A 46055-nucleotide genomic window follows, 5' to 3' on the forward strand; every position below is an offset into this window, starting at 1 on the left:
AGAGAGTATCGACCTCTCAAGCAAATCATTGAACGACTAAATCGCACGTTTAAAGGGAATTATCGTTCGACGCACGGCTTTGGTTCTGAACAGGGATCTGTTTCTTTTGTGACATTGTTTGTGGCTTACTTTAACTTCTTGCGCCCACATTCTTCACTTGAAGGTAAAGTGCCAGTCACAATTCCAGAATTAGAAAAGCTACCAACCATGCCAGCGAGATGGACAGCCCTTATTGGATTAGCTCAAGACTGGATTCAACAACAACAGTCAGCCTAACTTTTGTTTAGCTGAGCCCTATTCAGCTATCGGCGAAGCGAACTCTTGACAAACCGAACTTGCCAATGGTTTAAAATGGAAAAAGTCAAGGGTTATTTGGCATGCCTACTTTTGTTCCCTTCGCCCTTGATTGACCTCTGAATAAACCATTGGCGTGTTTGTCAAGAGCGATAGCGCGGCCTTTCCACCTAATAAATGGTAGTAGTGTTAGAACCAAATAAGGTTTTCATAGAAGTTTTGACACTACCTCTACTAAAACTCTGCTAATTCACGGATTGCCTTCTCTACTTTATCTGGATTGATCATAAAATGTTTTTCCATCGTCGGTGCATATGGCATCGCTGGTACATCTGGACCTGCTAACCGTTGAATCGGGGCATCTAGATCGAATAAACAATGTTCGGCAATGATCGCTGCTACCTCACTCATGATGCTGCCTTCTTTATTATCCTCTGTCACTAAAAGGATTTTTCCTGTTTTTGAAGCGGCTTCGATAATCGCATCTTTGTCTAACGGATAGACTGTGCGTAAATCTAAAATATGGGTCGAGATCCCATCTTTTTCAAGACGCTCAGCTGCTTGCAACGCGAAGTGGACCGCCAGACCATATGTAATGACAGTAACGTCGTCCCCTTCCCGTTTGACATCTGCCTTGCCGATTGGTAGGGTATAATCGTTTTCAGGTACTTCACCCTTAATGAGCCGATAAGCCCGTTTATGTTCGAAAAAGAGAACTGGGTCATCAGAACGAATGGCCGCCTTTAACAGCCCTTTTACATCGTATGGTGTAGAAGGCATGACTATTTTCAATCCTGGAGTATTTGCAAACATTGCTTCCACCGATTGAGAGTGGTATAACGCCCCGTGAATCCCTCCGCCGTAAGGTGCGCGAATCGTAATTGGGCATTGCCAATCATTGTTGGAACGGTATCGGATTTTAGCAGCCTCAGACACAATTTGATTCACAGCTGGCATAATAAAATCAGCAAACTGAATTTCCGCCACTGGGCGCATCCCATACATTGCCGCGCCAATCCCAACACCTGCAATTGCTGATTCAGCAAGCGGGGTGTCTAATACGCGCGCTTCGCCAAATTGTTCATAGAGTCCGTTCGTTGCCCGGAATACACCACCGCGTGCCCCTACATCTTCCCCGAGAACAAATACATTTTCATCCCGCTCCATCTCTTCTTTTAATGCGAGCGTCACTGCTTCTATATAAGACATTACAGCCATTGTTCGCCCCCCTTTTCTATTCCGCGTATACGTGGCCCAACGCTTGCTCTGGATCAGCGTACGGTGCACGTTCTGCATACTCTGTTGCTTCGTTCACCATGTCACTAACTCTCTTATCCATCGCTTCTTTTCCTTCTTCCGTAAGCGCTCCCGTTTCGAGTAAGTATTCAGCAAACGTAATCAGGGCATCGTATTTTTTCGCTTCCTCCACTTCCTCACGAGAGCGGTAGGCGCGATCATCGTCATCGCTAGAATGCGGAGTTAATCTGTACGAAACCGTCTCGATCAACGACGGGCCTTCGCCACGACGTGCACGATCTGCAGCCTGCTTCACCGCTTCATATACAGCAAGAGGATCGTTTCCATCAACCGTTACCCCTGGCATTCCATAGCCGATAGCCCGATCTGATACTTTTTCGCATGCAAGCTGTTTTTCAATCGGAACTGAGATCGCATATTTATTGTTTTCACACATAAAAATAACCGGAAGCTTATGAACGCCAGCAAAGTTGGCACCTTCATGAAAGTCTCCTTGGTTGGAGGAACCTTCCCCAAACGTCGTAAAGGTAATAAAGTCTTCCCCTTTCATTTTTCCCGCTAGGGCGATCCCTACAGCGTGAGGAACTTGCGTGGTGACAGGAGATGATCCGGTTACAATGCGAAGTTTTTTCGATCCGAAATGTCCTGGCATTTGCCGGCCTCCTGAGTTCGGATCTTCCGCTTTTGCAAAACCGGAGAGCATTAAATCCTTTGCTGTCATCCCAAACGTTAAGACGACACCCATGTCACGATAGTATGGAAGAATGTAATCTTTCGTCCGATCAAGGGCAAAAGCTGCACCTACTTGGGCTGCTTCTTGTCCTTGACACGAAATCACAAATGGAATTTTCCCAGCTCGATTTAAAAGCCACATCCGCTCATCGATTTTTCGTGCGAGGAGCATCGTCTCATACATATGTACGACTGTTTCATCAGACAACCCTAGCTGCTTATGGCGTGGTTCTGTCATAGAACTACCTCCTTCAGTCTTTAAAAATGAATCGCCTTTCCGTCAACGGCTAATGCCGCTTCACCAACAACCTCGGATAACGTTGGGTGGGGATGAATCGTTTGGGCCACTTCCCAATGGGCTGCATCGAGAACCTTTGCTAGTGCAGCTTCAGAAATCATATCGGTCACATGGGGCCCAATCATATGAACACCGAGTAGATCATCTGTTTTCTTATCAGATAGGATCTTTACAAATCCATCAGATTCGCCATAGACAAGTGCTTTGCCGATCGCTTGAAACGGAAACGTTCCGACTTTTACTTCGTAGCCTTTCTCTTTTGCCTCCGCTTCTGATAGTCCGATGCTTGCCATTTCTGGATGGCTATATACACACCGGGCAACCGTTAAGTAATTAAGTGGTTCAGGCTTGTGATCCGTCATATGCTCAACTGCAAGGATTCCTTCGTGAGACGCCACATGGGCAAGCTGCATCCCGCCGATCACATCACCGATCGCATAAATATGCGATTCTTTCGTTTGATACCACTCGTTTACTGCAATGGCGCCATCAATGACTTCAATATCTGCATTTTCAAGTCCGATGTCATTCACGTTCGGTGTTCGTCCAACGGAAACGAGCATTTTTTCAGCGGTGAAACGCTCGCTCACACCGACAACCTCCGCCTCAATTGCGACCGAGTTATCTCCTTTTTCCAACGTTTCCGCTAACACTTTTGCGTTTGTTTTGAATGTAACGCCTCTCTTTTTTAAAAGACGCTCAGCTTCCTTTGCAATATCCGCATCTTCGGTCGGTAAAATTCGTGGACCGTATTCAATGACTGTCACGTCAACGCCAAAGTCATTGAGCATCGAAGCCCACTCGATTCCGATCACGCCGCCACCAACAATGAGCATCGACTTCGGCAACTGCTCCATTTTCAGCGCCTCGTCAGACGTTAAGACAGCCTCACCGTCAATTTCCATCCCTGGTAAGACGCGAGGTGAGGAACCTGTTGCAATAATGACGTTTCGCGGAATGAGCATCATATTGTCTTCTCCGTTGTTCATTTCAACCGAGATCGTACCAGGCGTAGGGGAGAAAATCGATGGACCTAAAATGCGTCCATGGCCTTCATAGACATCGATTTTTCCTTTTTTCATCAGCATTTCGATCCCGCGATGGAGCTGCGTGACAATTTGTTCTTTTCGATTTTGTACACTCGTAAAGTCTAACGTGGCTCCGTCAATCTTCACGCCAAACTGATCGGCTTTCTGAACCGTCGAAAATACTTCTGCCGACCGAAGCAACGCTTTACTCGGTATGCATCCCTTATGTAAGCACGTGCCACCTAATTTTCCTTTTTCGACTAATGCCACTTTTAGACCGAGTTGTGTGGCGCGGATGGCGGCTACGTAGCCACCAGTCCCTCCACCTAAAATGACGAGATCGTACTCTTCCGCCATGTAAAATCCTCTCCTTTTAAATACGTGCTAGTCTAACTGCCAGAAGAAGTTAGCGACGAGACAAAATATGTTGACCGTTTTGCAAGAATTGTCGACGGGAACGTCTCATCCGTTCAATTCGCTCTTCTGCCATTCGATCTGCTGCTTTGTATGTCGGAATACCATCGCGTTTCGCAATCTCAAATACTTTCGCCAAATTATCATAAATGCCTTCTACTTTTTTCAACGCACGCTCACGGTTATAGCCGCTTAATTCGTCCGCTACATTAATAACGCCACCCGCATTAATAACATAGTCTGGTGCATAGACGATCCCCATTTCGTGGATCATATCACCGTGGGCTTGTTCTTTCAACTGATTATTCGCCGCACCTGCAATCACCTTTGCTTTTAATTGCGGGATCGTATCGTCATTAATAATCGCTCCGAGGGCACACGGGGCAAAAATGTCGCAATCAACACCATAAATGTCGCCAACGTCGACAGCTTTTGCGCCAAAATCGCGAATCGCCCGTTCAACCGATTCTTTATGAATATCGGTCACTATCAAGTCTGCCCCAGCTTCATGCAGATGTTTACATAAATTGTACGAAACATTTCCTACTCCTTGAACAGCAACTGTCTTTCCTGCCAAATCATCTGTTCCGAACGCCTCTCTCGCTGCTGCTTTCATACCGACGAACACGCCGAATGCCGTAACAGGCGAAGGGTTTCCAGAAGAGCCGAAAGCCGGAGAGATTCCCGTCACATAGTCCGTTTCTTGATGAATGATGTCCATATCATCCACCGTAGTCCCTACATCTTCTGCTGTAATGTAGCGCCCATTTAACCCTTGAATGTAACGGCCGAACGCGCGAAACATTTCTTCGTTTTTGTCTTTACGAGGGTCGCCAATGATAACCGTTTTACCACCACCGAGATTAAGACCTGCTGCGGCATTTTTGTAGGTCATCCCTTTGGCTAAACGCAGGGCATCTTCAAACGCCGCATTTTCATTTTCATACATCCACATTCTCGTCCCACCGAGGGCAGGTCCAAGGGTCGTATCATGTATCGCAATAATCGCCTTTAAGCCTGATGTTTTATCTTGACAAACGACCACTTGTTCATAGTCATACGTTTCCATATAAGAAAATAGTTCCATTAATAGATCCTCCTTAGAAGTCGCACTTCATCCTAGTCACACATCTTAAGTTGCAAGTTTTATGCCAACTTCAATCGGTAGCTATTCGGCTTTCTGTCTAGAAAACCATAATCTGTCGTCAAATCTATAAGCGTGCGTCTTCGTTTTTCCTTAATCACTGTCAAAACTGTGCAAACAATCCGTCGCTCGAGTCTGCAAAATTCATCATACCATGCAAATTATTGCATGTCATTTTTTTCAGTCGATCCCATGTTTCTCAAGTTTGTAGTACAAATTACGAACGGAAATGTCTAGTTGCTTGGCAGCCAGCGTTTTGTTCCCACCAGTCTTCGCGAGCGTTTCGAGAATCACTTGCTTTTCATACTCGTTGACACGCTCCTGTAAAGACCCTTCGCTTTCCTTCGTTTCGGGCGTTTTAAGCATCGATTTTTCTCGCACGCCAAGGCTCGGTAGATGTTCTGCTGTTATGTAAAGAGAATGGTACGGCATGTAGATCATCGCTCGAGCCAATATGTTTTCTAGCTCGCGCACATTTCCAGGCCAATGGTAAGACATGAGCAAGTTCAATGCTTCCACAGTGACCCCTTCCACATTTCGACCATAATCAGCATTTAGTTTAGACAAAAGATAATCAACTAAATCAGGAATGTCATCAAGTCGTTCTTTTAATGCTGGTATGTAAATCGGCATTTTATTTAATCGGTAAAACAAGTCTTCTCTAAACGTTTTATCCTGGATGCTTTTTTCAAGATTTACATTGGTTGCTGCAATCACACGGACATCAATGGGGATCGCTTTCGTTCCCCCGACACGGACGATTTCCTTTTCCTGCAACACCCGAAGAAGTTTCGCCTGCGTGCTGCTCGATAGCTCCCCAATCTCATCTAAAAAGATACTACCGTGGTTCGCTTCTTCAAAAAGACCACGTTTTCCGCCCCGCTTAGCTCCTGAAAACGCTCCTTCCTCATAGCCGAACAGTTCACTCTCTAACAAGGTTTCTGACAGTGCAGCACAATTCACACGAATAAATTTGTTATATTTTCGACTGCTTGCATTATGTATCGCATGGGCGAAGAGCTCTTTTCCTGTCCCAGATTCCCCTCGCAACAAGATCGTCGCAGGAGTGGAGGCGGCCAACTTTGCCTGCTTGACGGCTACTTGAAATTCGGCGGATGAACCGATAATGTCTTCAAATGTATATTTTGCTTCAAGGTTTCGAATCAGCTGTTTTGCTTTTTCTAACTCATCTGTTAGCTTCTTAATTTCCGACATGTCATGAATGACGGCGACGCTTCCTTTTAATGCTCCATCTACAATCACTGGTGCCACATTCACAACAACTTCCCGCTTTTTCGGTCCTACTTTCATTCTCGCTCCTCGTACAGGTCTTCTCGTACGAAGAACTTGCATATGCATGCTTTCCCCTTCCGAAATATCAGTAGTGGCTGGTTGTCCAATGATTTGTTCTGGAGTTAACCCTGTGAGCCTCGTATAAGCTGGATTGATCATAATACCCTTTCCGAGTTCGTCAACGACTGATATGGCATCCTCACTTGACTTAATGATCGCTTCCAACATCGTTTGCACACTTTTTAAATTCGTCACGTACTCTGCTAGTTCGACGACTTCCGTGATGTCTTTGAATACCGCGAGCGCTCCGATGCAGCGATCTTGATCCATGAGCGGTACGCGAGTCGTGACGATTTTCACACCATTATCGAGCACAAGGCGGTGGTTGATTTCTTTCTTCTTCGTTCGAACGACCCGTTCTAGCTGACTCGAAGGCAAAATTTCTCGAATCGGACGACCAATGGCAGCCTCTGCCTTCACCTCGGACATTCGTTCTGCTGCATGGTTAAACAGAAGAATGCTTCCATGCTCATCGATGGCAATCATCCCATCATGGGTGGACTGCAAAATCGTCTCTTGGAGAGAGGCATGCTTCCTCGTTTGTTCAACAAGCAGTTGCTTTTCCTCCATCAAGGAGAACATAAAATAAGCGATATGACTTGGGATGACTGCGATCCGTGGGCCAGCTTTCGTTCGGACCGTTTCTGCCATTTGCGGCAAACCGGTCGCCTCAATAATGACATCAATTTGTTCGAACGGAAGCTTTGTCCAATCGTCATACGTTCTTATACCAAGCATTAGAGCTTTATTTATGCCTGGTGCTTTTTGATTTACGTCAACGATCCCTTGCACCTGAAATCGCTTCGCTGCTACAAGCATCTCAAGTAAAGCCGATCCTCCCTTTCCTGCTCCAAGAATGGCTACACGCTTCACGTTCTAACCTCCCCTTGATCAAAAAGTCCCCAAGATAACTATTACGTAAATGTCACAAAGTTGCAACTGAGAACTTCGACAAGCCCGACTTTTTTCGTTAAAATAAGGATCGTAAGGGCTCCAATGGGCGCCCGGAATATCTAAATTATTTAACCTACTAAAGGAGTCATTATGTTACGTTTTATTGCTTTAATGTTACTCGTCCTTCCTTGTGTCATCGCCGGTTACGGCATTAAACTAATGAGAGATACGATCATGCAAGAGCTGCTATTTCCTTGGCCATCGTTAGCGATCCAGTTTTTGGCAGGATTCATTTTATTCGTAGCTGGCTTTAGTTTCATTGGTGGCTTTATTTTTCACCGCGACCGAAAAAATGGAAAAGTAGCTCCCCGCTTCCAAAAACGACCAAAACAGGACAATCCTCACTAATCGTCCGGTTTCGGTCGTTTATTCTTGTGTGGATACTCCAATTTGATCGAGCAAACGGAGCAAAGAATGCCTTTCAATAATCGAAGTAAAGGAGGTTCGCTCAGCGAGAAATGTTACCGCCGTAAACAATAGCGCAATGATCCATTGCTGAGTGACACCTGTATGGAATATTACGACTAACGCGATGATGGCTCCTACAGTTGTTGCTCCATTGTCCCCTAACATCGCTTTTTTATGCCCTTCCATCACAAAAACAATGTAAAAAACCGTCACAAAATACAACAACACGTCAAACGGTAAATAAAACAGCACCGGTAAAAAGGCTACAATAAAAAGAAAGGCAAGCTTCCAAACCCGCAAAGGCCGAGTATCAAATAAATTCATCCCATGAGGAATGAGTAGTAGTAACAAAATATAGCGTACAAACTCTTGAAGCGAGGTGGGCTGAAAGGCGAAGACGACAGCCAATGTAATGATAAAAGTTCCTCCGGCTTTTAAAACACCTGTCGTCGGTTTTTTCGTGACAAACGCTTGTTTAAAATGACCTTTCAACCCTTTAGGATAGGTGGTTCCGAAAATATCGTCTAGGATGCCTAACACCCAAATGGTCGTGACATAAAGGAGTGGCATAAAGGAAAGCAAAGGAGTTTGAACAGGAGAGAAAAATACATAAGCGATAAAAGCAAAAAAGATAAATGCACCTAGACTATAAGGGATCGGATCTCCTTTAAAATTCGTCACCGTCCATTGAAGCTTTTCAAACAGGGTATAGCTCCCGTACGCAACAAAGCCTAAGGTAAAAAGAACAATGATCACGTGTTACTCCCCCTTAACGCCCGTTCGATATCAATCCATTGCTGAAAACGATGAATAAACCCAGAGATCGTTTTTCCTGTGTATCGATGAGCCATCAATGTTGGTATTTCTTTTACGACCGCTCCTCGCAGCAAGAAGTGAAGCAACATCTGCGTTTCAACACCAAAGCCTTGAACGTTTTCTTCAAGTAATGAGGGAAGCCAGCGGCGGTGAAATGCTCGCTGTCCAGAAAGAGGCGCGGTGAGAAAAGCACCAGTTCGCTTGGCAATATATTGTTGTGCCCGTTTTTTCACGAGCCCGAACCCTTTCTTCGATGAATGGGTCGGAAGCATGCCAATGACGAGATCAGCCTCATTCGTTAGGAGAGGTGGAAGGAGGTGAGCCATTTCTGAAGAAGTGCTCCCAAGGTCCGCATCGAGCATCACAATGTGCGTGCCCTCTGCTCGTTTCCAGCCTTCCATGAGAGCTTGACCTTTTCCTTGATTAACAGGAAGTGCTACCGTGATATCTGCCAAACGTTCTGCAATTTTTTTCGTGTCATCTGCGCTCCCATCATCAACGACGATCACTTCACAATCAAGGGACAAATCACGAATCCCTTGTATCGTTTGCGGAAGATCGCTTGCTTCGTTGTAAGCTGGGATCACCACAGAAATCCTACTCACTCTCCACCACCTCCTTCATGCGAAGCAACGAAATATAAAACTTAAAATAATCCTCCCGCGTCGTTGGAACTTCCTCAAGGGCAAGAAGGGGTACATCTTCCTCAAGCTCATACTCTCCTAGGGCGATGAGAATGCCTTTCCGCTCTAACAGCTGCTGCTCTGACAAGAGAGGCTTCGCTTCAACACCCATCTGGCTCAGCATTTCACCTACCGATTGGAGCTCGTGTGATTCTTCACTCATAAATACGGCAAGTGATGACAACTCCTGGCGCAAAAAATCTTCCCATACTCTCTTTTCAGCCACGAGTGTACCGTTCTCTTGTCTCAAAGCTTGAACGTGTTGATACATATCGTCTGCCAGCCATGACTTATCCATGCTGATGCCAAGAATCATTCCAATCATAATGGATAAAAGGGTTGTGACGATTCCTTTAAGTCGCTCTTTTCTCATAAAAAGCCTCCCATTACCCAACTCCATAACAAACTGATGACGAAGGCCACGCGTGGGTGTAATAACAATACACTGCAGGCGCCAACAGGAGCTAACCGCCACATCCATTCACTTCCCATTTCCTGCTGGTGGTGCCGATATAATCGATGAATCCCTTTTAAATCTGTAATCCGCTCACCGGCCTGCATGCGGCAGAGCAAGCTCCCCGCCATTCCACTCCTGCCTTTTTCCAGAAACTCTTTATAGCCGAAACGGCACCCAACTAGATAAAGGTGTTCCGCACCGCTCCAGTACGCCAAATAAACCGCCACATCCTCACTCGTTCCGATGAACGGAAATGTTTCGGCTGTGAGACCTAACGCTTGTAAACGTTTAAGTCCGGGAGCTCCACCATTAATATATTGATGAACTAATCGCTTTGGAATCGCTCGCAGTGTTTGCTCTGTCACTGAATCCATATCACCGATGATCATGTTCGGCTTCAAGCCTTGTCTGATCATGCCATCGGCAGCACCGTCGACTGCAATTTTTATTATATTTCTTTTCGATAATTCCTTTTTAAAAACAGCTAAATCTTGTTCAAAACCGGCATACCTAGCAACAATTAATACTTGCCTGCCTTTGCAAACGTTAAACAGGTCCGGGATCATTGGCTTTTCTGTGAAATAAGCGACCTCGTTTTTTGCATAGTCCCATGTATTTTCAAAAAAAGAGGTAAAACGCTCAGCAAAGTCGGCATCTGCTTTCTGATTAATCTGGGCAATGGTTGCAGCATCGTATTTTTGCAGACGGGCTACTTTTCTATATCCTTTCTCAGAAGCGACAAATAATGAACGTTCCCGCAGCAACACTTTTTTCCCGTTTAATTCGAGCTCATTATTTGGAGTAAGGACTTCCGCCACATCATAAACCGCAATGCCCTCCTGCAAGAGTTGATAAATAAAATCATGCCGGAACGCCCCATTCATCGTGGAGCACAAATTGACGATGGCTTTCACTTGTCTCGCCAATAATCCTTCCACCGCAAGGGAATCGAGATTTTCGTGTGAAATCACAGCAATCGATCGTTCAGGAAGCGTTTCCAATAGCTTTTTTGTCTTTCGATGCTGATAAGCTGTCCCTTCAATTCGCCCCATGTCTTTCCCTACTTTCTTCTGTATGCACCAGTCATAGTATGATTCGAAACGAATCGTTTTAGCAGCTTCACTTTTAGGAAAACATATCCATCACTTTCTTAAGTTATCATGACGAATGCAATCAAATAGGCCAAGAGCTTAAAAAGACTCTTGGCCGGATAATGGGCACGGTTAGACAGGAAAAAATTTTTTTCGATGGAACCGGGTCGGTTAATAGCCGACAAAACCAACAGAGTCAGCTTCCTCTTCTGTGTCCCACGCCTGGTTTTTCTTTTTCTTATTGTCTGCCTGAAGATTGAGATAGATGGACTCTAAATCTACATGTTTTTCATAGTGCCACTGCAAAGCAACTGAAGTGTAGAGTTCATTAAGCTGAGCATATGAAAACCCTTTTGTCCACTCAACCAATGTTTTTACTTCGTCTTCTTTTTCAAATCTATATTTCAGAACGAAACAAACCCAACAAATCTAAAGATAAGATTTATTGGGTTCGTTATGCTGATTTGAAAGCAGGTTTTTTTCTAACATGAAAAAACCTACCTCTTTCCCTTTCAGCTTACTTTGTGCTCAATTCGCAGCTTATCGGCTACCATGGCGATAAACTCTGAGTTTGTTGGCTTGGCTTTAGAGACGCTGACTGTGTAGCCGAACAAATTGGAGATGGAATCAATGTTCCCACGACTCCATGCTACTTCAATCGCGTGACGGATGGCGCGCTCCACGCGGCTTGATGTCGTGTTAAATTTCTTGGCGATGTCAGGGTATAGTACCTTTGTAATCGATCCGAGCAATTCAATGTCATTATACACCATCGTAATCGCTTCACGGAGATACATGTAACCTTTAATGTGAGCTGGGACCCCAATTTCGTGAATGATGTTCGTAATGCTCGCATCTAAATTAAAGACGTTTGCTTCAGGCTTCTTCGGTTGTGCAAATGAAGAGTGGTTAGATGCAGTATTTTGCACAAACGAACGTTTTTGACCGCTAACTTCACGGATGTTATTAATTAAAATCTCCATATCAAAAGGCTTTAATACGTAGTAAGAGGCTCCTAAATCAACCGCTTTTTTCGTGACATCTTCTTGACCAAAGGCTGTTAGCATAATGATGTTCGGCTTCGTTTGCAAGTTCATGTACGGGAGTTTTTCAAGTACAGCCAAACCGTCCAAATGAGGCATAATAATGTCCAAAATTAAAACATCTGGCTGTCTTTCCTCCACAATCGATAAACATTCTTGACCGTTAAAAGCAACGCCTACCACTTCCATATCGTCTTGGGCAGACACATAGTCATTCAGTAAGTTCACAAGTTCGCGATTATCGTCAGCAATACATACTTTCACCTTTTGCACGAGAACAACCCTCCAGTTACTAAGATACTTCCTTGTCATAAACTTTTCGACATTCGACCTAGAATCCCTCTTCAAATTTTAAAAAAATTAAAAAATCCCATAATTTCTTTTATTTCCTTCGTTTTACTCTTGTTTTCGATATGATTCGCCATTTGACTACAAAGAATTTATTCCTTTTGTCGAATTTTCTTTATCCTTATCATAGCACACTTTCTCTTCTTCGTTCATCCTTTTCTTTTTGCAGAAATGGGAAAAAGCCAAAGGAGGTCAACTCGCTTTGGCTTTTGATTGATCGAAGGTAATACCTGCCTCTTCAAGCATCCAACTTATATGACATCCGTAACCGCTAGTGGGATCGTTTACAAACACATGAGTCACTGCACCAACAAGCTTTCCGTCTTGAATAATCGGACTTCCACTCATCCCCTGAACAATTCCACCTGTTGTGTTTAGCAATTTTGGATCTGTCACTTTGATGACAAGTCCTTTTGTTGCCGGTTGCTTTTGTGGAACCGAGCTGACAATCTCAATATCAAATTCTTCAACTTTTTCTCCTTCAACAACGGTTAAAATTTTGGCGGGGCCTTCCTTCACATGGTTTGATAATGTCACCGGAAGTGCTTCATCTGACACATGATTTTTTAAATCCTTTTCGGTTAGCGTTCCAAAAATTCCGAATGAACTATTTTTCTCAATTGTCCCTAATGTGTTACGTTGGTTTGAAAAACTCGCTAACTTTTCACCTGGGTCTCCATTGCTCCCTTTGTCAATAGACGTAACAGATGAGCGAATAATTTGACCGTCGTGAACAACGATCGGCTTTTTTGTATCCACATCAGATATCACATGCCCGAGAGCACCATATTTTTTCGATACTGGGTCATAGAACGTTAGTGTGCCAACACCTGCAGCTGAATCTCGAATGTACAATCCCATGCGAAAGGTGGATTCTCCTTTATTTTTCAAAGGTGACAACTCACGTACAAGGGTTTGATCCCCTCGACGAATTTCCACTTTTAATGGCTTCTTGCCTTCTCCCGCTGCTTGGACCACATCTCCCACTTCATCCATGTGCTGAATTTCTTTATCATTCAGTTTGGTAATTCTGTCACCTACACGGATACCTGCCAGTTCCCCAGGTGATTTCTCACCGTTTTCTGAATGGATGAGATGATGACCAACAACAAGGACACCATCTGTATTCACTTTTACACCGATCGACTGTCCGCCAGGAACGACTTTCATTTTCGGAAGCGTATCAATGCTCAGCTTTTTGATTGGAATGCCTGCTACTTCTATTGTGGCTTCATCTGTACCTTCTTCTACTCCTGTAACGGTTTGCTTCGTGTAACCATCATCTGTTGGCATAGCTTCAAATGCCACTTTCGATTCTTTCGTAGACACTGTTATTGCTTGACTTAACATGCTGGAGGTTTCCAGCCATTCGAGTTGTTCTCCCTCAAAGATCGTTAATGATGTTGGTGACATCAGTAAGTCTTTCACGGACGGAGAAAAACCGATCATCATCATCGTGACAAGGAGACAGCCTCCTACCACCATTCGAATCGTTTCGCCTCTCACTTCCTTCACTCTCCTAGCTCCTAGCCCACACACCCGATTGGTTTGGCTCTATATCTAATGTTGCCTTTCGAGCTCACGTTTATAACTGTTTCGGGATGAAAAAAGCTAACCTTTATTGGTTAGCTTTTCAATGGTTACATTTGATGCTTGTCGCTAGGTCCAGAAGCTCCTTTGCGTGCTCCTTTGTCAGCTCTGTCATTTCAACGCCAGCGATCATTCGCGCGATCTCTTCCACCTTTTCTTCATCCTTAAGTGCTCGCACTTCGGTCGTCACCCTACCCCCTACTTCCTTTTTTGAAATGTAGAGGTGCGTATCTGCCATGGCAGCCACTTGCGGTAAATGAGAAATGCATAAAACTTGCGAGCCGACGGAAATGTGGCGAATTTTTTCCGCTATTGCTTGCGCCACACGTCCGCTTACTCCTGTATCCACTTCATCGAAAATAACGGACGTGACGCCTTGATGATTGGAGAAGATTGTCTTTAATGCGAGCATAATCCGTGAAATCTCGCCACCTGAAGCGACTTTGGCTAACGGCTTGACTGGTTCCCCTGGATTGGTGGATAAATAAAATTCTACATCATCTACGCCATTTTCACGAAAGGGCTTCTTCCCTTCTGCTGTTTCATGAAATTTTACTTCGAAGGACGTTTTCTCCATGTAAAGAGCGCGCAACTGCTCATGAATTGACTCGGTTAGCTCCATTGCTATCTGCTTACGAATGTTTGTTAAGGCAGCACTTTCCACTTCTAAATCGAGTCGCATCGTTTCCAATGACTGCTCTAATTGTTTGATGCGGTCATCTTTATGTAAAATCGAATCAAGCTGTTCCTCAATGGTTGATGCGTATTCCACGATTGCGTCGACTGAATCACCATATTTACGTTTCAGCTTCTGCAGTTCATGAAGTCTGCTTTCAATCATTTCAAGTCGTGTAGGATCAAACTCAAGCTTGTCCAAATAGTCACGGAGTGTGAACATCGCCTCTTCAAGTAAATAATACTGCTCCTGTACGTGTTGTTGAAGCTTACCTAATTCTGGGTCGTAGCTCGAAGCGTCTTCAATATGAGTGAGGGCATTGTTGATCCATTCAAGTCCTCGCCCTTCTCCATATAAATTATTGTATGCATCATGTACAGACTTAAACAGCTTTTCTGCATTTGCCAGCTTTAATCGTTCAGCTTCAAGTCGTTTATCTTCACCTGGTTCAAGGTTTGCGGCTTCAATTTCTTTTAACTGGTATTGAAATAAATCTGTTTTTTGCGCCATCTCTTTTTCATTTTCCGTCAATTGAGCGAGTTGTCTTTCCAGCGCTAAGTATTGCTTATACAATTCCTTATACTCATCCAACACAGTCTCTAATGGATGGCCCGCAAAATGATCGAGTAGTGAGAGATGCTGCTCTTTATGAAGCAATGTTTGATGCTCATGTTGTCCATGGATATCCACAAGGCTTTGACCAATTTCTCTCAAGATTCCGAGCGTGACCAACTTTCCATTAATCCGGCAAATGCTCTTTCCTTGATTTGTCACATCTCTTCTTAAAACGATCATCCCATCATCCGCTTGTATTCCGAGGGCCTCCGCTTTCGCAAAAGCAGGATGCTTCGGCTCCAATATAAAAAGGCCTTCAATCTCTGCTCGTTTTTCGCCATAGCGGACATACTCCGCTGATCCTCGGCCTCCTAGCAGCAGACCAATCGCATCAATGATAATTGATTTTCCAGCACCCGTTTCCCCTGTCAATACGGTTAAACCTTTATCAAAAGAGACTGTTAATTGTTCAATGATCGCAAATTGTTTGATGGATAACTCAACGAGCATCGCTCATTCACACCTTTACTATAGGTTAACCTATAACATGTTTAAAAATCGCTCGGTCACTACAGGTCCATCTTGCTTGTCTTTACATATGATCAGGATCGTATCATCACCACAAATGGTTCCCATAATTTCAGTCCAATCAAGGTTATCAATGAGCGCACCAATGGCATGGGCATTCCCTGGCAATGTTTTCATCACAATTAAATTATCCGTTCGGTCGATGCTAACAAAAGAGTCCACAAGACCACGTTTGAGCTTTTGTAACGGATTAAAACGTTGGTCAGCTGGTAAACTATATTTATATCGCCCATCCATCATTGGTACTTTGACAAGATGCAGCTCTTTTATGTCACGAGAAACTGTTGCTTGGGTGACATTGTAACCAGCCGCCTTTAACTGTTCTACAAGCTCATCTTGCGTTTCAACATCGTTATTTGCAATGATCTCTCTAATTTTAATATGTCGCTGTCCTTTATTCATGATTACCACCTGTTTTCTAGAGTCAATACCTTTATTATCTACATAATTTGTTAGGAAAACAACCGATGATGACTGACTGTAGGCGCACTCGGAAAGTCGCCTCGTGTTTGACGCTTTGCGCTAGACATCTCTGTTTCTATATTTATAGAAAAACTTGGCATAGTGGCCAAGCTTCCTTGTTGCTTTTTTCTCGATCGTTTTACCCTTTTTTCAACTCTAAATGGGCCCGTTCAACAGTGTCTCGAATCATTTCTTGGGAAATAAAGGATTCTTTATCCTTTCGCCACATCAGGTGAAGAAGAAACTCAATATTTCCTTCTCCTCCCGTTATAGGTGAAAAGTCAAGTCCTCCTACGGCATAACCTTCTTTTAAAGCAAATTCAACGATTGTGCTTAACACTTTTTGATGAACGCTTTTATCACGGACGATCCCCTTTTTCCCCACTTCCTCTCGACCTGCTTCAAATTGTGGCTTCACTAAAGCTACGACGTCGCTATTCTCAAGAAGCATCGTTTTTAAAACAGGTAAAATGAGTTTAAGCGAAATAAAGGATACATCAATGGTCGCCATATTTGGCAGTCCACGTTCTAATACCTCTGGCTTCAAATAACGAAAATTCGTCCGTTCCATTACAACGACTCGCTCGTCTTGGCGAAGCTTCCATGCTAATTGATTGTAGCCTACATCGACCGCATACACGAAGGTCGCCCCATTTTGCAAGGCGCAATCTGTAAACCCTCCTGTAGAAGCACCGATATCTAAGACAGCTCTGTCGGTTAAATGGAGGTCAAATGCACGGATGGCTTTTTCTAGTTTTAAACCGCCTCTGCTGACATAAGGAAGCACCTCTCCCTTGACGGAAAGAGGTGTATCACGATCCACCTTTAACCCAGGTTTATCGACTCGTTCATGTCCTGAGAAAACGAGACCAGCCATAATCGACCGTTTGGCTTTTTCCCTCGTTTCCATCAGGCCACGCTCCACGAGCAATACATCTACACGTTCTTTTTTACTCATCTTAGCCTTACGCCCTTTTTTGCTTTCTCGGAAGCAATTTGCTTAATTGGTTCGCCACTTGGCTTGAGGTGAGGCCAATTTCTTCAAGCAATTCGCTTACGCTTCCGTGTTCAATAAATCGATCAGGTATTCCCATCCGCTGGGTGACGACATTGTGATACCCATGGTCATGGAAAAATTCCAGTACCGCACTACCAAAACTTCCTTGCACCGCTGTCTCCTCAAGCGTTAATACTGGTCGCCCGCTTTTCGCAATCTCGTGAAGCATCGCCTCATCAAGAGGTTTAACCGACCTAGCATTGATTAACCGGATGGAATAACCTTGTTGTGAAAGCTCTTTACTCGCTTGCTCTGCAACTGGGATCATCGTTCCGAAGGTAAGAATACAGGCATCCGTTCCTTCTTGTAGCACTTCCCACGATCCAATTGGGATTTCCTTTAACACCTCGTCCATTTTGATTCCATACCCGTTCCCTCTCGGATAACGGACAGCTATTGGTCCACCCTCATATTGAATGGCTGTATAAACCATGTGCTGCAATTCATTTTCGTCCTTTGGCATAAGGATCTTCATGTTTGGTAAATGGCGTAAATAGGCGATATCGAAAACCCCTTGATGTGTTTCGCCATCTGCCCCAACAAGTCCTGCTCGGTCAATTGCAAAAAACACGTTTAAGTTTTGCCTGCAAATGTCGTGCACGACTTGGTCATATCCCCTTTGCAAAAAGGTTGAATACACAGCGAATACGGGCTTTAACCCTTGTGTTGCAAGTCCCCCGGCCATTGTGGTCGCATGCTGCTCTGCAATCCCTACATCAAACATACGATCTGGAAATTCCTTTGCGAATTGGTCAAGCTTCGTCCCACCAGGCATGGCTGCAGTGAGGGCCACAATTCGAGGGTCGTTGCGAGCAATTTTCTTTAATGTTTCTGCAAACACACCGCTATAACTTGGCGGAGCCGGTTTTTTTACAAGCTCACCTGATTCAATTTTGTAATGACCGACCCCATGCCATGTACCCTTCTCATCATTTTCTGCGGGGGCGTAGCCTTTTCCTTTTTTCGTCAGAACGTGAATGAGGACAGGACCTTTTGTTTTCTTCGCGTATTTCAAGTTTTCCATCAAATCGTCAAGGTCATGGCCGTCGACTGGTCCTAAATACGTAAAGCCCATTTCTTCAAAGAAAATGCCAGATACGAGCAAGTACTTTAAGCTGTCTTTCACACGCTCAGCCGCTTGAGCCAACTTACCACCGAAAGCTGGAATCTTTTTGATCAGCATTTCCAGATCTTCTTTTGCCTTTTGATATTTACCTGCTGTCCGCAAGCGCCCAAGAACATTGTGAAGAGCACCGACATTTGGAGCGATCGACATTTCATTATCGTTTAATACGACAATTAAATCCTTCTGCTCATGTCCGATATGGTTTAACGCTTCGAGGGCCATGCCACCTGTCAACGCTCCATCACCAATGATGGCGATAACGTTTTCATCTGTCCCCTTTAAATCACGGGCTGTAGCCATTCCCATCGCTGCAGATAGAGAAGTGGAACTGTGTCCCGTTTCCCAAACATCATGCTCACTCTCGTCGCGTTTCGGAAATCCACAAAGCCCTTTATATTGTCTAAGTTGATCGAATTGTCCTGCTCGTCCAGTCAAAATTTTATGTACGTAAGCTTGATGACCTACGTCCCAAATCAACTTGTCTTTCGGACTGTCAAACAGTGAATGTAATGCCAACGTCAATTCGACAACCCCAAGGTTTGGCCCGAGATGGCCGCCCGTAATGGATAGCTTTTCAATTAAAAATTGACGAATCTCTTCCGCTAATTGCTCCAATTCTTGCTTTGTCATTGATTTGATCAAGGAAGGATCGTGCAGCTTCTCTAAGTCCATGAAGTGACCTCACTTTCGAGAATTTTTCTCTTTCTTCTTTTTTCCATTTGGTAGAAAGTTTATGTTCATTTTTTCTTCAAGAAAATAAAACACTTTTCCTACTTGGTAAATAATTGCGGTGGAATGCTCAATCGCCAATGTCTTCCCAATCGCTTTACCGCCCACCGTTAGCGCGGCTACCACACTCGTAAATAAAACCGACAACGCAAATTGCTGGCCTGAGTTTTCACCATACCCGAGCTGTAAAGCCAACTGAATGACAACATAGGTGGCTGCTGTTCCACTCACAATACCTGATATATCTCCAATTACATCGTTGCAAAAATTCGCAAACCGATCCGCATTGCGAGTAATGGCGACAGCTTGTTTTGCCCCTTTTAACCGCTCTGAAGCCATCGCATGAAATGGCTTTTCATCTGCTGCAGTTGCTGCCACCCCAATTGTATCAAAAAGAATCCCAACAAGCACAATAAGCAAAACGATTCCCATGCCAACTGCCCAGGAAACACCGCTTAACATGAATGTGGAGACAATTGAAAAAATCGCCGCTAACACAAGCGTGATAACGGCAATAGCTAAAGTCCAATTTATTGATTTTCCTAGAGATTTCATAGCGCCTCGCATACACCTTTTTAAATAGAATACACTAAATTCGTTCCGACTGCGTATGTATGAGAGTGGTCATTTAAAGAGTAAACTCTGTGGCTTAGGTCCAGTAGGATTTCCCAATTCAACACCAGTGCGTCGCCGCGCTGGCGGTTTCCCTTTATGTTGAACTTGGCGCTGTCACCAAACGCCAGACTGGATTACCACTTAGTCCACACTGTAATCCTCTTTAAATGTCCCCATGGAACAGTCTAGGAGTTTTCCTCGGCAATCCCTTGCCATTCTCTTATCCTCTTTTGCAGAGCAGATTTCATATGGTACTAGAGAGGCAATGGCTGTTGGCCGACAGCGGATTGCTTCAAAACCCATAATCCCCTCTACTCCACTCAAGGCAGGCTACGCTGCTGACAAGCTCCCTAGCTTGCCTTCGCAGGTTCATACCCTTTGCTCTTGCCCTATGTCCATACATAAGCAGCAGAGAAAAAGGCCTCCACAGTAGGAGGGTCATCGCCCACATGCCTTTGTGGATCGCCCTACTACCTTTTCTCCCAGCAATGACCCAAGGCTGGGCGCCTCAAGCCATCACAAGGAGCTTCATCGATGTGCCCTTTGGCGGATTTTTAGCCCCGCCTTCAAGAATGGAGGATTGACTAGAATACTGCACCACTCTTATTCTAAAAGACATTATACCATGAAATCAATCGAAGCTCAATTACATTAATTCCCTTCTTTGATCAGCAACTAATGGTTACGATTCACGACATAATCCGTTAATTCCTCTAATAAGCGATGGTTCATTTGAACACTATATAAATATTCCTTTGCCAGCAAAGTATGCAAGTGAAGCTTCTCTTTTGCCCCTTCGAGGGTTAATAGGCTTGGATAGGTGCTTTTTTGATTTCCATCATCGCTTCCAACTGGTTTACCAATGGCAGCTTGATCCCCTTCAACATCTAAAATATCATCTTTTATTTGAAAGAGTAAGCCTAATTCTCTTGAAAATCTACGTATGTTCTCAATATCTTGTTCAGATGCATCCGCAAGCCTTGCCCCTGCAACAATGGCGAACGAGAGAAGCGCCCCTGTTTTATGATGGTGGATATATTCAAGTCCCTCGACCGTTAGTTTTTGATTTTCTCCTTCGATATCAGCTACTTGTCCGCCTACCATTCCTTCTGGTCCAGCAGCCCTTGCAAGCTCTTCTATCAAGCAGAGTGTTTTGGCCGGGTCAACACCTTTCATTTTGGCCACAATCTCAAAGCTGTACGTTAATAATGCATCCCCTGCAAGAATGGCATGAGCTTCTCCGAACACTTTATGGTTCGTCGGTTTTCCCCGGCGAATATCATCATCATCCATCGATGGGAGGTCATCATGAATGAGCGAGTACGTATGAATCATCTCAATCGCACAGGCAAGGTCAATCCCCTGTGAAATATCCTTTTGAAAACTTTTCATCGTTGCCAATAGCAGCGCTGGTCGAATTCGTTTTCCTCCTGCCTTCAAGGAGTAAAGCATAGAATTTTTCAGCATGTCAGGAGAATTTAGTCGTTCAATATGTGCAGGCATCCGCTCTTCGATGATGTCTTTAATTTCATCTAAAAATTGTAACAGTTGTACACTCACTCTTGTTCCTCCTGCAATACTGTTTCCTCAAAATTCCCATCTTCTTTCAATATCTGATCCATCTGCTTCTCTACAGTTGCCAGCTTTTCATGACAAACCTTCGAGAGGTTCATCCCTTTTTGGAACATCGAAATGGCTTCCTCTAGCGGCACGTCCCCTTGTTCAAGCTGTTCTACCACTTCTTCAAGCTGCTCCATCGCCTCTTCAAAACTGAGTGGCGGTTGTTCATTTTTGATCATATCCTTCTCCCCCGCTTTCGCTCTCTATTTCTTTCACATCACAGATGAGCTGCCCATCAGTAACCCGAAGGTGCAAGCGGTCATTCATCCTTACTTGCTTCACCGATTTTATCAGCTCTTGAGTTTTCGCTTTATATGGTAACGCGTAACCCCTCTCCATGACTCGCAGTGGACTGAGGAGGTTCAAACTAGAAATGGCTTGTTGGAATTGCTGCTCTTTCCGCTCCATCATTTGTTGGAATTCTTTCTTCAATAAAACTTCTAGCTTTACTCTTGCTTGCTCCGCTTGCCTGAGGCGCCCTTCTGGATGGATTCGTTTTAAGCGGTATTCAAGCTGACTCAGTCGATCCTTAGCATCGCTAACCATTCGCCGTTGATGCTTCGTCAATCGCTCAAGCTGTTGATCAAGCTCTAATTCCTTTTGTTTAACCAATTGTGCTGGATAACGAAAGGCATACGATTTTTGCAGGCGTTGAAGGTGTTCTTTTTGCCTTTTGAGTAGTTCATGCTGGGCACGTTTTAGCCTTTGGGTATATTGGTTGACACGAGAGATGAGCTCTTTCAAGTCTGGAACGGCTAGCTCAGCGGCTCCTGTCGGTGTAGCTGCTCGTACATCGGCGACAAAGTCAGCGATTGTATAATCTGTTTCATGACCGACAGCTGAAATGATCGGAATGACCGACTGATAAATCGCTCGGGCAACAAGCTCTTCATTAAATGCCCATAATTCTTCAATCGAACCCCCACCTCGACCAACAATGAGAAGATCGAATCCACCTACCTCATTGGCTTGCCTAATCGCTTTTGCGATCGAATGAGGTGCTTCCTCCCCTTGCACGAGTACAGGGAGAAGCGTCAATTGAGCGATAGGAAAACGCCGTTTAATGGTTGAGGCGATGTCACGAATCGCTGCTCCTGTTGGCGATGTTACGATCGCAATTTGTCTTGCAACAGGAGGCAATGGCTTTTTGTTTTCTTCCTTAAACAGTCCTTCTTGTTCAAGTCGTTCTTTTAGTTGTTCATAGGCAAGATATAAGTTTCCGATCCCATCCGGCTGCATTTCAAGCGCATAAAGTTGATATTGACCAAACGGTTCATACACGTTCACTTCTCCGCGAACAATGACCTTCATTCCATTTTCAGGTTTGAAATTTAAAAAACGATTATTACCTGCAAACATCACAGCAGACATTTTAGCATGCTCATCCTTTAGTGTGAAGTACATATGCCCTCTACTATGATGCTTAAAGTTAGAGATCTCTCCTCGCATCCAAACGTCTTGCAATAACGGGTCATCTTCAATGGTTCGCTTCAAATGTCGTGTCACTTCTGAAACCGTCAAGATTGGCTGCTGACCTGCCATTTCACACACGCCCTATTCTTTCGCTGCTTGAATCGTATTGGCTAATAGCATCGTGATCGTCATTGGTCCGACGCCTCCAGGAACAGGGGTAAGATGGGACGCTACCTCTCGAACACTTTCAAAGTCCACATCTCCGCAAAGCTTTCCATCGACACGGTTAATGCCGACATCGATCACAACAGCGCCTTCTTTGACGTGACTTGCGTCAATAAAACGAGCTCTCCCAACCGCAACAATTAGAATGTCAGCCTGTTTTGTGATCTCAGTTAAATTTTTTGTACGCGAATGACAATATGTAACGGTAGCATGTTCATTTAACATTAATTGTCCGACTGGTTTACCAACGATATTGCTCCGTCCAACGACAACAACGTGCTTTCCGGCAATCTCCACATTTGCTTCTTGCAGCATGACAAGCACACCAAAAGGCGTACAAGGAAGGAACGTGTCTTCACCGATCATCATTCGCCCTACACTGATCGGATGGAACCCGTCCACGTCTTTGGCAGGAGAAATCCGTTCAATAACCGCCTGTTCCGAAATTTGTTCTGGCAATGGCAGTTGCACGAGGATACCATGGATCGTAGGATCGTTGTTCAAACGGTCAATTTCTGTTAACAGCTCCTCTTCCGAAGTGGATGCTGGAAGCTCTTTTAATACAGAATAAATTCCAATTTGCTCACACGCTTTTTGTTTTGAGCGAACATATACTGTGGATGCAGGATCATTACCAACAAGAATCACAGCTAAGCCTGGGGTGATTCCACGTTCTTTTAACTTGGTTACCTCTGATTTTAATTCGTCACGCTTTTTTGCTGCTAATGCTTTTCCATCTAATAATACTGCACTCATCGTCTCCACTCCCTTTAAAAATTATTTGTCTTTTGGTTTATAGGCTTCCATTGTTTTTGATAGAACACCATTTATAAATCGACCAGCATCTTCCCCGCCAAAGGCTTTTGCGAGCTCAATTGCTTCATTAAAAGAGACATTTTTAGGAATATCGTCCACGTAATATAGTTCATATAAAGCCATGCGAAGAATCGCTCGATCTACATTGCCGATCCGGTCCACGGTCCAGCCTTGAAGGTGATCTGCATATAGCCGGTCCAACTCCTCTTGGTGGGTAACGGTTCCGCTAACAAGGTCGCTCATGAACGAACTTGCCTCTTCCCCTTCGTCGAGAACACTTTCAATGGCTTTTTCCATTGATGTGTCGATAACATCCATTTGATAAAGAGCTTGTACAGCTCGAAGTCGTGATAAACGTCGATTCATGCTCATACTCCTTCTAATTGAAAACTTAAAGATAGGTTAAGTTTCCCCATTAATATGTTTGATCATAGCATAACATTTTTCGTAAAAACAGAACAATTGCAGAAAAGAGTCGGAACAACTTTCGTTTTCTGAATATTTTTGACCCTTTGTTTATCTATCAACGTTTAACTGATTGCTGAATCCTGTTTGATGAGTGCAAAAAAGCGACCCAAAATTGAGCCGCTTTTTGAGCCATTATTTAGTTTCTTCTTCTCCATCGACTGCTTCAAAATGCACGCCGACAATATGAACGTTTATGGATTGTAGCTCAATGGCAGTCATAGTTTGCAAAGCTTGTTTGATGTTTTGTTGAATTTTCTTCGCCACTTCTGGAACGGATACTCCGTAAAGAATAATGACGGAAACATCAACGATAATCCCCTCGTCATTCAAATCAACCTTTACACCTTTGCCATGATTTTTATAACCTAATTTCTCTGCCACTCCTGCTGCAAAATTGCCCCTCATGGTGGCGACCCCTTCAACTTCTGAGGCTGCAATCCCAGCGATTACTTCAATGACCTCTGGTGAAATTTCCACCCTGCCTAAATCTGTTTTTTGCTCTTCTAGGTCTAACAGATGGTTCTCGTTCATCCTTTACACCTCCATTGGAATGGACCTTACTATTTGCTCTCCTCCATGATGTTATAAATCTCTAAAAATTTCGTGTTGAAATCTCCAGATACAAACGTTTCATGGTTTAGCAAGCGCAAGTGAAACGGAATGGTCGTCTCAATTCCCTCTACCTCAAACTCTGCAAGTGCTCGCTTCATTTTTGCAATCGCCTCGTCCCTTGTCGCTCCGTGTGTGATCACCTTAGCAATCATGGAATCGTAAAAAGGAGGAATTGTATAGCCTGGGTATGCAGCAGAATCGACCCGAACTCCTAGTCCACCAGGTGCTAAGTAGCTTTTTAATTTACCTGGAGATGGCATAAAATTTTTCTCTGGGCTTTCTGCGTTAATCCGACACTCTATCGACCAACCATTAAATGTAACGTCTTCTTGTTTGTAGGACAACGGCTTCCCTGAAGCTACTTTGATTTGCTCTTTAATCAAGTCAATTCCCGTCACCATTTCTGTCACTGGATGCTCAACTTGGATTCTCGTGTTCATTTCCATAAAGTAGAAATCACCATTATTATGGTCATAAATAAACTCAACGGTTCCTGCCCCCGAATAGTTGACGGCTTTCGCTGCAGCAACAGCGGCTTCCCCCATCTCCTTACGCTTCTTCTCTGTAATTGCAGGAGACGGTGTTTCCTCTAATAGCTTTTGCAATCTTCGCTGAATCGAGCAGTCCCGTTCCCCTAGATGAATTACGTGACCGTGGTTGTCGGCAAGCACTTGAATTTCAACATGACGGAAATCTTCAATGTATTTTTCAAGGTAGACACCAGGATTCCCGAACGCTGTTGCGGCTTCTTGTTGGGTAATGTTAATACCTTTTCGCAATTCCTCTTCATTACGAGCGACGCGAATTCCCTTACCCCCACCGCCTGCTGTAGCTTTAATGATGACTGGATAACCGATTTGTTCCGCTACTGCTAAGCCGTCTTCCACACTCTCGATGATTCCTTCTGAGCCTGGGACGATTGGAACGCCGGCACGTTTCATTGTTTCTCTTGCCACGTCTTTCGTTCCCATTTTGCTAATCGCATCCGCACTAGGACCTACAAAAGTAATGTTGCATTCCCCACATATTTCAGCAAAATCGGCGTTCTCTGCTAAAAATCCATATCCAGGGTGAATCGCATCCACTTCAGTTAAAGTCGCTACACTCATGATATTCGTGAAGTTTAAATAGCTTTTTGCAGATGGCGTCGGTCCAATGCAATAAGCTTCATCCGCCATTCGTACGTGAAGGGCATCGCGATCAGCTTCTGAAAAAACAGCCACGGTTTCAATTCCTAACTCGCGACAAGCGCGAATAATTCGAACGGCAATTTCCCCGCGATTGGCAACTAGCAGTTTCTTTATCATCCAAATCTCTCCCTACTTTTGCGGCTCTACTACAAATAGAGGTTGACCGTATTCCACTAATTCGCCGTTCTCCGCTAAAACTTCGACGATCTTCCCTTTCACTTCCGCTTCAATTTCGTTCATTAATTTCATTGCTTCCACGATACAAACAACAGTATTTTCGCTAACATTATCACCGACCTTTACATATGGATCAGAATCTGGCGATGGTGCAACATAGAAAGTCCCTACCATCGGAGACGTAATTTTATGTAAGTTGTCAGTTGCTTTCGTTTCAGCCTCTTCCTTCACAGGCTCTGAAGCAGGGGCTGCTTGAACGGCTTGTCCCTTAGGTGGCTCTTGAACGGCCTGAACAACAGGGGCTGGAACTGGAGCGCTCTGAACAGGCTGTTGGTAAGCAACAGTCTCTCCCTGAGATTTTTTCAATACGAGCTTTAATCCTTCTTGCTCAAGCTTAAACTCGTCTAAATCGGATTGATCAACCGCACGGATCAACTCGCGAATTTCTTGTACTTTTAACATTAATCAGCTCTCCTCCATTTCTCGTTAGCCAACGTAATACGTTGTAAACTAAATGATCACATGATTCATTATAGCATATCCACAATAAAGAAAGCGCTTTCTTACCAAGTGATTCACCAAACGTTTATTCTTCTTGCTCCTCGCCTTCTTCTTTCGTGATGGCGTCAAATTTGTATTGGCGGAACACAGGGAACTCTGATAAATTATCAGGAATTTTTCCGTTTTCCAAAAGAATAATTTTCACAATATTTTTATTTCGTGCCATATGGTACTTTTCACCATATTCATTTTCAAGTGTATACCTTTTTAAGCTTTGATAATCTTCCTCTTGAATGGATACGGTGTAAGTCCCACCTTCTGTTTCATACTCATGTTGAAAGCCTACCTCAAACTCAACAATTTGAATATGGTCGTTTTTTAAATTTCGGGTTTGTTCCAATACGGCTTTTGCACCTTCGGTTAGTTCAGACCATTCCATGTCAATCTCTCCTTAGCTATAGGAATTACGCTGACCTATTATACCATGATGAAAAACGGAATGCATCCTCGCTTCGAACATCTCGTATTTTTATGCGAATTCTTCCTTTTTGATTGAGCTCAAAAGGCAGAAGCTAGGAGGGCGCCCCTCTTATACATATAACATTTGCCAGCAACTCACGTTTTCCTCCTTGTTGTCAATTGATCTTTTTACGTCAAACGAGCAAAACGCAATGCACTCGCTAAAAACTGGGGCCAAACAACAGAGAGCAAGAAATCGGTGAACCTACGTGACTGATCGTAGGATGTTCTCGGGAAATCGCTTTATGTTTGAGGCTTTGACTAAACCTCTCTAGTTATTCTTTCTTTAGGAAAGCTGGTTGGGCGCCTAATCGTTTGCTTTTTTTATACTTTTAATTCTTTGAATCAATTTCATAAAGCCTATCTCTTGAATCAGACAAGAATCCAATTTTCGTTTTATTGATTTTAAAAATGGATTTAAGCTGCTTGAATCATCTCCTTTTCGGAGAGTACTTTAGCTATGCGATCACACGCGAGTTTCGAACCGTTATAGACTAATTGTGTCAAATCAAAATGTACTTTTGCTCGTTTTCCTGTACGGTAACGAACATTATTTAATTGGAAGAATTCTTTAAGATAAGCGATGACGCGTTCGACTGCACTTCTTTGCTTGTAAAGATTTTTCCAAGCTTTTGAACCACGGGCTGGCGCTGTATAGCGACGTAGATCCGTCGTGATTTTCACTTTATAGACTTTCTGACAGAGCGTATCTTCTGCTAGCGGACAGTCTTTACACTCTTTTGGACGTGTATACTTTAGTGTCTCGTAAGTTGGGTCATAACTATCATACCGATATGAATGTTCGCGAACACAGGTAGGGGCAAAATACTTATCAAAGCCTACTGGTTCTGATTCATTCTTCTTGTTATAAGCAATAATGGACTGGGCACGGATCCGATAGATTTGTTCATAAATAGCGGGATAATCGTAACCTGCATCCAGTGTACTGTAAGAGATCGGAAGGATAGAAAGACGCTCATGAATGCCTTTTAATAAAGGGATTGCCGCTTTTCCATCATTTAGATTACCAGATGAGAATAGAGATTGAAGAATGTACTGACTTTTGGTTCCAACGGCTAAATGTCCTTTATATCCAAACCAATAAGCATTCTTTCCTTCACTATTTTTCTTAATGCCCCATTTAGGATCAGTTGGAACGGACGATCGTAATTCATTTAAAGGCGTATCAAGCTGAGATTCAATGGGTTTCTCAAAAACTGACAGAGCTGCTTCGCGTTCAGCCTGTTCTTGAACCCATTTCTCTTGTTCTTCTTTTGATTTACGCCCACGTTTTTTGGGTTCTGGTTTCGCTTTTTCTACTTTCGCTGGCGCTTGATCACGAGCTTCAATATGAGTCGCATCGATGGCAATGGTGTCGTCCATGACAAATCCTTCAATGATGGCTTGAAGAATCTGCGTTTCTTGAACACGTTCTAAAACATCTGATTCTTCTAATTTTGTGAGCATTCTTGAATAAGATGCTTCAGATGGAATCGCATCAGAAAGAAGGAATCCACAATCTAAACGGAACATGTAGTCATTCTTTAAACGTTTAATAAGATCTTTAATCGTAGGAATTCGTTCAAGAATTCTAGCTGTAAGTGAGTAAATCATCGCTGCGTAGTTTAGCTGAACAGGAGCACCATAAAGGGTTTTTTTCGATACAACAGCTAGAATCGGATCAACCTCAATTGTCGAAAATACCGCTTCAAAACGGTGGGTAGGTTCTAACTCATATAAATCTTGCAGGGCAAATAGGCTTCCTTGTCGTATAATAGTCATAAGGGAGTCTTCCTCCAGTCGTTAGTTTTGTGTGGTAACTTACTAATTCGACTTTTGGGGAGGTACTCCTTTTTTCGTGTCTTAAAAGCCTTACGAGACTAAGGGTTCAAATTATGAAATTTACTCCTTTACAAAAAATTTACTCTTTCTTATAAGTGAAAAAAGGGAGACGTTAGTACGCCCCCCCTTTTGTAACCATTACTTAGAATCATTATGATGTCCTACCGTTACAAGACGATCGGAACCTAGCTGTTTGCTCGCCATCACCATAATTTCGTTGGCTTGCTCAGCTGTAAGTTCTTCAGCTTGCACGATGATACGTACTTGCTCTTCTTCGGCAAGAACGAGCACATCATCGTACCCTTGTGCTTTGATCAACGTTTCCAATGTAGCTTCTTGCTGGGAAAGCCGTTGCAGTTCTTGACTCTTTGTGAACGCCTCGCTCTTCATTTCAGCGGTAGCATCTGGAGAGCCCATAATGTTCGTGTAGTTTTCAGCCATTTCTTCACGAGAGGCGATCATTTGGTTACGAATCGTCGCAAACACTTCATTGCTTGCCACATTTGAAATCGAGCCAACGTCTGAATCTGTCTCAGCCTCTGCTCCCATCTCCTCGTCCTCTTCTACCGTCACCTCTTCGCCTTCACCTTCAGCATCCAGATCGATGTCCATCTCCTCTAGCTGCCTTTCCATTTCTTCCTGCATATCGTTTAGCTCCTCATCCGAGACAAACGCAACATCTTCGCCTCCAGGGGACATCATGTAGTAAGCAGAAAGAACGACAATTAAGCTAAGCATTGTTAACAACCACACCGTTTGTTTTTTCAACACCATTACTATTCCTCCTTCGATTTCTTAGGCATAACAGACACCCGATGAGCTGGAACATCCAACACTCGACTGACCGCTTCAACGACCATCCCTTTGACTTGGGCATTTTCAACGCCTTCCGCTACAATCAATACCCCGCGGACTTGCGGTTTTTCCTTTTGTACAAGAAGAGGCTTCTCTTGATCCCCTTCTCTGACGATCACGACCTCCTCGTCTCGCGATACATCATCCACCTTCCGTGTTCCCCCTTCGCGATCGGTCTCATCGGTCTTTTGTTGCTTCGTGCTCGAATTTTTCTCATAAACCATTCGTTCCGTCTCTGCAAGGTTAATCATGACCGTTACATCTGAAATTCCTACAATTTGCTCCAAGCTCTCTTTGAGCTGATTTTCGTACTGAATTTCATATTGCTCCATTTCACTAGACTGACTGGAGGAGCGCTGACCGAATGTCTCCTGATCTTCTTGGCGATCGGTATCATCTTCTTGAAAAACAGGTGCTGTGTCTCCTTGATCATCATTAGGTGACAGCAAATTACCAACAATCATGAGCATTAACCCTATACAAAGAATGACGATCACATATTGAAAAGAGAACTTCCCCTTTTCTGCCCCTTTTTTATGAAATAATTTTTTCAACCACTGGCGATCTTGTTGTTCATCATGACCCATTCCCTTGCTCCCCTCCTTCCCATACCAACGAAATCATTTCCTCAGGGATTTGCCATACTTCGGCAAGATAATGAATGTACTTCTGATTCATTCGATCCTCCGTTGACACTGACTGAATGTCTTCGGTCTTTGATGCCAGATCGATCTGAACCGGGGAAACGACTTCGATGCTAACGGATTCATCATCGGCCTCCTCTGTTAATAAAACGGTAACCGATTGAACTTGATCGGGATGAAACCCCGATTCATAAGCGGTAGGTTCGATAACAACATCCACTGATTGAATTTGAACACCATACGTTTCACGGAACTCCTCCTCCACTTGTCTTTTTAATTGGACAGCCATCTGTTCAGAAATATATGCACGCATGTCGGATTCTATATCATCTTTTTTTGAATTCCAGTCCGATTCTACGGAAAGTTCTGATGTGCTCGTCGCTAAGGAAAGCTCTGCAAACCAAGTGTCTAAATCTTCCGTTACAATCGCTAAGACCGGTTGTAGCATCACAACTAGCAACAGCAAACCGACGACCATGCGCACATATCGTTGGAACATAGAGTTTGGAAGTAGCAGTTCCAAAATCGTTGCTAGCAAAATGAGTAAGATTAAATTCGTTAACCAGTCGGTTAGAAAACCCACGTCGGTTCCTCCCCTTTGTAAGATTCATTATCGAATCATCACCGATGCATTACCGGCCACAATCATTATCGTAATCGCGAGAAAAAACATTAAACAAACGACGGCCAGAGAAGCAAAAATGAAAATAATCGCCTTTCCGATAATCGATAAACAGTCCGTTATCGGACCTGCACCTAACGGCTGTAAGATAGCGGCTGAAATATGAAAAATCACCGCTAGAGACAGAACTTTAATTGCTGGAAAAGCACAGAGCATAAGCAGGATTGCCAGCCCAGCAACACCGACGGTATTTTTTAAAAGAAGCGACGCACTCATGACCGTATCGGCAGCATCTGTAAACATCCGGCCAACAACAGGGACAAAGTTGCCGGCAATGTATTTGGCCGTTCGAACCGTAATGCCATCTGTCACGGCAGTTGTTGCCCCTTGAACGGAGATAATCCCTAAAAACACCGTTAAAAAGACACCAAGAACTCCGACTGCGATCGTGCGTAAAAAGTTAGCCAATTTCGTTACTTTATAGTGATCGGTCATCGTGCTCACAATGCTTAAAACCGTAGAGATAAACAGCAAAGGTAAGACAAAATGGTGAATGACCATTCCACTCGTATTAACCATAAATACAATCAACGGATGAAACAAAGCCGCAGAGGTAATATTTCCGATTGCCGCCATCAGGGCAAGAAGAAGCGGTAAAAGGGCCACCATAAAATGGACCATGCTGGATATGGCTTCTTTCGTATAATCCATTGCCACGTGAAAGCTATTTAACGCAATAAGCATCAAGACCATATACGTAATGGCATACGCCACTTTGCTAATCGTCTTTTGTTCAAATGCGTTTTGTAATGACTGGAGCATCACCGAAAAAACAGAAAGCAAGATGATCGACCCGAGCAGCTTGCCGTTTACAAGCAATTCATGAAGCAAGTATTTTACAAGTCCCATTCCCCATTCATCTATGCGGAATTGCTTGTCCCCTCGTAGAAACTCCATCAATGATCCTTTTTGGCTTTCTGGTAAAAATCCGCCATATTCAGTCGCAATTTCATGCCAAAATTGTTGGATCTCCTCAATTTCTAAGCTTTCTATTTGCCTTTCAATAAAGGAGTCATTCAATGAATCAAGCTCATCGGCTCCAGAGGCGGCATTGGGAATGGTGAAGATAAAGAAGATTAGAATGGCGGTCATCGCCCAAAAATGTTTCGTCCTTCGCTTCATGACCCTCACCTCCTTAAGTTCCCGCCGATGGTAATAACGAAAGGATCATTTCAATGACTGCGGTTAAAATCGGAATCGCCATCACCAAGATCATAACTTTTCCGGCAAGCTCAATTTTGGAAGCGATAGCAGCTTGTCCTGCGTCCTTTGCAATTTGTGCGCCAAACTCAGCAATGTACGCAATGCCGATAATTTTTAGCAACGTCTGAACGTACATCATGTTGATGTTAGCGTCCTTCGCAATTTGCTCCAACAAGGCAATGACTCGTCCAATATGATCAATTAAAAATAAGAAGATAAAAGCACCGACAAAAACGACAAGAAGAAAAGCGATCATTGGCTTTTGCTCTTTTACAACGAGGGCAAGGAAGGTTGCGATTAAACCTACGCCCACAATTTGTATGATGTCAATCGCAACTCCCCCCTTTAACCTTGAAATAGAAAGACGCCTCGAATTTTTTGAAAGAGATCATCTACAATCGTCGCAACCATATAAAGGACGACGACAAACCCAATCAAGGTCACCCAATGGGCCCAATCCTCTTTTCCCATTTGCTTTAACACTGTATGAATCATGGCAACTACAATACCAATACCAGCAATTTGGAAAATGGTATTTACGTCATAAGCCACGAACATTCCCCTCCTTACACAGGCATGCCTTCTGTTACAGCATCATTAAAATGATGAGCAATCCTGCGAGCACCCCGAGACTTTTCATCATCCGTTCATAGCGGTATTGCTTATCCCTCGCCTCTCCTTCTTCCCTCTCCAAATGGGCGAGGGTTAGGCGCACTTGCTTTTGTTGTTGCTCACGATCATGCTGTCCAAGAGTGGCACCGAATTGAAGAATGACCTCTCGTTCACTCGCTAGCAAAGCAGTGTACTTCCACGTCTCATTGATCGCTGCTTCCCATGCATCATAAACCGTTTCTTCCTTTTCCTTAAGCCTATAGGAAAAGTGCTCGAATAAATAAGAGACAGGCTTCGGCATTTGTGCTGCAATATGTCCTGTTGCTTCTGCCAACGGTGTTAATCCGTAGACCATTTCTGCTTCTAACGATTGTAAAGCGACCTTCAGTTGCCGTAATTGACGAGGCCTTTCATGAAGGCGCCTTGCCAATTCAAACCCTGCCCATGTCGTTGCCATTAATATGAAAATTGCACCGAGAAGCTTCAACTGACATAACCTACATCTTTCGCTTTAGCATTGCGAATCCTGCGAACGACTCCAGGCTTAGCTCGCCTTTCTAATTCAATGCAACGATCAAATGCTTCAATCTCGAGGAGCTCTCGGATCGCTGGTCGTTTACTGACCTCTTCTAGCTCATATCCATGGGCAGTTGTCATCACCTTCACTCCTGCATGTAGGGCTTCTTGAATGGCAACACAATCTTCTTTTCGGCCAATTTCATCCACGATGAGCACATCGGGACTCATCGAACGGATCATCATCATCATCCCTTCTGCTTTCGGGCAGCCATCCAAAACGTCTACGCGCATACCAAGTTCATGTTGTGGAACTCCTTTGACAGCTGCTGCTATCTCTGAACGCTCATCGACGATCCCCACCTTTAATGGTGGAATGCCTTTGCGTGACCATCCGACACTGACAAGCCGTGCAAGGTCTCGTAACAATGTTGTTTTTCCTGACTGAGGTGGGCCAATAAGCAACGTATTCAACCATCCTTTTTGATAAACGTGGGAAATGAGCGGCTCTGCAGTACCAATTTTTTGCTTCGCAACACGAATGTTGAAGGAACTTATGTCACGAACTGTTTTGACATATCCTTTTTCTAGCGTGACCTTACCAGCAAGTCCGACACGATGACCGCCAGCCATTGTAATAAAGCCACGCTTCAGTTCCTCTTCAAATGCATAAATCGAATAAGCACTTAATTGATTTAATAAAAATTGCGCATCTTTTGTCGTTACGACATATTCACACCCCTGATGTTCTGGATAATGAGGGAGATGGTTTACAATCACTTCCAATGGACGGTGCACACGAATGCGAATTTCTTCCACATCTTTTTGGATGGACGGTGGTAGCTTCTTTAACAGTTGACGTATGGTTTCTGGCAACACAGCGAAAATCTCTTGCACCTTGATTCGCCCCTTTACTTTCGAATGCCGATTAAAATCAAGCAAACGCCCGTACCGATAAACAACAACCGCGTCGGTGACATACGGTCCGCCATACTTAGCAAACCGATCGTGATGGAAGAAAGAAAAATGACCGGCCCAACAATGGCAAGCATGGCGTTAATAGCAACCGCTTTTTCTACACTGTTAAGCTTTAACATTAACCCCGCTGCCGTTAATTCAATGAGACCTGATATGATTCTGAGGCCGACCATCACTAATAAAGCTGTTTCAAACACAAAAAGCCATGATTTCACAGACTGTCACCTCGAACTTGTACGCTCGTTCTTGTAAACTCTATGATCCACTGGACAAGTTGATGACAACCTTTTTATTGTCCAGATCATAAGAAAAAGGCTAGGAATGACTCCTAACCTTGAACGAACGATATTTCGTAGTAAAAACAGAGAAAAAGCGTTCCATCTCTCATAAACAATGACCCTCTATGGAGTGCTACGTTCGGATGGTTAATTACTAAGACTGCTTAAAAGGACGTGCCAGCCTCCACTTTATATTTAAAAAACTTTGGCTTGTCGTCACATCCTACTGCAAAAGCGTTGACCTTTACTCCTTTACAAAAGTTGAATTCTGAAAGTAAAAAACCGGTCATTTTCTCAATGGACCGGTTTTTTTACCCTATTTTTTATGCACGAGAGACATAATCACCGCTACGTGTATCGATGACTAGCACATCCCCTTCATTTACGAAAAACGGAACTTGAACGGTTAGTCCTGTTTCAAGGGTCGCAGGCTTTGTACCACCAGAAGCTGTATCACCTTTAATACCAGGCTCTGTTTCCGTAACCGTTAATTCCACGGTATTTGGTACTTCAACGCCAAGTGTTTCCCCTTGGTAGCTAATTACGTGCACTTCCATGTTTTCTTTTAAGAACTTTAATTCATGCTCAATCTGCGCAGTCGACAGTTCTAATTGTTCAAAAGTTTCATTATCCATGAATGTATGAACATCACCGCTTGCATATAAATATTGCATACGACGGTTTTCAATATGAGCTTTTGAAACTTTTTCACCGGCACGAAACGTTTTTTCTTGTACCGCACCAGTGCGTAAATTACGAAGTTTGGAACGAACAAAAGCTGCACCTTTTCCAGGCTTTACGTGTTGAAACTCCATCACTTGCCAAATTCCATTATCCACTTCAATCGTTAAACCTGTTTTAAAATCGTTAACAGAAATCATACGTAATTCCTCCATCTTCGGTTATAAGCATTTACCCATATGCTACTATACCACAGCTTTTCTCATCTGTTGATGAAAAATTGCAATTGCTTAATTAAGAAAACTTGTGAGTGATTTCCTGACCTCTCGCGTTCTTAAGAAAAAAGTGATCACTCTCCTACGAACAATAGTTCTTTCGGCGACTTTGTGAGCGAACGGTTCCCTGACTCTGTAATCACCGTATCATCTTCAATTCGTGTGCCGCCTACACCCGAGATATAAATACCCGGTTCAACTGTTACGACCATTCCCGGCTTCAACACGGCCTTTGATTTCATCGATAGTCCCGGCCCTTCATGAACTTCTAATCCTAGCCCGTGTCCGGTCGAATGACCGAAATATTCACCATATCCCTTGGCTGTAATGTGATCTCTCGTTAGGGCATCAGCTTCTTTCCCTGTTATTCCTGGCTTGATACCTTCCATCCCTTTTAATTGGGCTTCAAGAACCGTATCGTAGATTTTTCGCAATTCATCGTTAATGTCACCGACGGCCACAGTCCGAGTAATATCGGAGCAATATCCTTTATAGTAAGCACCGAAATCCAAGGTAACAAGCTCCCCTTTCTCGATGACCTTGTCACTAGCAACACCATGGGGCAATGCAGAGCGATAACCAGATGCGACGATAATGTCGAACGATGAACTCTCCGCTCCTTGTTTTCGCATAAAAAATTCAAGCTCATTCGCTACTTCACGTTCTGTTACTCCCGCTCGTATGTATGATGTAATATGGGCAAATGCAGCGTCAGCAATATTCGCAGCCTCCTGCATTATCTGAAGCTCCGTTTCATCTTTAATCAAACGAATGTTTTCAACAAGTCCAGCAACCGGAACTAGTTCGCTATCTACAAGTTTATTGAGCAGCTCGTATGTTTCAAATGTGAGATGACTTTTTTCAAATCCTAGCTTTTGAATACCGAGCTTCTTCGCTTGGTTAGCTATTTCTTCAAAAATAGTTCCCGTATGTTTTACAATATCAAACCCTCGTGCTTGTTCCTCAGCCTGCTCCACGTAGCGGAAGTCGGTAATGAAAATGGCCGCTCCTCCCGTTACGATCGCCGCACCGGCCGTCCCCGTAAATTCGGTGACATATCGTCGATTATACGGACTCATAATTAAAAGACCGTCAAAATCATGTTCATGAATAGCTGCACGAATACGCTCTAAACGATTCATTTTTTTTCCCCCTCCAATAGAGCAAGCATTGCCAATTCATAGCCGATAACCCCTAAGCCAACAATTTGTCCTTTTGTCACTGGAGCTGTGACAGATGTATGACGAAACGACTCCCGCGCATGGACATTGGATAAGTGAACTTCTATGACAGGAACTGATATGCTCGCAATTGCATCACGAATAGCATAGCTATAGTGGGTAAACGCACCTGGATTAAGAATAACTCCACTTGACCGCCCTTCAGCCTCATGAATCCAATCAATGATGTCACCTTCATGATTGGATTGCCGACAGTCAGCCTTATACCCTCGTGCTTCTGCAAACTTGATAAGGCGTTCATGCAAATCTGACAAGGTTTCACGGCCGTAAATGTCAGGCTCTCGCTTCCCTAAACGATTTAAGTTCGGTCCATTAATGACCATAATCGTCTCCACTCTTTTGCCCTCCTTTTTCTACGCATCATCACAGACATATAGAGTCATTGTAGCATAGGAGGGAAAAGTTGGCGAAAGGGAAGAAATGCCCACAGCTTATTGTTGCTGCTCTGCATATTCATAAGAGATGGAGAATCCGATAAAAGCACCGTAAAGAGCATAAAGGCATAATGTCGTAATAATCGTATTGAAATCTAAATGCTGGACCGTTTTTAAACCTGGAAAAATCGGATTGAGCACGTAAAAAACAATCAACCAAAGAATGAGCCCAAACCCTACTCCTGCCCATATAGAAAGAACTTTTGCTAAAATCGCCCGATACAAAAAAGCAACAGCAATGGATAGGAGTCCAATCGCAATTACCCCAATAAGCTGACCGATGTACGTCTCCTTCCAGTCACCTAACGCCCAAGGCATTAAGATTAATGCTGGACCGATTCGTACGAAGTTAAAGTAAAATGCCAAGTATCCGAGCAGGGACCAAAAAACTCCGCCTACAAAGCCGATGATCACTACCTTCGTTCCGTACGTCATTTGTTGCTCTCGTTTGCTTTGCTCCAATCGCTCTTCACTCATAGGAAGCACCTCCCGTTCGTAGTATATCCAAGAGGGAATCGCTCCACTCGTTTGGAATAAAAGGGCATTTTTTTGTTTAGTCTATAAATAGTCATTCATCCTTTTTATTCCCTAACATAGAGGTTTTTGTGTGTTTGATGTAAAATAAAAGAGGGAATATATTTTTTGAAGCAAATGATTTGCTGCAGATAGGTTGGTGACACATATGGCACAACAGGAAAAGCCAGCGTACGGTGGTCAAGCCGTTATTGAAGGCGTCATGTTTGGTGGGAAACATACGACGTTAACGACCATCCGGCGCATCGATGGATCATATGATTATTTAGAAGTAAAGAAAGAAACGAAACCTTGGATACAATCACTAAAAAAAATTCCGTTCATCCGTGGGGTTGTTGGGATTTTGGAAGCAAGTAGCTACGGGACAAAGCATTTAAACTTCTCAACAGATCGCTATGAAGTCGATCCAAAAGAGGATGATCAAATTGTCCCTGAAGAGAAAAAATCTAAACTCGCCATGATTTTTGGAGTCGCTGCGATTGGAATTTTATCGTTTCTTTTCGGGAAATTCATTTTCACACTCGTTCCAGTATTTCTCGCAGAAACGTTAAGTTTTCTTTTCCCTGGTCATGTTGCGCAAAACTTGCTTGAAGGCCTGTTTAAACTCATTTTATTGCTCACATATATTTATGCTATCTCCTTTACTCCGCTCATTCGAAAAGTTTTCCAATACCATGGGGCCGAGCATAAAGTGATCAATGCGTATGAGCGGGGCCTGCCGTTAACAGTTGAAAATGTGCAACAGCAATCACGCTTGCATTATCGCTGCGGAAGTAGCTTTATTCTCTTTACCGTGATCGTCGGTGTTTTTGTTTACTTGCTCGTCCCATTCGATAACTTATGGGAACGGGTCATTCATCGACTCGCATTGCTTCCCGTTGTATTAGGTACCTCATATGAAGTATTGCAATTAACGAATAAAGTTCGCCACGTTCCTGTTCTCCGTTTCCTTGGCTACCCTGGGCTCTGGCTTCAATTGTTAACAACAAAGGAGCCGAAGGATGACCAGGTTGAAGTTGCGATTCATTCGTTTGAAGAGATGCTGAAACGAGAACAATCGTATGAAGCAAGCCTGTCTGCCCCATCGTCCGACAGGCAAGCAATGAACGCATTAGAATCAAGTTAGTTAATTTACGGTTGGAGGTGATTAGCCTTGCATCGTACGTTCCATCCCCTCGTACTTCTCGTTATAGGGTTAGCGATTGTTGGGTTTGTCACGATGTTATTTACGAATCCATTAGGGCTCTTGCGTCAACTCATCATGGTTGCCGTCATTGCGGCCATCATCTATTTCGTCTTTCGTTGGATCGTATCAAGGCGGTATGGTAGCCCCGTAAAAGGCCAGGGGGCTAACCGCCCAACGGCCGCACAAATTCGCAAAGCGAAACGAACAAGCACGGTGCAAAAACAAAAAGAGGGTAAGTCCTTCGGAATGTTTTCTGACCGGACCCCATCCTCAACCAAAAGAAAGAAATCCCCTGCTCTAAAGCGCCGGGATGAGAATCCGCACCTCACCGTCATCGAAGGTAAGAAAAACAAAAAGAAAAACCGGGCCCTTTTTTAACCGTTAAAGGAGGCTAAATCCTACGGGGATCGCCTCCTTTCTTCATGACCATGTTGACAAAAATTGCAATGTTTCTTCTCTACCTAATTGGACTAGGGCCTTCTTTTGAGCTTCGTCCAAATCGAAGTCAGTTGCTTTGACGGATTGGACAGGAATAAAGACAATGTTCTTCGCATGATCCTTGGCAATATAGCGAAGATCATGAGCCCGAATCATCGTATCGAACAATGATTGATACAAATCCACCGCATTGTTGATTAAATGGGGCGCCATTTCTTCAAGCCCTGGTGTTAGTTGAAAGCCAATGACAGGTCGCTTTAACGGCTGTTTTTTCCGATTGTGAAACAACCAAATCGGGAAGTTACTTAAAATTCCACCATCCACAACATAAGAACGCTCACCTCTCCGCTTACGATTGTACAACTTCACCGGCTGAAAAAAGTATGGAATTCCACAGCTCATCCTCACAGCACGCGCCACAGAGAAACGTTCAGGGATAAGACCATAATCCTTTAAATCGTCGGGGAGAACGATCAACCTCCCACGGGAAATATCAGAAGCGACAATTTTCAAAGCCCCCTTCGGTAAATCGGCGAACGTTGATACTCCTTTATGGCCTAGTACTTGAATTAACCACTTTTCTAGTTGGTCCCCTTTGTACATGCCGAGCTTAAAATAAAGGCGCAACCATTTTGCAAACGGGAAAGGCATGACTTTTCCGCCGTCTTTAAACATTTTTCCGTCTAGCTGTTCCATAATGGAAAAAAGCTCGTCACTTCGATAACCTGAGCATACGAGGGAAGCGAAAATCGCCCCTGCACTCGTTCCTGCCACCCGGGTAAATGAAAACCCATTCTCCTCTAAGACTTGCAATGCACCGATAAAAGCGAATGCTTTAACGCCACCACCAGCAAAAACACCATCCACATTCATCGTTCACGCCCCCTCCCCTATCATCATATGACAGAGGACGACAGCACTTTCAAAAAATACAGTGTAAACAATAGAGTAGCTCGGCCTTTTCTCAACTCCCTTCATCAACCATTGATAGCCAAAACGTTTCAAAACCCGATATCATGTTTAACCTTATGTTAAAGTAGAAATCTGATATGAGCCAATGCATAGTAGTCGTGAACGATTCCCTTGACATCATTAAAAGCTTTCATATACATTCATTTCAATTACTACTATTGAAAACTCTCTAAATGCTTTACTTAGTAAGAAAGGAGTGATTACGATGGACCGTCAGACAATTGCCCAAAAGTTTCAAGAACGTATTCTCGGTCTCTTATTTTACCCTTATCACTCACGAATACTTCAAACATTTACCCAAAAATGGCGGGACCGAATCGACCGTGACAGAAGCAATGCACTCGAACCGAGCACCATCCCTTTTGTCCAACGAGAAGAAAAAATTCTCCCTACCTCGTATGGTGGAACTCGCGTGCTCATCTACCGCCATGATAAAACATTAAATAGCTAAATACCAGTATATGTAAACATGCACGGTGGCGGTTTCGTCATGGGAAATGCGGAGATGGATGACGTTTGGTGTAGAGTCATAGCTGATCGTGCCAATTGTGTAGTGGTCAATATTGATTACAGGCTCGCACCACAGCATAAATTTCCAACTGCTGTTTATGAATGTTATGAGGTGGTCCAATGGCTTGTCGACCATCCTGAGCAATTCTCCATCACCCCTCAGAAAGTAGCCATTGGCGGTCATAGTGCTGGAGGTAACTTAGCTACGGCTGTCTGTCTGTTAAATTTAGAACGAGGAAATGAACTTCCAATCATCTACCAAATAATCGACTATGCACCGCTTGACTTACATACAGACCCAGCTCTGAAGCCATCATTCAAGGACGCAATCCCAGTAAAGATGGCAAGGCTATTTAATGCTTCTTATGTAGAGACTGAGGAAGATGCCCGCAACCCATTAGCGTCTCCTCTTTTTGCTGAGTCGCTTCAAGGATTGCCAGATGCGCTAGTGATTACTGCTGAGCATGATTCGCTTGCGGCCGAGGGGGAGCAATATGCGGAAAGATTAAAACAAGCTGGTGTGAAGGTGACATACAAGGACTATAAAGGAATGCCCCATGGGTTTACTCATGTCGGTGACCTAGCGGTAGCAGAACACGCTTGGCATCTCATGTGCGACAAGTTAAAGGAAGCGTTTTCAAAGTCCTGCGAGCCTATGTAAACATGCTCTACTTCCTTTACTTACAGAAAAAGCTGCTGAGTTCAACTCAGCAGCTATTCTTCGTTTTTTTTCTGAACTTCCCGCAAGTCATTCAACCTGGATGGATCTTCTTGAAAATACTGGACAAGATCACCGATCCGATCAATGGCATCCCAGCTAAGATGATGCTCGATTCCTTCCACATCTTCGTATATATGGTCACTGTCGACACCAATCATTTTTAGAAAGTCTTCCAACAAATCATGGCGATACACGAGTCGTTTGCCAATTTTCTTTCCTTTTGCCGTTAAAATAAGGCCTCGATAGCGTTCATAAACTAAATAATCGCTTTTATCCAGCTTCTGAACCATTTTTGTAACAGATGAAGGGTGCACCTCCAATGCCTCGGCAATATCGGATACACGAGCATACCCTTTTTCTTCAATTAGTAAATAAATTCGTTCCAAATAATCTTCCATGCTTGGCGTTGGCATGTGGTCCCCTCCAATTTCAAACAACAGCTACACTCTGTCTTCTAAAATCCTTTGCTTTGCTACACTCGAGAAATTATTGCAACAATATAATTTTACTATAGATAACCAAATAGAACAATCATCTTACGTAAAGTATTCGATGGTCGCTTGGGGGAACATTTGATGGATATAGCCTTCTATCGCCTCTTTTAATGCCTCAGCTTCCTCGTCCTTATATACATATTTGCCAATGCCATAGCGACCCCATTTGTATTTTCGTTCTTCTTCTTCCATTTGTAACTTCGTTTTCGGATATCGCTTCATAATGACGCGCTTTGCCGGCTTCGTGAAGCGATGTTGGATCAATTCAAATGTTAAATCGTTACGGCAGCTTCTTGGCAGCGTTGCCTCTAATCGTTCAAACAGCTCTTGGTACCCCCTCTGCCAACCGTAAAATAATCGGAGCAACGATAAAACCAAGAGGATAGCCAGCCTCTGCCAACTTTTTCGCCGCTTCCAGCCGTTCTGAAAGACTGGATGTCCCTAGCTCGAAATGACGCACAACATAATCTGCATTCACGCTAAAACGGAACCTCGTTTTCCCATTATGGTTGGCATCAAGTAAATGATTGACATGATGATACTTCGTGACAAAGCGCAAACGACCATATTCTGTTTGTCCTATGTGCTCAATCGTCTTTTTTAACGAGTGGGTTAGGTGGTCAATGCCGACGATATCTGAAGTACAAGCCGCTTCAAACCGAGTAATCTCAGGCTCCCGCTTGTGGATGTATTGATCCGCTGCTGCAAAGATCTCCTCTAAATTCACGTATGTGCGGATATACGGCTTACTACCTAACGTTGTCTGCAAATAACAGTAATGGCAATGCCCCATACACCCTGTAGCCAGAGGGATCGCATACTCAGCAGACGGCTTCGACGTATCGAACGTCAAGGTTTTTCTTACCCCGATCACAAGGGTTGATTTTGCATTCCGGTATTGTTGTAGTTCATTTTTTCCGGGGATGTTTCGCACTTGGTTGTGGGAAGTCGTTTCCCTAAGCTCGACATCCATGTGTTTAAATTTTTCCACGAGGGTTCGTCCGAGCTCATACTCAAGTGCCCTTGGCTCATAATAGACGAGCTGTGGTAGAAATGGCTCCATCTTCATTCGTGCACATCCTTTTTTACTTAGTGTGCACGTCACACCCCTTTTTCACATATCCACATAATGTTAGAACCGTTAGCCAGCAAAAAAGAGTGTAGCTTTGAAATAAAATTTGATCAAAAATTTTCCACAAACCCGTATGAAAAACTGCGATTGTCCATTTTTACTGCAAGATACATCCGTGTTTTTCGCTCTGAAACCATTGTATCAAGCTCCCAGTGACCAAATGTTGTTCTTTTCTTTACTTCTTTTGAACTCTGATCAATCGAAGTACCAATGTTAAAACGTCCTCTAGTGGGAGTAGCTCATGATAAACCTCCGTGTAAGGGTTGTGTGGTAACTTCATTTTACGCGAAGGATCATGGGCTTTTTGTGTTTATTTTTAGGTGTGGCACTTAATATTACAATTCGTCATATAAAAACACCCCAAAAGATAGATTTTCTACTATAACTTTTGGGGTGCAGCACCCAGAAGAGCTGATTACTATTATAAATTACACTTTTGCAACGTTAATTTATTTACGAACCGTGGTTACTTTCCTAGTTATCGAATGTAACACATTGACATTTGTGTATGGCAAAATAAAAGTGCAGAGCTTTGCAAAGGAAAAATGCAGAGTCCTGCACTAAATTTTTGTGCGTAAACAAAAAAAGACTTGCCAGTCACCCCAAGTCCCACTACAGTAATTGTGTCAAGCAATTGGTAGTGGAGGTAAGAAAGGATGCTAGCAATGTCTGATATTAATTGTATCAAACATTTAAGAAATAACAAAGGTTTATCTATTTCAGAAATACAAAGAACAATGGGAATTAATTGGCGAACAGCTAAGAAGTATGCGGATGAAGATCAACTCCCTAAACAGAAATCATTTAAAAAGAAAGGGATGATGTATGAGGAAAAGTGGGGAGAAATTGTTTCAGATTGGCTTTTTGAGGATTTAAAGTTAAGGAAAAAATTAAGAAGAACAAAGAAACAAATATTTGAAGAACTAAAGGAAATGGGTTTCCAAGGTTCTTATCGTACTGTTTGTTACTTTATCTCTGAATGGATGAATACTCACCAAGAAGAAAAGGATAAAGGGTATGAAAGATTAGAACATCCTCCGGGTGAAGCTCAAGTAGACTTTGGAGTAATGGAAGCTGTACAAGATGGAGAAATTGTGGATATTCATGCTTTAGTTATGACGTTTCCTCATAGTAATGCTGGATTTGCAGTACCGTTACCAGCTGAAAATCAAGAATGCTTCTTACATGGCCTCAATATTCTTTTTAAACAGGTTGGGGGAGTACCTAAAAGGATAAGAATCGATAATTTGACCCCCGCTGTGAAGAAAAAAAGGACAAAAAATGAAGAAGCACAATTAACTGATGAATTTGTTCAATTTCAGAATTATTATGGCTTTGATGTGCAGGTATGCAATCCAAGAAGTGGCCATGAAAAAGGAAATGTTGAGAATAAAGTTGGATATATACGCTATAACTTTTTTACTTCAGCTCCAATAATGGACAGCTATGAGGGTTTAACGGATCAATTATTTCATAAATTAGAGGCGGACAGAAATAGAATTCATTATGCCAAAAACGTACGTATTGAGGACTTATGGCAGGAAGAGCGGGATTATCTTCTAGCCTTACCAGAAAAGCCCTATCCTGTATTTAAAGAGCATCTTGTTAAAGTAAACAAATATAATGAAGTGAAAGTGGACCAGACGTTGGTTCATGTCCCTAAGGGTGGCAACTATAGTCAATTACAAATGATATTAACATGGGATCAATTAAAGATTGTTTCACCTAATGGGGAGATATTATTGGATGACTATCGGCCATATATGAAAAAGCGAAAAGCATTACCATGGCTTTCAATAATTAAAACATGGATTCATAAACCAAGGGTTGTAGAATATTCGCGCTATCATAAGTATTTACCGGGAAGAATTAAAGAATTTTTGTTGGTAGATAATTTAATTATTCGACGAAAACGATTAGAAGCTCTAGCTAGTTTATTAGTTTCTCATGACATGAAGAAGATTAATGAAGAGTTCTATGAATTAATTGCACAGGATAAGCTACCTAGTGATAATAATCCTTATGAAGTGGACTGGAGTAAATACGATTCATTAGCTCCTAGAGAGGAGGCTGTCAATTGAAACAGGACATTAAAGAATTGTGTAAGTCATTGAGGTTAGCTTATGTTGCGGATGTATACGAGCAAATACCGTTTGAAACTCCGGAACAATTCTTGTATGGGCTACTTAAGGAGGAAATAAGATTAAGAGAAAAAGCGAGAGCAATCCGCTTGATAAAAAAGGCGAAGTTCTTAGATAAAAAGAGTTTACATGATTACGAGTGGACCGAACAACTTCGGTTCCCTCCTCACTTAACCAAAGAGGATTTGTGTAGCCTACAATTTATTGAGAATCGAGAAAATGTAGTTTTAGTTGGTTCACCCGGGACAGGGAAGACTCATTTAGCCACAGGACTAGGGAGAAAAGCTTGTGAACTAGGTTATGAGGTTCGTTTTTACCGTGTTGCCCACCTAGTTGAGGAATTAGAGCAAGCTTTACGTAACAACCGTTTATCAGCATTTAGAAAACGGATGGAGAAGGTTGATTTGGTCATTTTAGATGAAATGGG

Annotated in this window: 50 protein-coding genes and 2 pseudogenes; 8 read left to right on the forward strand and 44 right to left on the reverse strand. The window is 43.3% G+C overall.

Features of this window, described 5'->3' with window-relative positions:
• A partial coding sequence (locus E2L07_RS10800; RefSeq protein ID WP_134229560.1) for an integrase core domain-containing protein occupies nt 1-276 on the forward strand: 276 nt, incomplete at its 5' end.
• Between the two features lie 252 nt (nt 277-528).
• Here the strand turns inward: E2L07_RS10800 and E2L07_RS10805 are convergent.
• The 5 genes from E2L07_RS10805 to E2L07_RS10825 form a co-directional block, all read right to left on the reverse strand.
• On the reverse strand, nt 529-1512 hold the full coding sequence (locus E2L07_RS10805; protein WP_010898910.1) for an alpha-ketoacid dehydrogenase subunit beta: 984 nt from the start codon (nt 1510-1512) through the stop codon (nt 529-531).
• 16 nt (nt 1513-1528) lie between these two features.
• Complete coding sequence (locus E2L07_RS10810) at nt 1529-2521, reverse strand: thiamine pyrophosphate-dependent dehydrogenase E1 component subunit alpha (protein WP_010898911.1); 993 nt, start codon at nt 2519-2521, stop codon at nt 1529-1531.
• 20 nt (nt 2522-2541) lie between these two features.
• Nucleotides 2542-3966, reverse strand: coding sequence for a dihydrolipoyl dehydrogenase (gene lpdA, locus E2L07_RS10815; protein ID WP_134229561.1), 1425 nt, complete (start codon nt 3964-3966; stop codon nt 2542-2544).
• 49 nt (nt 3967-4015) lie between these two features.
• Nucleotides 4016-5110 (reverse strand): branched-chain amino acid dehydrogenase, encoded by a 1095-nt coding sequence (gene bcd / locus E2L07_RS10820; RefSeq protein WP_134229562.1) that lies wholly within the window; start codon nt 5108-5110, stop codon nt 4016-4018.
• A gap of 237 nt (nt 5111-5347) precedes the next feature.
• Nucleotides 5348-7393 carry a sigma 54-interacting transcriptional regulator gene (locus E2L07_RS10825; RefSeq protein WP_134229563.1) on the reverse strand — a complete coding sequence of 682 codons (2046 nt, stop codon included), beginning with the start codon at nt 7391-7393 and terminating at the stop codon, nt 5348-5350.
• 171 nt (nt 7394-7564) lie between these two features.
• Between E2L07_RS10825 and E2L07_RS10830 the strand changes: the two genes are divergently transcribed.
• Nucleotides 7565-7822: a DUF2627 domain-containing protein gene (locus E2L07_RS10830; RefSeq protein WP_010898915.1), complete on the forward strand. Its 258-nt coding sequence runs from the start codon at nt 7565-7567 to the stop codon at nt 7820-7822.
• A gap of 18 nt (nt 7823-7840) precedes the next feature.
• Here the strand turns inward: E2L07_RS10830 and E2L07_RS10835 are convergent, their stop codons facing one another.
• From E2L07_RS10835 to E2L07_RS11005, 35 genes are all read right to left on the reverse strand, one after another.
• Nucleotides 7841-8638: a hypothetical protein gene (locus E2L07_RS10835; RefSeq protein ID WP_134229564.1), complete on the reverse strand. Its 798-nt coding sequence runs from the start codon at nt 8636-8638 to the stop codon at nt 7841-7843.
• Complete coding sequence (locus tag E2L07_RS10840) at nt 8635-9303, reverse strand: glycosyltransferase family 2 protein (RefSeq protein ID WP_134229565.1); 669 nt, start codon at nt 9301-9303, stop codon at nt 8635-8637. Before E2L07_RS10840 ends, E2L07_RS10835 begins: the two co-directional genes overlap by 4 nt.
• Nucleotides 9296-9754, reverse strand: coding sequence for a hypothetical protein (locus E2L07_RS10845; RefSeq protein ID WP_010898918.1), 459 nt, complete (start codon nt 9752-9754; stop codon nt 9296-9298). Before E2L07_RS10845 ends, E2L07_RS10840 begins: the two co-directional genes overlap by 8 nt.
• Nucleotides 9751-10890 (reverse strand): putative cytokinetic ring protein SteA, encoded by a 1140-nt coding sequence (steA, locus tag E2L07_RS10850; protein WP_134229566.1) that lies wholly within the window; start codon nt 10888-10890, stop codon nt 9751-9753. The genes E2L07_RS10845 and steA overlap by 4 nt, the downstream gene beginning before the upstream one ends.
• A 210-nt stretch (nt 10891-11100) precedes the next feature.
• Nucleotides 11101-11298, reverse strand: a complete 198-nt coding sequence (locus tag E2L07_RS10855; RefSeq protein ID WP_053430720.1) for a hypothetical protein — start codon at nt 11296-11298, stop codon at nt 11101-11103.
• Nucleotides 11299-11441: 143 nt separating this feature from the next.
• A complete protein-coding gene (gene spo0A / locus E2L07_RS10860) occupies nt 11442-12245 on the reverse strand; it encodes a sporulation transcription factor Spo0A (RefSeq protein ID WP_010898921.1) in 804 nt (267 codons plus the stop codon).
• Nucleotides 12246-12512: 267 nt separating this feature from the next.
• A complete protein-coding gene (spoIVB, locus tag E2L07_RS10865; RefSeq protein ID WP_134229573.1) occupies nt 12513-13826 on the reverse strand; it encodes a SpoIVB peptidase in 1314 nt (437 codons plus the stop codon).
• 127 nt (nt 13827-13953) lie between these two features.
• The gene (recN, locus tag E2L07_RS10870; protein ID WP_134229567.1) at nt 13954-15651 is read right to left on the reverse strand and encodes a DNA repair protein RecN; all 1698 of its coding nucleotides are present in this window, start codon (nt 15649-15651) and stop codon (nt 13954-13956) included.
• Nucleotides 15652-15681: 30 nt separating this feature from the next.
• Nucleotides 15682-16131, reverse strand: a complete 450-nt coding sequence (gene ahrC, locus E2L07_RS10875) for a transcriptional regulator AhrC/ArgR (RefSeq protein WP_010898925.1) — start codon at nt 16129-16131, stop codon at nt 15682-15684.
• A 199-nt stretch (nt 16132-16330) separates the two neighbouring features.
• On the reverse strand, nt 16331-17149 hold the full coding sequence (locus E2L07_RS10880) for a TlyA family RNA methyltransferase (protein WP_134229568.1): 819 nt from the start codon (nt 17147-17149) through the stop codon (nt 16331-16333).
• 7 nt (nt 17150-17156) lie between these two features.
• The gene (dxs, locus tag E2L07_RS10885) at nt 17157-19046 is read right to left on the reverse strand and encodes a 1-deoxy-D-xylulose-5-phosphate synthase (RefSeq protein ID WP_010898927.1); all 1890 of its coding nucleotides are present in this window, start codon (nt 19044-19046) and stop codon (nt 17157-17159) included.
• Between the two features lie 9 nt (nt 19047-19055).
• The gene (locus tag E2L07_RS10890) at nt 19056-19658 is read right to left on the reverse strand and encodes a CNNM metal transporter family protein (protein ID WP_010898928.1); all 603 of its coding nucleotides are present in this window, start codon (nt 19656-19658) and stop codon (nt 19056-19058) included.
• A 735-nt stretch (nt 19659-20393) separates the two neighbouring features.
• Complete coding sequence (locus E2L07_RS10895; protein WP_010898929.1) at nt 20394-21278, reverse strand: polyprenyl synthetase family protein; 885 nt, start codon at nt 21276-21278, stop codon at nt 20394-20396.
• Nucleotides 21275-21517: an exodeoxyribonuclease VII small subunit gene (gene xseB, locus E2L07_RS10900; protein WP_010898930.1), complete on the reverse strand. Its 243-nt coding sequence runs from the start codon at nt 21515-21517 to the stop codon at nt 21275-21277. The genes E2L07_RS10895 and xseB overlap by 4 nt, the downstream gene beginning before the upstream one ends.
• On the reverse strand, nt 21504-22880 hold the full coding sequence (xseA, locus tag E2L07_RS10905; RefSeq protein ID WP_053430717.1) for an exodeoxyribonuclease VII large subunit: 1377 nt from the start codon (nt 22878-22880) through the stop codon (nt 21504-21506). The genes xseB and xseA overlap by 14 nt, the downstream gene beginning before the upstream one ends.
• 12 nt (nt 22881-22892) lie before the next feature.
• The gene (gene folD, locus E2L07_RS10910) at nt 22893-23732 is read right to left on the reverse strand and encodes a bifunctional methylenetetrahydrofolate dehydrogenase/methenyltetrahydrofolate cyclohydrolase FolD (protein WP_010898932.1); all 840 of its coding nucleotides are present in this window, start codon (nt 23730-23732) and stop codon (nt 22893-22895) included.
• Nucleotides 23733-23753: 21 nt separating this feature from the next.
• Entirely contained in the window at nt 23754-24158 is a 405-nt protein-coding gene (gene nusB / locus E2L07_RS10915) for a transcription antitermination factor NusB (RefSeq protein ID WP_010898933.1), read from the reverse strand.
• 234 nt (nt 24159-24392) lie between these two features.
• Nucleotides 24393-24791: an Asp23/Gls24 family envelope stress response protein gene (locus E2L07_RS10920; protein WP_010898934.1), complete on the reverse strand. Its 399-nt coding sequence runs from the start codon at nt 24789-24791 to the stop codon at nt 24393-24395.
• Nucleotides 24792-24820: 29 nt separating this feature from the next.
• Nucleotides 24821-26179 (reverse strand): acetyl-CoA carboxylase biotin carboxylase subunit, encoded by a 1359-nt coding sequence (gene accC, locus E2L07_RS10925; RefSeq protein ID WP_010898935.1) that lies wholly within the window; start codon nt 26177-26179, stop codon nt 24821-24823.
• 12 nt (nt 26180-26191) lie between these two features.
• Nucleotides 26192-26701 (reverse strand): acetyl-CoA carboxylase biotin carboxyl carrier protein, encoded by a 510-nt coding sequence (gene accB / locus E2L07_RS10930; RefSeq protein WP_010898936.1) that lies wholly within the window; start codon nt 26699-26701, stop codon nt 26192-26194.
• A 124-nt stretch (nt 26702-26825) separates the two neighbouring features.
• Nucleotides 26826-27179: a hypothetical protein gene (locus tag E2L07_RS10935; protein ID WP_010898937.1), complete on the reverse strand. Its 354-nt coding sequence runs from the start codon at nt 27177-27179 to the stop codon at nt 26826-26828.
• Nucleotides 27180-27676: 497 nt separating this feature from the next.
• Nucleotides 27677-29041 (reverse strand): IS1182-like element IS662 family transposase, encoded by a 1365-nt coding sequence (locus E2L07_RS10940; protein WP_134228682.1) that lies wholly within the window; start codon nt 29039-29041, stop codon nt 27677-27679.
• 198 nt (nt 29042-29239) lie between these two features.
• On the reverse strand, nt 29240-29875 hold the full coding sequence (locus E2L07_RS10945; RefSeq protein ID WP_010898938.1) for a SpoIIIAH-like family protein: 636 nt from the start codon (nt 29873-29875) through the stop codon (nt 29240-29242).
• A 2-nt stretch (nt 29876-29877) separates the two neighbouring features.
• Nucleotides 29878-30543 (reverse strand): stage III sporulation protein AG, encoded by a 666-nt coding sequence (gene spoIIIAG, locus E2L07_RS10950; RefSeq protein ID WP_053430715.1) that lies wholly within the window; start codon nt 30541-30543, stop codon nt 29878-29880.
• A complete protein-coding gene (spoIIIAF, locus tag E2L07_RS10955; RefSeq protein WP_010898940.1) occupies nt 30533-31183 on the reverse strand; it encodes a stage III sporulation protein AF in 651 nt (216 codons plus the stop codon). The genes spoIIIAG and spoIIIAF overlap by 11 nt, the downstream gene beginning before the upstream one ends.
• Before the next feature lie 27 nt (nt 31184-31210).
• Nucleotides 31211-32404 carry a stage III sporulation protein AE gene (gene spoIIIAE / locus E2L07_RS10960; protein WP_010898941.1) on the reverse strand — a complete coding sequence of 398 codons (1194 nt, stop codon included), beginning with the start codon at nt 32402-32404 and terminating at the stop codon, nt 31211-31213.
• Nucleotides 32405-32417: 13 nt separating this feature from the next.
• Nucleotides 32418-32810, reverse strand: a complete 393-nt coding sequence (spoIIIAD, locus tag E2L07_RS10965; RefSeq protein ID WP_041820716.1) for a stage III sporulation protein AD — start codon at nt 32808-32810, stop codon at nt 32418-32420.
• A gap of 20 nt (nt 32811-32830) precedes the next feature.
• Complete coding sequence (gene spoIIIAC, locus E2L07_RS10970) at nt 32831-33037, reverse strand: stage III sporulation protein AC (protein ID WP_010898943.1); 207 nt, start codon at nt 33035-33037, stop codon at nt 32831-32833.
• Nucleotides 33038-33071: 34 nt separating this feature from the next.
• Nucleotides 33072-33584 (reverse strand): stage III sporulation protein SpoIIIAB, encoded by a 513-nt coding sequence (gene spoIIIAB, locus E2L07_RS10975; RefSeq protein WP_010898944.1) that lies wholly within the window; start codon nt 33582-33584, stop codon nt 33072-33074.
• Nucleotides 33581-34510 carry a stage III sporulation protein AA gene (gene spoIIIAA, locus E2L07_RS10980; protein ID WP_010898945.1) on the reverse strand — a complete coding sequence of 310 codons (930 nt, stop codon included), beginning with the start codon at nt 34508-34510 and terminating at the stop codon, nt 33581-33583. The genes spoIIIAB and spoIIIAA overlap by 4 nt, the downstream gene beginning before the upstream one ends.
• Before the next feature lie 14 nt (nt 34511-34524).
• Nucleotides 34525-34806 (reverse strand): YqhV family protein, encoded by a 282-nt coding sequence (locus E2L07_RS10985; RefSeq protein WP_010898946.1) that lies wholly within the window; start codon nt 34804-34806, stop codon nt 34525-34527.
• Between the two features lie 386 nt (nt 34807-35192).
• A complete protein-coding gene (efp, locus tag E2L07_RS10990; RefSeq protein WP_010898947.1) occupies nt 35193-35750 on the reverse strand; it encodes an elongation factor P in 558 nt (185 codons plus the stop codon).
• 149 nt (nt 35751-35899) lie between these two features.
• The gene (locus E2L07_RS10995; RefSeq protein WP_134229570.1) at nt 35900-36967 is read right to left on the reverse strand and encodes a M24 family metallopeptidase; all 1068 of its coding nucleotides are present in this window, start codon (nt 36965-36967) and stop codon (nt 35900-35902) included.
• Nucleotides 36964-37401, reverse strand: a complete 438-nt coding sequence (gene aroQ, locus E2L07_RS11000) for a type II 3-dehydroquinate dehydratase (protein WP_010898949.1) — start codon at nt 37399-37401, stop codon at nt 36964-36966. The genes E2L07_RS10995 and aroQ overlap by 4 nt, the downstream gene beginning before the upstream one ends.
• Nucleotides 37402-37497: 96 nt before the next feature.
• Nucleotides 37498-37977 (reverse strand): YqhR family membrane protein, encoded by a 480-nt coding sequence (locus E2L07_RS11005; RefSeq protein ID WP_053430714.1) that lies wholly within the window; start codon nt 37975-37977, stop codon nt 37498-37500.
• 205 nt (nt 37978-38182) lie between these two features.
• Here E2L07_RS11005 and E2L07_RS11010 point away from each other — a divergent pair, with 205 nt between their 5' ends.
• Nucleotides 38183-39160 carry a DUF1385 domain-containing protein gene (locus E2L07_RS11010; RefSeq protein WP_010898951.1) on the forward strand — a complete coding sequence of 326 codons (978 nt, stop codon included), beginning with the start codon at nt 38183-38185 and terminating at the stop codon, nt 39158-39160.
• A 27-nt stretch (nt 39161-39187) separates the two neighbouring features.
• A complete protein-coding gene (locus E2L07_RS11015) occupies nt 39188-39598 on the forward strand; it encodes an SA1362 family protein (protein ID WP_134229571.1) in 411 nt (136 codons plus the stop codon).
• Between the two features lie 42 nt (nt 39599-39640).
• Here E2L07_RS11015 and E2L07_RS11020 read toward each other — a convergent pair whose 3' ends face one another.
• Nucleotides 39641-40531 (reverse strand): patatin-like phospholipase family protein, encoded by an 891-nt coding sequence (locus E2L07_RS11020; protein WP_010898953.1) that lies wholly within the window; start codon nt 40529-40531, stop codon nt 39641-39643.
• 304 nt (nt 40532-40835) lie between these two features.
• Here E2L07_RS11020 and E2L07_RS21235 point away from each other — a divergent pair, with 304 nt between their 5' ends.
• Together E2L07_RS21235 and E2L07_RS11025 are read left to right on the forward strand one after the other, a co-directional pair.
• On the forward strand, nt 40836-41081 hold the full coding sequence (locus E2L07_RS21235) for a hypothetical protein (protein ID WP_243854944.1): 246 nt from the start codon (nt 40836-40838) through the stop codon (nt 41079-41081).
• Nucleotides 41082-41801 carry an alpha/beta hydrolase gene (locus tag E2L07_RS11025; RefSeq protein ID WP_276399889.1) on the forward strand — a complete coding sequence of 240 codons (720 nt, stop codon included), beginning with the start codon at nt 41082-41084 and terminating at the stop codon, nt 41799-41801. It begins immediately after the preceding gene.
• A 53-nt stretch (nt 41802-41854) separates the two neighbouring features.
• Here the strand turns inward: E2L07_RS11025 and mntR are convergent, their stop codons facing one another.
• The 3 genes and pseudogenes from mntR to E2L07_RS11040 form a co-directional block, all read right to left on the reverse strand.
• Nucleotides 41855-42274 (reverse strand): transcriptional regulator MntR, encoded by a 420-nt coding sequence (gene mntR / locus E2L07_RS11030; RefSeq protein WP_010898955.1) that lies wholly within the window; start codon nt 42272-42274, stop codon nt 41855-41857.
• Between the two features lie 123 nt (nt 42275-42397).
• Nucleotides 42398-43418: pseudogene (gene splB, locus E2L07_RS11035) on the reverse strand (spore photoproduct lyase).
• A 149-nt stretch (nt 43419-43567) separates the two neighbouring features.
• Nucleotides 43568-43717 (reverse strand): annotated as a pseudogene (locus tag E2L07_RS11040) (IS30 family transposase); the annotation flags it as partial.
• A gap of 426 nt (nt 43718-44143) precedes the next feature.
• Between E2L07_RS11040 and istA the strand changes: the two are divergent.
• Both istA and E2L07_RS11050 read left to right on the forward strand, forming a co-directional pair.
• A complete protein-coding gene (gene istA / locus E2L07_RS11045; protein ID WP_134229504.1) occupies nt 44144-45568 on the forward strand; it encodes an IS21 family transposase in 1425 nt (474 codons plus the stop codon).
• Nucleotides 45565-46055 (forward strand): ATP-binding protein (locus E2L07_RS11050; RefSeq protein ID WP_134229572.1); only part of this gene is annotated, 491 nt, incomplete at its 3' end. The genes istA and E2L07_RS11050, both read left to right, overlap by 4 nt.

This window comes from Halalkalibacterium halodurans (genome assembly GCF_004376175.1).
In the GTDB taxonomy this organism is placed as follows: Bacteria; Bacillota; Bacilli; order Bacillales; family Bacillaceae_D; genus Halalkalibacterium; species Halalkalibacterium halodurans.

What these genes read in the sequence shown, in the direction of transcription:
- E2L07_RS10805 (WP_010898910.1), bottom strand. Translation starts at nt 1,512, where the DNA reads ATGGCTGTAATGTCTTATATAGAAGCAGTGACGCTCGCATTAAAAGAA.
- E2L07_RS10810 (WP_010898911.1), bottom strand. Translation starts at nt 2,521, where the DNA reads ATGACAGAACCACGCCATAAGCAGCTAGGGTTGTCTGATGAAACAGTC.
- lpdA (WP_134229561.1), bottom strand. Translation starts at nt 3,966, where the DNA reads ATGGCGGAAGAGTACGATCTCGTCATTTTAGGTGGAGGGACTGGTGGC.
- bcd (WP_134229562.1), bottom strand. Translation starts at nt 5,110, where the DNA reads ATGGAACTATTTTCTTATATGGAAACGTATGACTATGAACAAGTGGTC.
- E2L07_RS10830 (WP_010898915.1), top strand. Translation starts at nt 7,565, where the DNA reads ATGTTACGTTTTATTGCTTTAATGTTACTCGTCCTTCCTTGTGTCATC.
- E2L07_RS10845 (WP_010898918.1), bottom strand. Translation starts at nt 9,754, where the DNA reads ATGAGAAAAGAGCGACTTAAAGGAATCGTCACAACCCTTTTATCCATT.
- steA (WP_134229566.1), bottom strand. Translation starts at nt 10,890, where the DNA reads ATGGGGCGAATTGAAGGGACAGCTTATCAGCATCGAAAGACAAAAAAG.
- recN (WP_134229567.1), bottom strand. Translation starts at nt 15,651, where the DNA reads ATGCTCGTTGAGTTATCCATCAAACAATTTGCGATCATTGAACAATTA.
- ahrC (WP_010898925.1), bottom strand. Translation starts at nt 16,131, where the DNA reads ATGAATAAAGGACAGCGACATATTAAAATTAGAGAGATCATTGCAAAT.
- E2L07_RS10880 (WP_134229568.1), bottom strand. Translation starts at nt 17,149, where the DNA reads ATGAGTAAAAAAGAACGTGTAGATGTATTGCTCGTGGAGCGTGGCCTG.
- dxs (WP_010898927.1), bottom strand. Translation starts at nt 19,046, where the DNA reads ATGGACTTAGAGAAGCTGCACGATCCTTCCTTGATCAAATCAATGACA.
- E2L07_RS10890 (WP_010898928.1), bottom strand. Translation starts at nt 19,658, where the DNA reads ATGAAATCTCTAGGAAAATCAATAAATTGGACTTTAGCTATTGCCGTT.
- xseB (WP_010898930.1), bottom strand. Translation starts at nt 21,517, where the DNA reads ATGATCAAAAATGAACAACCGCCACTCAGTTTTGAAGAGGCGATGGAG.
- xseA (WP_053430717.1), bottom strand. Translation starts at nt 22,880, where the DNA reads ATGGCAGGTCAGCAGCCAATCTTGACGGTTTCAGAAGTGACACGACAT.
- folD (WP_010898932.1), bottom strand. Translation starts at nt 23,732, where the DNA reads ATGAGTGCAGTATTATTAGATGGAAAAGCATTAGCAGCAAAAAAGCGT.
- nusB (WP_010898933.1), bottom strand. Translation starts at nt 24,158, where the DNA reads ATGAATCGACGTTTATCACGACTTCGAGCTGTACAAGCTCTTTATCAA.
- E2L07_RS10920 (WP_010898934.1), bottom strand. Translation starts at nt 24,791, where the DNA reads ATGAACGAGAACCATCTGTTAGACCTAGAAGAGCAAAAAACAGATTTA.
- accC (WP_010898935.1), bottom strand. Translation starts at nt 26,179, where the DNA reads ATGATAAAGAAACTGCTAGTTGCCAATCGCGGGGAAATTGCCGTTCGA.
- accB (WP_010898936.1), bottom strand. Translation starts at nt 26,701, where the DNA reads ATGTTAAAAGTACAAGAAATTCGCGAGTTGATCCGTGCGGTTGATCAA.
- E2L07_RS10935 (WP_010898937.1), bottom strand. Translation starts at nt 27,179, where the DNA reads ATGGAATGGTCTGAACTAACCGAAGGTGCAAAAGCCGTATTGGAACAA.
- E2L07_RS10940 (WP_134228682.1), bottom strand. Translation starts at nt 29,041, where the DNA reads ATGACTATTATACGACAAGGAAGCCTATTTGCCCTGCAAGATTTATAT.
- E2L07_RS10945 (WP_010898938.1), bottom strand. Translation starts at nt 29,875, where the DNA reads ATGGTGTTGAAAAAACAAACGGTGTGGTTGTTAACAATGCTTAGCTTA.
- spoIIIAG (WP_053430715.1), bottom strand. Translation starts at nt 30,543, where the DNA reads ATGGGTCATGATGAACAACAAGATCGCCAGTGGTTGAAAAAATTATTT.
- spoIIIAE (WP_010898941.1), bottom strand. Translation starts at nt 32,404, where the DNA reads ATGAAGCGAAGGACGAAACATTTTTGGGCGATGACCGCCATTCTAATC.
- efp (WP_010898947.1), bottom strand. Translation starts at nt 35,750, where the DNA reads ATGATTTCTGTTAACGATTTTAAAACAGGTTTAACGATTGAAGTGGAT.
- E2L07_RS10995 (WP_134229570.1), bottom strand. Translation starts at nt 36,967, where the DNA reads ATGAATCGTTTAGAGCGTATTCGTGCAGCTATTCATGAACATGATTTT.
- E2L07_RS11005 (WP_053430714.1), bottom strand. Translation starts at nt 37,977, where the DNA reads ATGAGTGAAGAGCGATTGGAGCAAAGCAAACGAGAGCAACAAATGACG.
- E2L07_RS11010 (WP_010898951.1), top strand. Translation starts at nt 38,183, where the DNA reads ATGGCACAACAGGAAAAGCCAGCGTACGGTGGTCAAGCCGTTATTGAA.
- E2L07_RS11020 (WP_010898953.1), bottom strand. Translation starts at nt 40,531, where the DNA reads ATGAATGTGGATGGTGTTTTTGCTGGTGGTGGCGTTAAAGCATTCGCT.
- E2L07_RS21235 (WP_243854944.1), top strand. Translation starts at nt 40,836, where the DNA reads ATGGACCGTCAGACAATTGCCCAAAAGTTTCAAGAACGTATTCTCGGT.
- mntR (WP_010898955.1), bottom strand. Translation starts at nt 42,274, where the DNA reads ATGCCAACGCCAAGCATGGAAGATTATTTGGAACGAATTTATTTACTA.
- istA (WP_134229504.1), top strand. Translation starts at nt 44,144, where the DNA reads ATGCTAGCAATGTCTGATATTAATTGTATCAAACATTTAAGAAATAAC.